At 65.9% G+C, this 56,565-nt stretch carries 49 protein-coding genes and 9 pseudogenes (2 of these 58 running past the window's edge); 22 read left to right on the top strand and 36 right to left on the bottom strand.

The genetic code is table 11. The features are described 5' to 3' along the window. The 6 genes from ACNANG_RS15995 to ACNANG_RS16020 all read right to left on the bottom strand — a co-directional run. Window positions 1-1,376, bottom strand: the 5' portion of a protein-coding gene (locus ACNANG_RS15995) for a M61 family metallopeptidase (protein WP_420223816.1). The gene continues 409 nt to the left of window position 1, outside the view; 1,376 of the gene's 1,785 nt are visible here — the first part of the coding sequence; the start codon lies at window positions 1,374-1,376; its stop codon lies off the left edge, out of view. Window positions 1,377-1,482: 106 nt separating this feature from the next. Continuing rightward, on the bottom strand, window positions 1,483-1,908 hold the full coding sequence (locus ACNANG_RS16000) for a nucleotidyltransferase family protein (RefSeq protein ID WP_420223817.1): 426 nt from the start codon (window positions 1,906-1,908) through the stop codon (window positions 1,483-1,485). After that, window positions 1,869-2,141: a hypothetical protein gene (locus ACNANG_RS16005; protein ID WP_420223818.1), complete on the bottom strand. Its 273-nt coding sequence runs from the start codon at window positions 2,139-2,141 to the stop codon at window positions 1,869-1,871. The genes ACNANG_RS16000 and ACNANG_RS16005 overlap by 40 nt, the downstream gene beginning before the upstream one ends. Before the next feature lie 55 nt (window positions 2,142-2,196). Continuing rightward, window positions 2,197-3,621, bottom strand: coding sequence for an ATP-binding protein (locus tag ACNANG_RS16010; RefSeq protein WP_420223819.1), 1,425 nt, complete (start codon window positions 3,619-3,621; stop codon window positions 2,197-2,199). 51 nt (window positions 3,622-3,672) lie between these two features. Continuing rightward, window positions 3,673-4,344, bottom strand: a complete 672-nt coding sequence (locus tag ACNANG_RS16015) for a response regulator (RefSeq protein ID WP_420223820.1) — start codon at window positions 4,342-4,344, stop codon at window positions 3,673-3,675. Window positions 4,345-4,357: 13 nt separating this feature from the next. Continuing rightward, window positions 4,358-5,560 (bottom strand): MFS transporter, encoded by a 1,203-nt coding sequence (locus tag ACNANG_RS16020; protein ID WP_420223821.1) that lies wholly within the window; start codon window positions 5,558-5,560, stop codon window positions 4,358-4,360. 206 nt (window positions 5,561-5,766) lie between these two features. On the opposite strand from ACNANG_RS16020, the pseudogene rfaE2 reads away from it, so the two are divergent. Continuing rightward, window positions 5,767-6,251, top strand: a pseudogene (rfaE2, locus tag ACNANG_RS16025) (D-glycero-beta-D-manno-heptose 1-phosphate adenylyltransferase). Between the two features lie 29 nt (window positions 6,252-6,280). Here the strand turns inward: rfaE2 and ACNANG_RS16030 are convergent. The 4 genes from ACNANG_RS16030 to ACNANG_RS16045 are packed head-to-tail and all read right to left on the bottom strand — an operon-like array spanning window position 6,281 to window position 9,029. Then, window positions 6,281-7,093, bottom strand: a complete 813-nt coding sequence (locus tag ACNANG_RS16030; protein WP_420223822.1) for a hypothetical protein — start codon at window positions 7,091-7,093, stop codon at window positions 6,281-6,283. Between the two features lie 12 nt (window positions 7,094-7,105). Next, on the bottom strand, window positions 7,106-8,113 hold the full coding sequence (locus tag ACNANG_RS16035) for a type III pantothenate kinase (protein ID WP_420223823.1): 1,008 nt from the start codon (window positions 8,111-8,113) through the stop codon (window positions 7,106-7,108). A gap of 59 nt (window positions 8,114-8,172) precedes the next feature. After that, the gene (locus ACNANG_RS16040; protein ID WP_420223824.1) at window positions 8,173-8,727 is read right to left on the bottom strand and encodes a biotin--[acetyl-CoA-carboxylase] ligase; all 555 of its coding nucleotides are present in this window, start codon (window positions 8,725-8,727) and stop codon (window positions 8,173-8,175) included. After that, complete coding sequence (locus tag ACNANG_RS16045) at window positions 8,679-9,029, bottom strand: hypothetical protein (RefSeq protein ID WP_420223825.1); 351 nt, start codon at window positions 9,027-9,029, stop codon at window positions 8,679-8,681. The genes ACNANG_RS16040 and ACNANG_RS16045 overlap by 49 nt, the downstream gene beginning before the upstream one ends. 130 nt (window positions 9,030-9,159) lie before the next feature. Between ACNANG_RS16045 and ACNANG_RS16050 the strand changes: the two genes are divergently transcribed. The 12 genes and pseudogenes from ACNANG_RS16050 to ACNANG_RS16105 all read left to right on the top strand — a co-directional run bounded on the left by ACNANG_RS16050 (window position 9,160) and on the right by ACNANG_RS16105 (window position 22,164). Beyond that, window positions 9,160-10,290, top strand: a complete 1,131-nt coding sequence (locus ACNANG_RS16050) for a VanZ family protein (protein WP_420223826.1) — start codon at window positions 9,160-9,162, stop codon at window positions 10,288-10,290. A 13-nt stretch (window positions 10,291-10,303) separates the two neighbouring features. Further along, entirely contained in the window at window positions 10,304-10,621 is a 318-nt protein-coding gene (locus ACNANG_RS16055) for a (2Fe-2S) ferredoxin domain-containing protein (protein ID WP_420223827.1), read from the top strand. Window positions 10,622-10,651: 30 nt separating this feature from the next. Beyond that, a pseudogene (locus ACNANG_RS16060) lies at window positions 10,652-11,304 on the top strand (alpha/beta hydrolase). Between the two features lie 179 nt (window positions 11,305-11,483). Next, window positions 11,484-12,773, top strand: coding sequence for a D-alanyl-D-alanine carboxypeptidase family protein (locus tag ACNANG_RS16065; RefSeq protein WP_420223828.1), 1,290 nt, complete (start codon window positions 11,484-11,486; stop codon window positions 12,771-12,773). A 16-nt stretch (window positions 12,774-12,789) separates the two neighbouring features. After that, window positions 12,790-13,656: a D-amino acid aminotransferase gene (locus ACNANG_RS16070; protein WP_420223829.1), complete on the top strand. Its 867-nt coding sequence runs from the start codon at window positions 12,790-12,792 to the stop codon at window positions 13,654-13,656. Between the two features lie 2 nt (window positions 13,657-13,658). After that, window positions 13,659-13,943 (top strand): DUF493 family protein, encoded by a 285-nt coding sequence (locus tag ACNANG_RS16075; RefSeq protein WP_420223830.1) that lies wholly within the window; start codon window positions 13,659-13,661, stop codon window positions 13,941-13,943. A 139-nt stretch (window positions 13,944-14,082) separates the two neighbouring features. Next, complete coding sequence (gene lipB, locus ACNANG_RS16080; protein ID WP_420227559.1) at window positions 14,083-14,841, top strand: lipoyl(octanoyl) transferase LipB; 759 nt, start codon at window positions 14,083-14,085, stop codon at window positions 14,839-14,841. Between the two features lie 62 nt (window positions 14,842-14,903). Then, the gene (gene lipA / locus ACNANG_RS16085) at window positions 14,904-15,932 is read left to right on the top strand and encodes a lipoyl synthase (protein ID WP_420223831.1); all 1,029 of its coding nucleotides are present in this window, start codon (window positions 14,904-14,906) and stop codon (window positions 15,930-15,932) included. Between the two features lie 232 nt (window positions 15,933-16,164). Then, entirely contained in the window at window positions 16,165-16,641 is a 477-nt protein-coding gene (locus tag ACNANG_RS16090) for an RNA polymerase sigma factor (RefSeq protein ID WP_420223832.1), read from the top strand. 58 nt (window positions 16,642-16,699) lie between these two features. Then, a complete protein-coding gene (locus ACNANG_RS16095; protein WP_420223833.1) occupies window positions 16,700-17,716 on the top strand; it encodes a FecR family protein in 1,017 nt (338 codons plus the stop codon). 60 nt (window positions 17,717-17,776) lie between these two features. Then, window positions 17,777-20,263 carry a TonB-dependent siderophore receptor gene (locus tag ACNANG_RS16100; protein ID WP_420223834.1) on the top strand — a complete coding sequence of 829 codons (2,487 nt, stop codon included), beginning with the start codon at window positions 17,777-17,779 and terminating at the stop codon, window positions 20,261-20,263. Between the two features lie 423 nt (window positions 20,264-20,686). After that, window positions 20,687-22,164 (top strand): annotated as a pseudogene (locus tag ACNANG_RS16105) (PepSY-associated TM helix domain-containing protein). A gap of 69 nt (window positions 22,165-22,233) precedes the next feature. Here the strand turns inward: ACNANG_RS16105 and ACNANG_RS16110 are convergent. The 3 genes from ACNANG_RS16110 to ACNANG_RS16120 are packed head-to-tail and all read right to left on the bottom strand — an operon-like array spanning window position 22,234 to window position 24,673. After that, the gene (locus ACNANG_RS16110; RefSeq protein WP_420227560.1) at window positions 22,234-23,214 is read right to left on the bottom strand and encodes a tripartite tricarboxylate transporter substrate binding protein; all 981 of its coding nucleotides are present in this window, start codon (window positions 23,212-23,214) and stop codon (window positions 22,234-22,236) included. A gap of 41 nt (window positions 23,215-23,255) precedes the next feature. After that, the gene (gene catC, locus ACNANG_RS16115; protein ID WP_420223835.1) at window positions 23,256-23,534 is read right to left on the bottom strand and encodes a muconolactone Delta-isomerase; all 279 of its coding nucleotides are present in this window, start codon (window positions 23,532-23,534) and stop codon (window positions 23,256-23,258) included. An 11-nt stretch (window positions 23,535-23,545) separates the two neighbouring features. After that, window positions 23,546-24,673: a muconate/chloromuconate family cycloisomerase gene (locus ACNANG_RS16120; RefSeq protein WP_420223836.1), complete on the bottom strand. Its 1,128-nt coding sequence runs from the start codon at window positions 24,671-24,673 to the stop codon at window positions 23,546-23,548. 99 nt (window positions 24,674-24,772) lie between these two features. Here ACNANG_RS16120 and ACNANG_RS16125 point away from each other — a divergent pair, with 99 nt between their 5' ends. Continuing rightward, window positions 24,773-25,684 (top strand): LysR family transcriptional regulator, encoded by a 912-nt coding sequence (locus ACNANG_RS16125; RefSeq protein WP_420223837.1) that lies wholly within the window; start codon window positions 24,773-24,775, stop codon window positions 25,682-25,684. A 187-nt stretch (window positions 25,685-25,871) separates the two neighbouring features. Here the strand turns inward: ACNANG_RS16125 and ACNANG_RS16130 are convergent. The 4 genes and pseudogenes from ACNANG_RS16130 to ACNANG_RS16145 form a co-directional block, all read right to left on the bottom strand. Continuing rightward, a pseudogene (locus ACNANG_RS16130) lies at window positions 25,872-26,635 on the bottom strand (phytanoyl-CoA dioxygenase family protein). A 252-nt stretch (window positions 26,636-26,887) separates the two neighbouring features. After that, entirely contained in the window at window positions 26,888-27,859 is a 972-nt protein-coding gene (locus ACNANG_RS16135; RefSeq protein ID WP_420223838.1) for a Bug family tripartite tricarboxylate transporter substrate binding protein, read from the bottom strand. Window positions 27,860-28,021: 162 nt separating this feature from the next. Then, a complete protein-coding gene (locus tag ACNANG_RS16140) occupies window positions 28,022-28,912 on the bottom strand; it encodes a Kdo hydroxylase family protein (RefSeq protein ID WP_420227561.1) in 891 nt (296 codons plus the stop codon). An 86-nt stretch (window positions 28,913-28,998) separates the two neighbouring features. Then, the gene (locus ACNANG_RS16145) at window positions 28,999-29,547 is read right to left on the bottom strand and encodes a TlpA disulfide reductase family protein (protein ID WP_420223839.1); all 549 of its coding nucleotides are present in this window, start codon (window positions 29,545-29,547) and stop codon (window positions 28,999-29,001) included. Between the two features lie 8 nt (window positions 29,548-29,555). Between ACNANG_RS16145 and ACNANG_RS16150 the strand changes: the two genes are divergently transcribed. Further along, window positions 29,556-30,311: a DUF4197 domain-containing protein gene (locus ACNANG_RS16150; RefSeq protein WP_420223840.1), complete on the top strand. Its 756-nt coding sequence runs from the start codon at window positions 29,556-29,558 to the stop codon at window positions 30,309-30,311. Window positions 30,312-30,347: 36 nt separating this feature from the next. Here ACNANG_RS16150 and ACNANG_RS16155 read toward each other — a convergent pair whose 3' ends face one another. From ACNANG_RS16155 to ACNANG_RS16180, 6 genes are all read right to left on the bottom strand, one after another. Further along, a complete protein-coding gene (locus tag ACNANG_RS16155) occupies window positions 30,348-32,042 on the bottom strand; it encodes a PepSY domain-containing protein (protein ID WP_420223841.1) in 1,695 nt (564 codons plus the stop codon). A gap of 11 nt (window positions 32,043-32,053) precedes the next feature. Then, the gene (locus ACNANG_RS16160; RefSeq protein WP_420223842.1) at window positions 32,054-34,411 is read right to left on the bottom strand and encodes a TonB-dependent receptor; all 2,358 of its coding nucleotides are present in this window, start codon (window positions 34,409-34,411) and stop codon (window positions 32,054-32,056) included. 125 nt (window positions 34,412-34,536) lie between these two features. Then, the gene (locus ACNANG_RS16165; RefSeq protein ID WP_420223843.1) at window positions 34,537-34,896 is read right to left on the bottom strand and encodes a DUF2946 family protein; all 360 of its coding nucleotides are present in this window, start codon (window positions 34,894-34,896) and stop codon (window positions 34,537-34,539) included. Window positions 34,897-35,110: 214 nt separating this feature from the next. Then, on the bottom strand, window positions 35,111-35,782 hold the full coding sequence (locus ACNANG_RS16170) for a BON domain-containing protein (RefSeq protein WP_420223844.1): 672 nt from the start codon (window positions 35,780-35,782) through the stop codon (window positions 35,111-35,113). Further along, window positions 35,782-36,372: a phosphoheptose isomerase gene (locus ACNANG_RS16175; RefSeq protein WP_179584471.1), complete on the bottom strand. Its 591-nt coding sequence runs from the start codon at window positions 36,370-36,372 to the stop codon at window positions 35,782-35,784. Before ACNANG_RS16175 ends, ACNANG_RS16170 begins: the two co-directional genes overlap by 1 nt. A 133-nt stretch (window positions 36,373-36,505) precedes the next feature. Further along, window positions 36,506-37,342, bottom strand: coding sequence for a YraN family protein (locus tag ACNANG_RS16180; RefSeq protein WP_420223845.1), 837 nt, complete (start codon window positions 37,340-37,342; stop codon window positions 36,506-36,508). Window positions 37,343-37,567: 225 nt separating this feature from the next. Here ACNANG_RS16180 and rsmI point away from each other — a divergent pair, with 225 nt between their 5' ends. Both rsmI and ACNANG_RS16190 read left to right on the top strand, forming a co-directional pair. After that, window positions 37,568-38,461 carry a 16S rRNA (cytidine(1402)-2'-O)-methyltransferase gene (gene rsmI / locus ACNANG_RS16185; protein WP_420227562.1) on the top strand — a complete coding sequence of 298 codons (894 nt, stop codon included), beginning with the start codon at window positions 37,568-37,570 and terminating at the stop codon, window positions 38,459-38,461. 649 nt (window positions 38,462-39,110) lie between these two features. Then, window positions 39,111-39,674 (top strand): methylated-DNA--[protein]-cysteine S-methyltransferase, encoded by a 564-nt coding sequence (locus tag ACNANG_RS16190; protein ID WP_420223846.1) that lies wholly within the window; start codon window positions 39,111-39,113, stop codon window positions 39,672-39,674. A gap of 54 nt (window positions 39,675-39,728) precedes the next feature. On the opposite strand, the gene ACNANG_RS16195 is transcribed toward ACNANG_RS16190, so the two are convergent. From ACNANG_RS16195 to ACNANG_RS16250, 12 genes and pseudogenes are all read right to left on the bottom strand, one after another. Further along, entirely contained in the window at window positions 39,729-40,295 is a 567-nt protein-coding gene (locus ACNANG_RS16195) for an SPOR domain-containing protein (protein ID WP_420227563.1), read from the bottom strand. Window positions 40,296-40,307: 12 nt separating this feature from the next. Next, a pseudogene (locus tag ACNANG_RS16200) lies at window positions 40,308-40,964 on the bottom strand (septal ring lytic transglycosylase RlpA family protein); the annotation flags it as partial. Between the two features lie 97 nt (window positions 40,965-41,061). Next, on the bottom strand, window positions 41,062-41,985 hold the full coding sequence (gene rapZ, locus ACNANG_RS16205; protein ID WP_420227564.1) for an RNase adapter RapZ: 924 nt from the start codon (window positions 41,983-41,985) through the stop codon (window positions 41,062-41,064). Between the two features lie 39 nt (window positions 41,986-42,024). After that, window positions 42,025-42,954 (bottom strand): HPr(Ser) kinase/phosphatase, encoded by a 930-nt coding sequence (gene hprK, locus ACNANG_RS16210; RefSeq protein WP_420223847.1) that lies wholly within the window; start codon window positions 42,952-42,954, stop codon window positions 42,025-42,027. 96 nt (window positions 42,955-43,050) lie between these two features. Beyond that, window positions 43,051-43,526 (bottom strand): annotated as a pseudogene (ptsN, locus tag ACNANG_RS16215) (PTS IIA-like nitrogen regulatory protein PtsN). Between the two features lie 306 nt (window positions 43,527-43,832). Then, window positions 43,833-44,168, bottom strand: coding sequence for a ribosome hibernation-promoting factor, HPF/YfiA family (gene hpf / locus ACNANG_RS16220; protein WP_420223848.1), 336 nt, complete (start codon window positions 44,166-44,168; stop codon window positions 43,833-43,835). 275 nt (window positions 44,169-44,443) lie between these two features. After that, a pseudogene (locus ACNANG_RS16225) lies at window positions 44,444-45,918 on the bottom strand (RNA polymerase factor sigma-54). An 8-nt stretch (window positions 45,919-45,926) separates the two neighbouring features. Continuing rightward, window positions 45,927-46,739: an LPS export ABC transporter ATP-binding protein gene (lptB, locus tag ACNANG_RS16230; protein ID WP_420223849.1), complete on the bottom strand. Its 813-nt coding sequence runs from the start codon at window positions 46,737-46,739 to the stop codon at window positions 45,927-45,929. Continuing rightward, window positions 46,736-47,299, bottom strand: coding sequence for a lipopolysaccharide transport periplasmic protein LptA (gene lptA, locus ACNANG_RS16235; protein ID WP_420223850.1), 564 nt, complete (start codon window positions 47,297-47,299; stop codon window positions 46,736-46,738). The genes lptB and lptA overlap by 4 nt, the downstream gene beginning before the upstream one ends. Beyond that, the gene (lptC, locus tag ACNANG_RS16240) at window positions 47,214-47,921 is read right to left on the bottom strand and encodes an LPS export ABC transporter periplasmic protein LptC (protein ID WP_420223851.1); all 708 of its coding nucleotides are present in this window, start codon (window positions 47,919-47,921) and stop codon (window positions 47,214-47,216) included. The genes lptA and lptC overlap by 86 nt, the downstream gene beginning before the upstream one ends. A gap of 64 nt (window positions 47,922-47,985) precedes the next feature. After that, window positions 47,986-48,594, bottom strand: a complete 609-nt coding sequence (locus ACNANG_RS16245) for a KdsC family phosphatase (RefSeq protein WP_420223852.1) — start codon at window positions 48,592-48,594, stop codon at window positions 47,986-47,988. Window positions 48,595-48,600: 6 nt separating this feature from the next. Next, a complete protein-coding gene (locus ACNANG_RS16250) occupies window positions 48,601-49,614 on the bottom strand; it encodes a KpsF/GutQ family sugar-phosphate isomerase (protein WP_420223853.1) in 1,014 nt (337 codons plus the stop codon). 199 nt (window positions 49,615-49,813) lie between these two features. Between ACNANG_RS16250 and ACNANG_RS16255 the strand changes: the two genes are divergently transcribed. Continuing rightward, window positions 49,814-50,353, top strand: a complete 540-nt coding sequence (locus ACNANG_RS16255; RefSeq protein ID WP_420223854.1) for an adenine phosphoribosyltransferase — start codon at window positions 49,814-49,816, stop codon at window positions 50,351-50,353. Between the two features lie 97 nt (window positions 50,354-50,450). On the opposite strand, the pseudogene uvrA reads toward ACNANG_RS16255, so the two are convergent. Continuing rightward, a pseudogene (gene uvrA / locus ACNANG_RS16260) lies at window positions 50,451-53,374 on the bottom strand (excinuclease ABC subunit UvrA). Between the two features lie 280 nt (window positions 53,375-53,654). On the opposite strand from uvrA, the pseudogene ACNANG_RS16265 reads away from it, so the two are divergent. The 4 genes and pseudogenes from ACNANG_RS16265 to ACNANG_RS16280 form a co-directional block, all read left to right on the top strand. Next, a pseudogene (locus ACNANG_RS16265) lies at window positions 53,655-53,969 on the top strand (MFS transporter); the annotation flags it as partial. 353 nt (window positions 53,970-54,322) lie between these two features. After that, window positions 54,323-54,787, top strand: coding sequence for an MFS transporter (locus ACNANG_RS16270; RefSeq protein ID WP_420227565.1), 465 nt, complete (start codon window positions 54,323-54,325; stop codon window positions 54,785-54,787). A 210-nt stretch (window positions 54,788-54,997) separates the two neighbouring features. Then, a complete protein-coding gene (ssb, locus tag ACNANG_RS16275; protein ID WP_420223855.1) occupies window positions 54,998-55,504 on the top strand; it encodes a single-stranded DNA-binding protein in 507 nt (168 codons plus the stop codon). A gap of 392 nt (window positions 55,505-55,896) precedes the next feature. Further along, window positions 55,897-56,565 carry the 5' portion of a hypothetical protein gene (locus ACNANG_RS16280; RefSeq protein WP_420223856.1) on the top strand. 57 nt of this gene lie beyond the right edge of the window, so only the first 669 of its 726 coding nucleotides appear in the window; the start codon lies at window positions 55,897-55,899; its stop codon lies beyond the right edge, outside the window.

Consider the following 56,565-nt stretch of genomic DNA (forward strand, 5'->3'; position numbering starts at 1 on the left):
TTGGCCAATTCGGCGATGGCATCTTCGGGTACGCCCAGGCCCGCGCCCTGGTAGAAGTCCCGGCCATACCGATCCCACAACAGGCGCATCAGGTCATCCAGGCTGCGGCGATTGCCCGTTTCGATGCGGATCGTCAGGTCCATCGCCAGCGCCACCAAGGACCCTTTGGTGTAGTAGCTGACGATGGCATTGACCGAGTTCTCGTCCTGCCGGTAGTACTTGGTCCAGGCATCGAAGGAACTGTCGGCCACCGACTGCTTGAGCCGGCCGGGCGATCCCAGCACCGAGGTGATGGTTTTGCCCAGGGTGCGCAGGTAGTCGCTCATCCCGATCACTTGCGTGCGCACCAGGAACAGGTCGTCGTAGTACGACGTGAAACCTTCGAACAGCCACAGCAGGCGCGTCGGATTTTCCTTGTCGAGGTCGTACGGCGCGAACACCGCCGGCTTGATGCGCTTGACGTTCCAGGTGTGGAAATATTCGTGGCTGACCAGCCCCAGGAAGTTGCGGTAGCCGTCGGTCTGGCCCGGCACGCCGCGTACGGGCAGGTCGCCGCGCGCCGTCATCAGCGCGGTCGATGCACGGTGTTCGAGACCGCCATAACCATCGCCCGTGACCATGGTCATGAACACATAGCGGTTCGAGCTGTCCAGAAAGGGCGCCTGGCGCGTGCGGGGTTCAAAGAAGGCAATCTGCGCGTCGCAGATGCGTTGCACGTCGTCCGACAGGCGTTCAAGATCCAGGTTGGGCATTGCGCCCGTGAACACCAGTTCGTGCGTGGCGCCATGCGCGGTGAACGTGGCGACCTGGGGCGTGCCCATTTCGATCGGATGGTCCAGCAGCGCGTCGTAGTCTGGTGCGCGGTACATGCCGAAGCCATGCCGCGGCGCGGCCTGCGCGTGGCCTTTGGCCTCGGGCAGGCTGGTGTAGACGCGCCAGGGCAGTTGCAAGGCGTCGCGAGGCGCTTGCAGATCGAGCAGGCAGGGCTGGCGTTCCTGGCCGTGCACACGCAAGAACACACTCGTGCCGTTGAAAAAGCCGTGCGTGTCGTCCAGATGCGCGGCGCGCACCGACAGGTCCCACGCGTAGATGACGCAGGTGATGACCAGCGGACCCCGGCAGGGCGCGGCTTTCCATGTGTGCTTGTCCAGCTTGTCCAGCGGCACGCGCCGGCCGCCCGCGCGGGCGTCGATGGTCTCGATGTTGCGCGCGAAGTCCCGGATCATGTAGCTGCCCGGGATCCAGGCGGGCAGGCTCAGCGTCTGGCCCGCGGGATCCGGATGCGGCACCGTCAGCACGACGGTGCAACGGTGGCCGGCGGGGTCGGACGGGGAAAGCTGATAGGTGATCGCGTCGTGCATCGAGGAATCGGTCATCGAGGTCGGGTTCCGTGAAGATGGCGATATGTTAGGGCAAGCGGCCGGCGGGATCGAATGGCGGCATGGATCCGCGGCGTCGGTTTACTCAGGCCGAGTTGCGTCGTCAGCCCATTGCGGTACGCCCGACGCGCGGCGTCGTCAGTGCCTCGGGCGTATCCACGTCGAACAGACAGCCGGGGTCGTCCACTTCGATCAGGGTCAACCGGCCGCGGATCAGGGACCGCGCGCCTTCATCTCCCTCCAGCGTGGCCAGCGATGCGCTCCAGTCCGACCCGAACAGCACCGGGTGCCCGCGCACGCCGCGGTAGGCCGGCGCCAGCACGCATTTGCGGCGGGTGGCGGCGGGCAGCTTGCGCCACACGTCCAGCAACCGCACGATGGTGGCGGTCGAAATGCGCGGCATGTCGGCGGGCATCACGCACCAGCAGGGCGGCTCGTTGCCGGCGGCGGCTTCGCGCGCGGTGGCCTGCATCACGGCTTGCGCGAGCGTCATGCCCATGCCTTCGGACGCGCGATCGCAGACCAGCACTTCGCATCCGGCCGCGGCCAATGCCTTGCCGACATCGGGCGAATGGGGGAGGTGGCCGCAAGGACGCGCAGTTGCGCGTTCTTCAGGGATAGTGCCGCGCCGACACAGACGGCATGGCCGTCGATGCGCGCGAGCAACTTGTTGCGGCTGGCGTCCGGCGAAAAGCGGGTGCCGCGTCCGCCGGCGAGCAAGAGGCCCAATACCGTACGGCCGCTGCTTGCTGAAAGGGTCATGCCAAAGTCTCCAGGGGTGGGGCGCCGCGGATGTCGCGCGTCCCGGGTCGTGCTGTTATCGGGGTCGGGAAGCGACGTCAGGAAGCGGGAAGCTCACCTGCACGCGCAACCCGCCAAGGGTGGGCGATCGATCGAGGACGATCGTCGCGCCATGTCTGTCGGCAATCGCCTTGACGATCGCCAGGCCCAGTCCGCTGCCGACACCGGTCGCGTCTGACGCGCGATAGAAGCGGTCGAAGACGCGTTCGCGGTCGGCTGCCGGAATGCCCGGGCCGCTGTCATCGACGGTCAGGATCGCGCCGGATGCCGGGGCCGCCGCAAGCGATGAAGGCGCGGGCGCGGTCGGACCATCGCCGGAGGGCAGGGCGGTTGCGTGACGGCGGATCGCCACGTCCACCCGGCCCGGCCCCGGCGTGTACTTCACTGCGTTGTCGATCAGGTTGCGCGCCAGCACGACCAATTCGTCATGGGGAAGGTAAATGCCGACGTCGTCGTCTTGCACCATCCCGACATTAATGTTGCGCGCCTGCGCCAGCGGCAGCACATCGGCAATGGCCACCCGCACCGCATCGCGTAGCGATGTGGCCGACGCGGGCAGGGATGTCGCGGGTGTCGCACCACCTTCCTGCCGCGCCAGCAACAGCAGTTGTTCGACCATATGCGTCGCCCGGTCGATGCCGGCGGCCAGCCGGCGCGTGGCCGTCTCGCGCGCCGGGTCGTCGGCCGCGCGCTGCAAGGACTGGATCTGCAGCTTGAGCGCGGCCAGCGGCGATCTCAGTTCGTGGGCGGCGTCGCCCACGAACCGCTTCTGCGTTGCAAACGCGTCCTGCACGCGCGACAGCAGCAGGTTCAGTTCATGGACCAGTGGCCGCACTTCGTCGGGCAGGCCCTGGTCACCGATGGGCGACAGGTCGTTGGCCTGACGGCTCGCCACCTGCCTGCGCGCGCGATCCACCGGCCGCAATGACACGCTGATGACCCACCACACCACCAGCATCAACAAGGGCGCCAGCGCGGCGATCGGCCACACGGCGCGCAAGGCCAGCGTACTTGCCATGCCCGTGCGCACGGCCATGTCCTGCGCGACCTGGATCACTTGCGATCGCGTCTGCAGCGAGAACACGCGATAGGTGGCCCCATGCCATTCCATGTCCGAAAAGCCGAGCACCGTCCGATCGGGCAAGGGCAGGCGCGGCGCGGACCGGAACACGCGAACGCCGTCGGGCGTCCAGACCTGGATCACCAGATCGCGGTCTTCGGGGATCTCACCGCCCTCGCCATTGCCAGGCAGGTTGGCGATGGGGTTGCCGGCGCTCAAGGAAAATGCCGTGCGCTGCAGGTGGTAGTCGAAGATCTCGTCCGCCTGCGCCAATGCGCCACGATAGGCGACGCCGCCTTGCACGATGGCGGTCAGAAGGATCGCGGCGAACAGGAAGAACAGCAGCCGCGCGCGCAGGGAATGGAGGATGGAGAACGTCATGCCGCGATCATCATGTTGGCGTAGTGATGCAGAAGCGTTGTGCTGGATTCGTCATGCCGCAGGGCCCGTCTTCGGCACCAGATACCCGACCCCGCGCACGTTCTGGATCAGGTCGTTGCCCAGTTTCTTGCGCAGACCATGCACATACACTTCGACCGCATTGCTGCTGATGTCGTCCTTCCAGCTGTACAGTTTTTCTTCCAGCTGTGCGCGGGACAGAATCATTCCCGGGCGCGCAAGCAGCGGCTCGAGCACCGCCCACTCGCGCGCCGTCAGGGTCACGGGCTGCCCGGCCACCAGCACCTCGCGTGTAGCCGGATGGATGCTGACCTCGCCATGCACATAGACCGGTTCGGCGCGGCCCGCGCTGCGCCGGATCAGTGCGCGGATGCGGGCCAGCAGTTCATCGACGTCATACGGCTTGACGACGTAATCGTCGGCGCCGGCATCCAGTCCGGCAATGCGCTGGTCGACGGCGTCGCGCGCGGTGGCGATCAACACGGGCAGGCGTTCCTGCCGGGCGCGCAGGTCACGCAGCACGCTCAGGCCATCCCTATCAGGGAGGCCCAGGTCCAGCAACACTAGGTCATAGTGCTCGGTGCGCAGCGCCGTATCGGCCTGGCCCGCGCGCTTGACCCAGTCCACCGCATAGTGTTCCGCGCGCAGCACATCCAGCACGGTCTCGCCGATCATGATGTCGTCTTCAACCAGCAGAATGCGCATGGGCAGGGAAGTCCTATCGTTTGTCCGTGAAAGCGTACAGCAGGGCCAGCACCGGCAAGGCCAATGCCACCCATAAGGTTGTCATCCATCCGCCATGGGCATAGGTCCAGACGCCCAGGGTCGAACCGGCTGCGCCGCCCGCGAAGAACAACGCCATGAAGACGCCGTTCACCCGGCTGCGCACGTCGGCGCCAATGGAGAATATGACCCGCTGACTCAGGATCAAGTTCGCGGACACGCCCATATCGATGACGATGGCGGTGACGACCAGGGCGGCCAGCGCGCCCGGCATGGATGGAGGCACAAGAATCGCCAGCAGCAGCGCGGCAGCCACCAGGCCCAATGCCAGGAAGGTGCCCGAGCGGACCAAGCCGCGATCCGCCAGGCGTCCTGCGACGGGCGCCGCCACGGCGCCGGCCACGCCGGCCAGCGCGAACAATGCGATCTGCGACTGCGACATGCCGAAGGCCGGACTGGCCAGCAGCAGTGGCACGGTGGTCCAGAACAGGCTGAAGGTGCCGAACGCGAACACGTGATAGACCGCGCGGCGGCGCAGCAGTGCCGACGTGCGAAGCAGGTTCCACATCGACCGCAGCAGGGCCGGATAGGCCATGCTGGATTGGGGCTGTCGGCGGGGCAGGGTGCGCAGCAGGAAGCCCGCCAGCAACAGATTGGCCACGGCCGATCCGGCAAACACGGCATGCCAGCCGAACACGTCGGCCACCAGGCTGGCGATGGGGCGGGCCAGCATGATGCCGGCAAACAGCCCGCTCATGACGTTGCCCACCACGCGCCCGCGCGTGGCCTCGGGCGCGAGGTTCGCGGCAAACGGCACCAGGATCTGCGCCACGACCGAGCCCAGTCCCACGCATACCGACGCGGCCAGGAACACGGGCGTGGAACGCGCGAAGGCAGTCACGGCCAGTGCGCCCGCCGTCAGCATCAATACCCCCACCACCAGCTTGCGATTTTCCAGCCGGTCTCCCAGGGGCACCAGGAACAGCAGGCCCAGCACATAGCCGATCTGCGTCAACGTGACGATGACCCCGGCGACTTCTGGCGGGAGCTTCAAGTCGCCGCTGATGGGACCGATCAGCGGCTGCGCGTAATACAGATTGGCGACGATGATGCCGCAGGCAACGGCCAGCAATAGCGTGGTCCAGCCCGACATGGGACGAGCGGCGGGCGCGGCGGAAGAAGCGAGGGGAGCGGACATGGACGTTGACGGCGTGAAGACGCGAGGGATGGGTACAGGGGGCGGAGCGGTCGGGTGCGCGCGGGTCGGCACGCATGGATCCGCATGCGGACGTCAGTGCCTGGCGTGGCGTGCAGGATGGGCGCAGCGCCATAGTACCCGCCGGGGCGGCACTACAATGGCCGCTTCCTTTCGCCATGTACGCTTTTGTTTCAGGGACTTTGCCCGTGCCGGCCCGTTACGAATCCAAGATCCTGACCCCCCAGGCCTGCGCCGAGGCTATCGCGCACCAGCGCTGGCCGCGCCCGCTGGTGTTCACCAACGGCGTGTTCGACATCCTGCATCGCGGTCATGTGACCTATCTGGATGCCGCCGCGCAATTGGGCAGTGCACTGATTGTTGCGATCAACACCGATGCGTCGGCGCGCCGGCTGGGCAAGGGACCTGACCGCCCGCTGAATACCGAAGCCGATCGCGCCGCCTTGCTGGCCGCGCTGGCCTGTGTCGATGCCGTGACCTGGTTCGATGAAGACACGCCCGAAGCGCTGATTGCGCTGCTGCGGCCGGACTTGATCGTGAAGGGGGCGACTACGATATGGAGACGCTGCCCGAGACGCATCTGGTGCGCAGCTGGGGAGGCGATGCCGTCGCGATCGACTTCGAACATGACCGGTCGACGACGCGGCTGGTGAAGAAGATCCGGGGCGAGTAACGCCAGGCGCGGACGGCGGGGGCTTGCTGTCAGCAGCTGCCGACGGTCTGCCGTGTGAACGTTGCGCGCGCGGCCTGCAGCGCCTGCTGCTGAGCGGCCGTCGCGTTGCGCACCACCAGCCATGAACGGATGGTGCCGCCGGGCCGGGTCACCACCTTGGCATTGCGCACGCCTTGGCCTTGCAGCATGTCGACCTGGCGGTGCGCGCTGTCTTCGTTGCGGAAGACGCCCAGCGAAATCGCATTCTGGTAAGGACCGGCTTCCTGGATCACGAACAGGTCCTTCACGCCACGGCGGTTGAGCTGGATCGCGGCAGCCTGCGCGGCGTCCGCATCGGCAAATGCCGGCACGATCACCATCCAGTTCGGCCGGTCGCCGATGCGGCGGATGTCGGCGCGGGCGCCGGTCAGGCGTTCTTCGGCCCAGCGCTGCGCGGCGGGCAGTTCAGCGTCGCTGAAGCTGCCCCATTCCAGGCAGGCAAGGGTCGCCGTGGATGCCGCGCTGGCGGCGGTGGACGCATCGGGCGCGGGGGTGGCCGACGTGCCTGCCGCCTGCGGTGCGGTGGCGGGCACCAGCACGGCGGCGGCGCCGGAACCGGCCGTAGCGGCGGGTCCCCCGGCGGGTGCGGCGGTTGCCGCGCTTCCCGATTCCGGTCCGGATGACCGCGGCCCTGTTTCATTCACGCCCGGCATCCGGGGCACTTCGATCGCTTCTTCGCGGATCTGCTGGTTCAGCCGCGCCGGCTCGCGCCCGCGTTGCGACTTGGCCTGGCCGAACCAGCCGTGGCCGATACCGAACAGGGCCAGGTTGGCGAGGAGCAACACGACGAACACACTACGCATGGCGGGCAGATTTCACGAACGGTGGGAAGACGGGGAATGCGCGTCGGCCTCGGCCACACACGCCAGGCCGTCCAACACCGGATTATCGACCACACGGATGATCTGCGTCGATCCAATGGCGCCCAGCAAGTGTTGTACTTCCGTCGCAATGGACAGCCAGGCCCCGCCGCTGACGTGCAGCAGCGGCGGCCGGCCGTACCGGTCGCGCACGGCCAGCCACTGCCGCGCCACCGCGCCCGCCTGGGCCGCTGCCACGCCAGAGGCAATGGCATCGTGCGTGTCGCCGGGAAAAGGCTGGATGTGGCCTTCCGCCGCGGGCAGGTTGGCGGTGCCGGTAGCCAGCGACCGCCGCATCATGTCGCGGCCCGGCAGGATCATGCCGCCCACGAAATGGCCGGTGGCGTCGATGGTGTCGAGCGTGGTGGCCGTGCCGAAGTGGGCAAGGAGATGCTCGGTGGGTAGGGGCGCCGTGGTCAGGAAAGCCGCCCGCTGTGCGCAGGCCCAGATGCCCACCATGCCCAGCCACCGGTCCGGTCCCAGGCGGGTCGGTTCGCGATAGCCATTGACCAGGCCCAGCCGGGATGCCGTGGCGGCCTGCCACTGGATGACCGCCCCACGGGCGGCCAGCAGGTCGTCCAGCATGCGCTGCACGGCCGGGCCAGCGACATTGCTGCCGAGTACGGCGGAGAAAGCGGGAGCTGCGCCACCCGGCGCAGCGGTGACGCCACTCGGCGCAGCGGTAACACCACTCGGCGCAGCGGTAACACCACCCGGCGTAGCGGTAACGCCACTCGGCGCGACAACATGCCCATCCAAGGCACGCGTACTGCCTTGCGTAACGCCTTCCTCGCCCAGCACCCTATCCAGCCAGGCCGCGATCGCCTCGGCCTCGTCGTACGAAAACGCCGTCTGCATCGTTTCACGCGGCGCGGGCGACGCCGAATAATCGCGCTCGCGCCGCAGCCCGAACTTGACCCGGGTATTGCCCGCGTCGATCAGCAAAGCGGTCAATGCAGGCACAGGCGGGTCCCGGCGACTTGCCCCGCTACCCGCCCCCGCCGACGGCAGCCCTTGCGCCGTCATGCGCTGCGCACCGACACGTCGCCCACCGTCACGGCGCGCAGCCCTTCCGTGGTCGACACCTGCAGCCGGCCGGTCGCGTCGATCCCGCTGGCCATGCCCTCGAACAAAACGTTGCCGCCATCCAGCACCCGCACCGTGTGCCCGGCCAGCGCGTCCTGCCGCGCAAATCGGGTCACGAACGGGGCGAAACCTTCCGCCGCGTACGTATCGATCGCGCCGCGCCAGGCCTGGGCGATCGCCGCCACCAGATCGGCGGGATCGGCCTGCCCACCGGTCATCGACCAATCGGCAACCGCCCGGCCCAGATGGGTGGACAGCGCCGCGCCGCCGCGCAGGTTCAGGCCGATACCCAGCACCAGCCCGATCTGGTGCGGCGCGGCGCGCCGCCCCGCCGGCAGGCTGACGGTTTCGGGCAGGATGCCGGCCAGCTTGGCGCTGCCCCACTGCAGGTCATTGGGCCATTTGACCGTAACGGGCTGGGCGGCGGCCGGCAGGAAGCGGTTCAGGGCTTCGCACGCCGCCACGCCCGCCACCACCGACAGCGGTGGCAACTGCGCGGGGGCAGCCGGGTATTCAGGGCGCACGAAAAGAGGAGGGCGTCCCCCGCCTGGGTGCGCCACGGGCGGCCGGCACGTCCACGGCCGGCGGTCTGCAGGTCGGCGCCACGCAGCAACGGGCCGCGCCAGTCGGCCAGCGCCGCGCGCGTGGCGCGCTGCAGATCGGCGTTGGTCGAGGCGGTTTCGGTCACCCAGCTGACATCGTGCCAGTCTGGCAACCGCCGCGCGACGCGGTCGGCAAAGAGGTTCGGGGTGGGGGACGCAGGGTCCCCGGCAGAGGCGGAAGACGCGAACATGGGCGGGATTGTAGGCCGCAACGCCGGGCCGTACCCGGTTTTTCCCGAGGCGGCTACGGTTGGGCAAGAACGACACGCCGACTCCACGTAAACTTAGGGGCATGTCGCAAATGCATGTCATTCATCTTTCATGAACATCGTTGGCCCTGCGGCCGAGCCGGCGCCTCCGGCACTCGGCCACGCCGCGCCGCTGGCCCGGCTGGCGCTGTTGATCGTGCTGCTGCTGGTCGCCTACGCCAGCCTGTATCCCTTTACCGACTGGATGGACGTCGGGGTGCCTGCATTCGCCTATCTGAAGGCGCCGTGGCCCCGCTATTGGGTCGGTTCGGAAATCGCCGCCAACGTCGCCGCCTACTTCCCGGCGGGGGCCCTGTTCGTCTGGGCCGTCTACCCGCATTGCCGGGGCGCGCTGGCCGTGCTGCTGGCCGTGCTGGTGTGCGGCGGTGTTTCCGGCGGCCTGGAAGCGCTGCAGACCTTCCTGCCCGACCGCATCTCGTCCAATGTGGACCTGGCCGCCAACGCGGCAGGGGCGTTGCTGGGCGCGCTGGTGGGCGTCGCCACGGCCCGCCGGCTGATCGGCCACAGCGCACTGCTCAAGTGGCGCCTGCGCTGGTTCCTGCCCGACGCGGGCCCGGCGCTGATCCTGGCCGCGCTGTGGGTGATCGTGCAGGTGCCGCGTCAACCCATGTTGTTCGGCACCGGTGAATTCTGGCTGCTGCTTGGCGACTGGGCCGCCTTCCCGGCCGAACTGGTGGCCGAGTTCTGGGCCCCCGCCCCCATGCAGCGGATCTGGGCCGAGCAGATCTGCACGGCCGTCGCCACGGTGGGCGCTTCCATGCTGCTGCTTCACAGCGCCAAACCGGTGACTGCGCGCGGCGTGCTGCCCGTCGCCCTGGTGGTGCTGGCGCTGACCATCAAGGTGCTGTTGCAGCCGCTGGCCATTCCGGGACTCGATCCGGCCATCTGGCTGACCGAAGGCGCGGTGGTGGGCGGCTGCGTTGGCGTGGCTTTCGCGGTACTGTTGTCGTATGTGCCGAACGGTGTCCAGCGTGGCCTGGGCATCGCCGCGCTGGTCGCGCAACTTGCGATCGTCAACCTGTTTCCGGCCGATCAGTACTTCGGCATGTCGACCGTGTTCCGCGCCGGATGGCTGCATCTGGAATCGCTCACGCTTGGCCTGTCGGTGATCTGGCCCGTCGCGGCGCTGGTCTGGCTGACGCGTCCGCATCGGACCCCCGTCATTGCCGCTCCCCCTCTTTGAAGGACGCCTGTCCATGAGTTCCTACTACAAACATCATGTGTTTTTCTGTCTGAACGAGCGCGAGGAAAAAGCCTCGCGCCCAAGTTGTGCCCGCCGCGACGCGCAGGCCATGCAGGAATACGCCAAGAAGCGCATCAAGTCCCTGGGCCTCTCGGGCAAGGGTGAAGTCCGCATCAACAAGGCGGGCTGTCTGGACCGCTGCGAAGAGGCGCCCGTGCTGGTCGTCTACCCCGAGGGCGTCTGGTATACGTACGTCGACAAAAGCGATATCGACGAGATCATCGATTCGCACTTCGTCAAAGGTCAGCCGGTCGAACGGCTGATGATCTGAAACCGCTTCCACCCTGTTTTCCGGACACGCATGCCAGCTTCTTCCGAGACCATTACCTTCACCGGCCAGGCCGGCGTCATTGACTGCGCGCTGGATATCCCCGACGGCGGGATGGCCGGCGCCATCGGCTGGGCGCTGGTGCTGCATCCCCATCCGCTGTTTGGCGGCACGCGCGACAACAAGGTGGTGACGACCCTGTCGCGCGCCTGCGTGCAGGAAGGCTACGTAACGGTGCGGCCGAATTTCCGCGGCATCGGCAAGTCCGAAGGCGTGTTCGACAACGGCCTTGGCGAAGCGCTGGACATGGCGGATCTGGTGGACCAGTTCCGCGAACGCCATCCGGCCCTGGCCGGGGGCGTTTTGCGCTGGCGGGCTTCTCGTTCGGCAGCGCCGTGGCAAGCCAGGTGTTTGCGGCCTGCGGTCCCGACAGCCCGCGTGGCCTGCCGGTGTCGGCGCTGATGCTGCTTGGCACTGCGGCCAGCCGCTTCCAGGTCGCCACCGTGCCCGAAGACACGCTGGTGATCCATGGCGAGCAGGACGACACGGTGCCGCTGTCATCCGTCATGGACTGGGCGCGGCCGCAATCGCTGCCCGTCACCGTCATCCCCGGTGCGGGCCATTTTTTCCACGGCAATCTGACCATCGTCAAACGCCTGGTACTGGCGCACCTGACACGCCCCTGATTTGGCAACAGTAGCAATCCGTTGCATTCCCCGGCCGGATCCGCGCCGGACCCCGGCTGGCCGGGGTGCCTATAATCGGTCTTTTCCATCTCGCATGCCGGGTCAAGCGATCCCGTCGTCCCTGGCTTCGTACCGCCGGCCGGCGCCCAGTCCCGCATGCACGACTCGAATTCTCCCCCATGAATCTGCGTTCCACTCTGGGTGCCACAGGTCGTCGATACGCCCTGACCGCCCTGGCTTCGGCCATGCTCGTCACGTCCACCGCACTGCCTGCCGCCTTTGCCGCAGCGCCGACTCCGACCGCACCCGCCACCGCCGCCGGCCCCGCCGCGGCGCCGGCCGCCACCACGTCAACGGCGCAGCCCAGCGCGCCGTCGATGTCATCGGTGGGCCTGCTGTCGGCCATCCCGGCGCCGGCCATCGCGGCCCGGTCGTGGGTGACGATCGACGTGACCAGCGACCAGGTGCTGGCCGAGGACCGTGCCGACGAACGGGTGGAACCTGCGTCGCTGACCAAGGTGATGTCGGCCTATCTGGTCTTCAACGCGCTGAAGGAAAAACGCCTGACGCTGGACCAGACCATCAACGTGTCGCAAAAGGCCTGGCGCACGGGCGGCTCGCGCATGTTCATCGAGCCGCGCAAGCCGGTCACGGTCGACGAACTGATCCGCGGCATGATCATCCAGTCAGGCAACGATGCCACGGTGGCCCTGGCCGAAGCCGTGTCGGGAACCGAAGAAGCCTTCGCCACGCTGATGAACCAGGAGGCCCTGCGCCTGGGTCTGAACAACACGCACTTCGTGAATTCGACCGGCCTGCCCGATCCGACGCACGTGACCACCGCGCGCGACCTGGCGCTGCTGGCCAAGCGCCTGATCCAGGACCACCCGGCGTACTACTCGACGTACTACAAGGAACGTCAGTTCACGTACAACAAGATTTCGCAGCCGAACCGCAACCGCCTGCTGTTCCTGGATCCGTCGGTCGATGGCATGAAGACGGGTCATACCGATGCGGCCGGCTACTGCCTGATCGCATCGGCCATGCGCGGCGATCGCCGTATCCTGACCGTGATGGTCGGCGCCGCAAGTGAGCACTCGCGCTCGCAGGAAAGCCTGAAGCTGATGAACTGGAGCTTCCAGAACTTCGACACCGTGCGGGTGTACGCGGCCAACCAGGCCGTGGCCGAACCGCCCGTGTGGAAGGGCAGCGCCAAGACCGCCAAGCTGGGCTCGCCGCAGCCGATCTGGGTGACGGTGCCGCGCGGCCAGGCCGGCAACATCAAATCGGGAATCGAACGCACCGATCCGCTGGTGGCCCCGTTGCTCCCGGGCCAGCAAGTGGGTACGCTCAAGCTCACGCTGAACGACAAGCCGGTGCGCGAAGTGCCGCTGGTCGTGCTGGAGCCTGTCGAGCTGGCCGGCATCTTTGGCCGCGCCTTCGACGCCATGCGTCTCTGGTTCAAATAATCTTCAAGGAAACGGGATGATCGACGGGATCACGGGCGACCCACTGGTCTATCTGAACGGCGCGTGGTCGCCACTGTCGGAAGCAAAGATCTCGGTGCTCGACCGGGGCTTCATTTTCGGCGACGGCATCTACGAAGTCGTGCCGGTCTACCACCGCAAGCCGTTCCGCATGAGCCATCACCTGGCTCGCCTGGAACGCAGCCTGGGCGCGCTGCGCATCCGCAACCCGCACACCCTGGTGGAGTGGGAAGACCTGGTCAGCCAGCTGATTGCCAGTTCGCCCGCCGACGACCAGTTCGTCTACCTGCAGGTCACCCGCGGCGTGGCCAAGCGCGATCACGCCTTCCCGACCCACGACGTGACGCCTACCGTGTTCGGCATGACGTCGCCGTTCACGCGGCCCGATGCGCGTCAACGCGAGCACGGCGTCAGCGTCGTCAGCATGCCCGACGAACGCTGGCTGCATTGCGAGATCAAGTCCACGTCGCTGCTGGGCAACGTGCTGGCCAAGCAGTACGCTGTGGATCATCAGGCTCAGGAAGTCGTGATGTTCCGCGACGGCTTCCTGTCGGAAGGGTCGTCAAGCAACATCTGGGTGGTGAAAGACGGGGCGATCATCGCGCCGCTCAAGAACCACCTGATCCTCGAAGGCATCCGCTACGGGTTCATCGAAGGCCTTGCCGCCGCGCGCGGCCTGCCGATCGACATTCGTCCCGTTTCCGAAGCCGAAGTGCAAGCGGCCGACGAATTGATGTTGTCGTCGGCCACCAAAGAAATCCTGCCCATCGTGTCCTACAACGGCCAGCCGGTCGGCACCGGAAAACCCGGACCGGTCTATGCGCGGCTGCGCAAGGAATACGACGAGGCCATTGCGGCGTTGTGATCATGGACAAAATCGAATCCCCTGACGACCGGACCTCGTTGATCGAGTATCCGTCGGACTTTCCCATCAAGGTGATGGGTCAGCACCACCCCGAATTCGCGGCCACGCTGACCGAAGTCGTGCTGCGTCACGACCCGGTCTTCGACCCCGCCACGGTGGAAATGCGGCCGAGCAAGGGTGGCAATTACCTGGGCCTCACCTTCACCGTGCGCGCCACGTCGCGTGAACAGCTCGATGCGCTCTATCAGGAATTGAGCGGCCACCCGATGGTCAAGATCGTCCTGTGATGATTGGCGTCGGATGCAGGCCAGGGCGGCGGGCGGGGGCACGGCCTGCTGTGGTGGCGTCTGTCTGGATGGCGACGGCTTCACTGGCGAATGTTCCTGTGCTGCCTGCCTCCGTGGTGCCTGCTTCGGTTGCGGCATGCTGATCCGCTGGCTGCCCCGTCCCTCCGATTACCAGACCACCTGGGAAGCGATGCGCGCCTTCACGGCGGCACGCACGCCCGACACGCCCGATGAACTGTGGCTGGTGGAACATTCCCCCGTCTATACGCAGGGCTTGGCTGGCAAACCCGAGCATCTGCTGGCGCCCAGTCACATTCCGGTCGTGCAAAGCGACCGGGGCGGCCAGGTGACCTATCACGGGCCCGGTCAGGTGGTGGCCTACGTGCTGCTGGACCTGCGGCGCACGGGTTATTTCGTGAAGGAATACGTGTCGCGCGTGGAACAGGCGCTGATCGATACCCTGGCGGAATTCGGCGTCCACGACGCGCAGCGCAAGGCCGGCGCGCCGGGGGTCTACGTGCCGTGGCCGCGGCCGTCGGCGGGACTGCCGCGGACCCCTGGCGAGCTTCCCGGCGCTACCGCCGATGCCGGCCCGGCCGCTGCCGCCCACCCGCTCGAACTGGCCAAAATCGCGGCCCTCGGCATCAAGGTACACAAGCACTGCACCTATCACGGGCTGGCGCTGAATGTGGCGATGGACCTGTCGCCCTTCGACGGCATCAACCCGTGCGGCTACGCCGGCCTGCGCACAGTGGACCTTGCCGCCTGCGGAGTTCAGATGGACCTGGTCACGGCAGGCGACCGGCTGGCCGCCCATCTGGCCACCCAGCTGCTGGCGCCCACTGGCGAGGCGTCCCGCAGTGCAACAACGCGGGACCCCTTGGCGGCGGTAGAATAAGGGGTTATCACCAATCACAGCCCCCGGTTCTACCCCGGCCCCGCTGTTCAGGAACACCAGCCATGAGCTCTGTAGTCGATACGTCCGTTGATGCGGCCAGCGCGGCCACCCCCGCCGAACCCGTCATCATCAACAAGTCCTACGACCCGCTTAAGAAGCAGAAGTCGGAGGCCAAGATCTCCCGCATTCCCGTCAAGGTGGTCGCGGCCGAAAAGCTGAAAAAGCCCGATTGGATCCGCGTGCGCGCTGCTTCGCCGGGTTCGCGTTTCTACGAGATCAAACAGATCCTGCGCGAACACAAGCTGCACACCGTGTGCGAAGAAGCGTCATGTCCAAACATCGGCGAATGCTTCGGCAAGGGTACCGCCACGTTCATGATCATGGGCGACAAGTGCACCCGCCGCTGCCCCTTCTGTGACGTCGGCCACGGCCGCCCCGACCCGCTCGACACCGACGAGCCGCTCAATCTCGCCCGCACCATCGGCGCCATGAAGTTGAACTACGTCGTGATCACGTCGGTCGATCGCGACGACCTGCGCGACGGCGGTGCCGCCCACTTTGTCGAGTGCATCCAGAAGACGCGCGAACTGTCGCCCACCACCCGCATCGAAGTGCTGGTGCCCGACTTCCGCGGCCGCCTGGACCGCGCCCTGGCCATCCTGAACGCCGGTCCGCCCGACGTCATGAACCACAATCTGGAAACCGTGCCGCGCCTGTACAAGCAGGCGCGCCCGGGGTCGGACTACAAGCATTCGCTCAAGCTGCTGGCCGACTTCAAGGCGCTGCACCCGAATGTCCCGACCAAGTCCGGCCTGATGCTGGGCCTGGGCGAGACCGACGAGGAAATCCTGGAAGTCATGCGCGACATGCGCGCGCACAACGTCGACATGCTGACCATCGGCCAGTATCTGCAGCCGTCGGAACATCACCTGCCGGTGTTGCGGTATGTTCACCCAGACACGTTCAAGATGTTCGAACGTGAAGCCTATGCGATGGGGTTCACCCATGCGGCGGTGGGCGCCATGGTGCGCTCGTCGTACCACGCCGACGAACAGGCCCATGCGGCGGGTGTGGCGGATTCCTTGAACTGACCTGCCTAGGGCATTGCCCCTGTGCACGAGCGCAGGGCGTGCGCGAAACAAGCGGCCTTCGGGCCGCTTTTTTGTTGCCGGGTTGTCGGCGCGCCCGCCACAGGGTGGGATGAAGAATGAGAATCATTGCTATACACTTGCGGTGCCCAAGCAATCAGCGTGATTGCACTGCCGTTCCGTCCTGCCTTCCGGACGCGGCGCAGCTCCCACCTCCAACCGACCAGCTCATTCCGTGCCCGAGCGTTACTACAAAGAACTGCTACGGTATTTCACGCGCAAGTCAGGCGACGGCCATACCGCCGCGGACGTGGTGCAGGAAGCCTATGCGCGCATCTATGCGTTGCAGCACTCGGGCGGCGCTGTCCTGGAACCGCGCGCATTGCTCTATCACGCCGGGCGCAATATTGCGGCCACGGCTGCGGCGCGGCGGGCGGCGGAACAGCGGGTGCTGGACACCTTGGGCCTGGTGTCCGCCGACAGCCTGCCGTCGGTCGAGGGGCAGGTCATGGCCCGCCAGCAGCTCGATCGCCTGATGCAGCGCCTTGCCGTCATGCCTCCCAAGCGCCGCGCCGTGTTCATTCTGGTCAGGGTGCACGGGTATAGCTACGCAGAAGCTGGCGAACGGATGGGATTGAATGTCGGCGCGATCGAGCGGCATGTCATGCGCGGCATCCTGGACTGCTCGGGCGTGTCGGCGGCGCGCGGATGACGCGGGCGGCATGGCGCCCCCGCGTTCTGATGGCCCCACTTTTTTCGATGACCTGTCCATGACGTCCACGCTGCCTTCCCGTGCCATGATCGAAAGGGCGCTGCTGCTGGTCGGCCGCACGCACAAGGCCAGTCCCGACGTGGCGCAGGCCGCGCGCGAGGAACTTGCCAGATGGCGCGCCGGCAGCCCCGCGCACGCCCAGGCCGTGGCGGCGGCGGAACGCCTGTGGGCCGGCTCGGACGCCAGCGCGCTTCAGGGGACGTTACCGCTTCCGCACCGCCAGTCCCCCTCCCAGGCCGCGCGCCGCCGGACCTTGGGCATGCTGGGCGCGGGCGGCGTGGTGGCTGCCCTTGCCGGGGGCGGGCGATGGTACTGGCAACAGCCGCTGGAGCAGCTGGCCCTGTCGACCGGCAAGGCGCAGCAGCTGGATCGCACGCTGTCGGACCGGTCGGAGCTCAGCCTGGCCGCGCGCACGGCGTGCCAGGTTGCGGTTTACCGCAACCGCCGCGAAGTGCGCCTGGCGGCCGGCGAAGTCCGCTTCCGCGTCACCCATGATCCGGATCGCCCTTTCCTGGTCATGACCGACTGGGGACGGGTGCGTGTGCTTGGAACGATATTCACGGTCAGCGCCCGCGAAGGGCATATGCGCGTTGCCGTGGCGGACGGACGCGTTGGCGTGTGGCCCTACGGCGATGCAGGCGGATCGGCGGACACGCCAGGCGTACTGACGGACGATCCCCCGGTCGTGCTGCAAGCGGGTCAGGCCATCGACGTGGACAGGCACGGTCTGGGCGCGCGCCGCACGTTGCCGCCCGACGATGTGGGCGCGTGGCGTCAAGGCTGGCTGGTCTTCGACAACACGCCATTGCCGGAAGCCGTGGCCCGCTGGAACGATTACGTGCCGCAACCCTTTCTCTTGCGCGACCTGCCCCGGCTGCGCGAACTGCGGGTCAGTGGCAGCTTTCCGCTGCGCGATCCCCAAGCCTTTCTGCAGGGCCTGCCCGACATGTTGCCGGTCCGCGTGACGCGGGCCGCGGGCGAACCCGCCACCATCGAATTGCGCTCGCAAAAATAGTTGTCAGGGTTTGGGCGACTTCTTGGTCTTCTGCCTGAAACCCACCCAAGGACAAGGTCCATGATGCGACAACACTCCCTTGCAGCGCTGCCCGGCGCAGGCCCTGTGGCGCGTGCCAACCCGCGTGTCACCCCGCGTGCCGACACCGCCGCCACGCAGACGCTCTGCGCCATCGCCCTGGCATGCAGCGCCGCATTCGGCCTGGCGCTTGCGCCCAGCCCCGCAGCCGCGCAGAACGCCCCGTTGCCCACTACCCCGCTGTCGGTCGCCTTGCCGGCACAGCCGCTTGCGCAGACGCTGAACGCTTTGTCGCGGCAGTCGGGCGTGGCGATCGGGGCCGACGGCGCCTTGCTGGCAGGCAGGGCAGCGCCCGCACTGCAAGGCACCCTGACGCTGCAGCAGGCCCTCGACACGGCATTGCGCGGCAGCGGTCTGGTGCCGGTGCGCAGCGGGCCAGGCACGATCACGATCCAGCGCCAGGCGGCCGGCCCGGCAGGCGTTTCGACCCTGCCTGCCGTCAGCGTGACCGCCGACGCCATTGCGTCCGGCCTGCCGGCGCCGTATGCCGGCGGCCAGGTATCGCGGGGTTCACGCCTGGGTATCCTGGGCAACAAGGACATGCTCGACACCCCCTTCAGCGCCACGCAATACACGTCGCAACTGATCGAGGATCAGCAGGCGCAGAACCTGGGCGATGTCCTGGTCAATGATCCCGCCATTCGCAACACGTATTCGCGCGATGCGGGCCGAGACGAATTCAACATTCGCGGCTTCACGCTGTTCAACTACGACATCTCGTTCAACGGGCTGTATGGCATGTCGCCACGCGATTCCAGTTCGCTGATTGGCGTGGAGCGGGTCGATGTCCTGCGCGGTCCCAATGCCCTGCTGAACGGCATGGCGCCCGCCGGTTCGGTGGGCGGCGCCATCAACCTGGTGCCCAAGCGCGCCGGCCCGGATCCGCTCAATCGCGTGACCTTGTCCTACATGGAAGGCGGCCAGTTCGGCAGCCATGTCGACCTGGCCCGCCGCTTTGGCGAGAACAAGGAATGGGGCGTGCGGCTCAATGCCATCCGGCGGTCGGGAGATACGCCCGTGGACCACTCCAGTTCGGCGCTCAGCGCGGCTGCCCTTGGGGTCGACTACCAAGGCGACAAGGTGCGCCTTGAAGCCGACGTGAATTACCAGAAGCGCCGCACCGGCGCGCGCAGCGGGCTGTTGCTGCCGGATACCGGCGTGCCGATCGGCCGCGCGCCCGACAACAAAACGAACTTTCTGCCAGACTGGACATACTGGGACGTAAAAGAAGTGGCTGCCACGGTGCGCGGCGAAGTCGACATTTCGCCCGACGTGACAGCCTACGGCGCGGCAGGCGCCATGAACTATGACTTCACCAGCCTGCAGACCTCGTTCCTGCTGCAAAATCCCAATGGCAGCCTGGTCGGACGCCCCGTTCGCCTGAACCAGTATGTCGACACCCGCACCGCCGAAGGCGGCGTGCAGGGCAGATTCGCCACGGGCGGCCTGCAGCACGTCGCGGTCGCCAGTGTCAGCACGCTGACGCAGAACAGCGGCACGCGCCGTCAGAACGGGTCGGTGATTTCATCCAACCTGTATTCGCCGGTGTTCAACCCTCGGCCCGAGATCGCCATTGCCGACGGCGTTCCAAAAACGGGGCAGACACGACTGAACAGCATTGCCCTGGCGGACACGATATCGACGGCCGACCAGCGCATCCAGCTGACGTTGGGCGCCCGGCGTCAGCAAGTCGAATCCTCGAACTTCGATGCCGTGACGGGCAACCGCGTGGACCCGGGTTACAAGAAAAGCGCCGTGACGCCTGTCGCGGCGTTGGTGTTCAAGGTCACGCCGGTTCTGTCCGTGTATGGCAACTACATCGAAGGCCTGACCCAAGGGCCCACGGCGCCCGCCGATGCCGTCAACGCCAATCAGATGTTCCCGCCTTCCAAGGCCAGGCAGGTGGAGATCGGCACCAAATATGACTTTGGCCGGTTCGCCGCCACCTTCAGCGCGTTCCAGATAGAACGGGCCAACGGCTACCGCAACCCCGTCACCAACATTTTTGGCGTGGATGGTCAGCAGCGCAATCAGGGCCTGGAACTGGTGACGCAGGGCGAAGTCGCAACCGGCGTTCGCCTGCTGGCGGGCGCCGCCTTTACCGACGGCAAGCTGACGCGAACCGAAGGCGGGTTGAACGACGGCCGCAATGCGCCTGCCGTGCCCCGTCTGCAGTTCAATGCCGCTGCCGAATGGGATACGCCCTTTCTGGTGGGCCTGACACTGACCACGCGCGCCGTGCGGACCAGCTCGCAATTCGTCGATACCGCGAACGTCCAGCGGATTCCCGGCTGGACGCGTTTTGACGTCGGCGCCCGCTATCGCTTCGTGGCGGGCAAGACGCCCATCACGATTCGCGCCGCCATCGAAAACGTGACCGACAGGAACTACTGGCAGTCGGCGGCGCGCCAGGGGTTGACGATCGGCGCCCCGCGCACGCTGCTGCTGTCGCTGTCCGCGGATATCTAAGCGCAGCATGAATGCGGGCGGGAAATCCGCGGGTTGCACGGGCCCGCGCGCGTGCGCGGCGCGATGCGCCGTCGTGCTGTCATGCGCCTTTGCGCCGGCATGCGCCTTTGCGCCGCCGCGGCAGGGCGCATCGGGCGGGTCATTCACTTGATGACGCTCGCCCGTCGGAGCGTGCTCTGGCGCGCCCTTGTCGCGGTGGCGGGTGGCTACGCGGTGGCCAATGGGTTGCCGGTGCTGCTGGTGGCCGGGTGGGGCCTGGACCGTGTGGATGCGGTCCTGGTTGCGATGCAACTGAGCTTCCTGGTGTACGCCGGGGCGGTCATGTGGGTATTTGCTGCAGGCCGCGAACCCCCCGGGTTCCGTCAGTCGATGGCGGGGCTGCACACCTGGCTGGGGGTGCTGATGGGCTGGCTGCTGTACTTCATGTTCATCACCGGAACGATCGGGTATGTGGACACCGAAATCGACCGGTGGATGCGGCCGGAATTGCCGATGGCGGCCGTGTCGCAAACGCCGCAGGCGACGGATGCGTCGATTCGCCTGGCCACGGCCTACCTGGCCGAGCATGCGCACGGCGCGCGGCGTTGGAGCATCACCCTGCCGATCGACCGGAATACCCCGTATCTGGAAGTGGCGTGGCAGGCGGCGCGCGCCCCCGCGCCACCGTCCAGACCTCAGGCTCGGCCTACCTCGACCCGGCCACCGGCACCGAGCTACCCGTCCGCAGCACCGGCGGCGGGCAGGCGCTGTATCAGATGCACTGGAAGCTGCACTACCTTCCGCAGATGGCCAGCGAATGGATCGTCGGTATCGCAACCGTCGTCATGTTGATCGGCTTGCTCACCGGCATCGTCGTGCACAAAAAAATCTTCGCGGACTTCTTTACCTTCCGTTGGGGTAAGGGCCAGCGATCCTGGCTCGATGCGCACAATGCCGTCAGCGTCCTCACGCTGCCCTTCCAGGTGATGATCACGTATTCCGGCCTGGTCTTCGTCATGTTCACGCTCATGCCGCTGATCGTCGTCCCCTGGTACGGGCCGGGTGACACTGGTCGCGCCGCGTTCCTGAACGACGTCTTCGTGCCGCTGGCGCCGGCGGAAGCGTCCGGCCGCGCGGCAACACCGCTGCCATTGGACCGCATTGCCATGGACGCACACCAGCGCTGGGGCGCTGCGCCGATCGCCGCGCTGGACATCCGGAACCCCTACGATGCGAATGCAAGGGTCACCGTTGTCGGCGACTTTTCGGCCGGGCCGATGCGGGCGACCGACATCCTGGCCTATGACGGCATCACGGGGCAGCTCATGGCGGAACGCCCCGCCTGGCAGTCCGGCCCCAAGGCCTTTCGTGACCTGATGCTGGGGCTGCATGAAGGCCAGTTCGCGCCACCGCTCCTGCGCGTGCTGTATGTGCTGTCGGGCCTGCTGGGCGCCGCCATGATCGCCACCGGCATGGTGCTATGGACCGTCAAGCGGCGGCAACGTGCCGAGCGCGGCCGCCCGGTGCACCACGCAGGCCTGAGGCTGGTGGAACGGCTCAATGTGGCCGCCATCGTCGGGCTGCCCATCGCGATCGCCGCCTACTTCTGGGCCAACCGCCTTGTGCCGGCAGACCTTGCGGGCCGGGCGGCGGTGGAGGTGAATGTGCTGTTCGTGACCTGGCTGGTCCTGGCCATTCACGCGTCGCTGCGGCCGCTCCACCGCATCTGGACGGAACAGCTGGCGATCGCCGCCGCGGCGTACGGATTGCTGCCAGTGGTGAACGCGCTCACGACGGATCGCCATTTGGTACGGAGCTTCATTGACGGGGACGGGGTGCTGGCCGGGTTTGACCTGGCCTTGCTGGCGCTTTCGGCCACGTGGGCGGCGGCTGCGGTGCGCGTCAAGCACAAACGCGCATAAAAAACGCACCGTTGTCCGGTGCGCTGTTTGCGGGTCGACGCCACCTGGAATTGGTGGCGTTCATCATTCTTAATCCACCTTGATGTTCCGCTCGGTGATCAGCGCCTTGCCCTTCTTGGTTTCTTCCGCCAGATAGGTCTTCAGTTCCGCGGGCGATCCGCCGATGGGTTCCGCGCCGATGGATGCCAAGGTCGCCTGGACCTTCGGGCTCTTCAACGCTTCGCGCATCGACGCGTTCAGCTTGTCGATGATCGGCTGCGGCGTGCCGGCCGGGGCGAAGGCGGCGAACCACGGCGTCAGCTCGTAATTCTTCACGCCTGCTTCGGCAATGGTCGGCACGTTCGGCAGGGCGGCGGACCGCTTGCTGGTGGTGACGGCGATGGCGGTCAGCTTGCCGGCGTCGATGTGCGGCTTGGCCGAGGTGACGCTGTCGAACATGTAGTCGACCTGGCCACCCAGCATATCGGCAATGGCCGGGCCACTGCCCTTGTACGGGATATGCAGCAGGTTGGTGCCGGTCATGGACGCGAACAGCTCGCCCGCCAGATGGATGGACGTGCCGACGCCGGCCGACGCATAGGTGTATTTGCCGGGCGCGGCCTTGGCCTTGCTGATGACTTCCGCCACCGTCTTGACGTCATTGCGCTTGGGGTTGGTGACCAGCACGTTGGGCACGACGGCCAGCAGCGAGATCGGCGCGAAGTCGGCGATCGGGTCGTAGTTCATGCTGCGGTACAGGAAGGGATTCACCGCCATGCCGTTGGCCACGATCATGATGGTGTAGCCATCGGGCGCCGAACGCGCCACGCTGCTTGCGCCAATGTTCCCGCCCGCGCCAGGGCGGTTTTCGATCACGAAGGATTGGCCAAGCGATGCGCCCATGGTTTCACCCAGGGTGCGCGCGATGTTGTCCATGGCGCCGCCGGGCGGGAAGGGCACGACCCAGCGCACGGGGCGGTCGGGGTAGGTCTGCGCAAAGGCCGTGGGGGCCAGGGCGGAAGCAAGCGCAGTCAGCGCCAGCGCGCCGAGGATTCGGCGCGACGGGTTCAAAAGGGTCAAAACAGTCTCCGTTATAGGTAAAAGCTTGCGGTTCAGCGAATGGAAGAAGGATGTTGCGCCAGGGGCGTCACGTGGATTTCCATGTACGGGAACAGCGGCAAGCCGGACAGCAGGGTGTGCAGTTCATCGTTCGACTCGACATCGAACAGGCTGTAGTTGGCGTATTCGCCGACCACGCGATAGATCGCCTGCCACTTGCCCGAGCGCTGCAAGTCTTGCGAGTAGTTCTTTTCGCGCAGCTTGATGGCGTCGACATCGGCGGCGGGCAGACCGTGCGGAATCCGCACGTCCATACGGACCAGGAACATCATGGTGGGTCTCCTCAGGTGCCTTGCCGGCGGTAGTGCTTGAGCTTGTCGTCATCCAGCTCGAGCCCCAGGCCGGGGGTGGTGGGCACGGTCAATGCAAAATCGCGGAATTCGGGGCGGTTGACGACAATGTCGTCGGTCAGCAGCAGCGGGCCGAACAGTTCGGTGCCCCACGCCAAACGGGGCAGGGTGGCGAACACGTGCGCCGATGCAATCGACCCCACGCTGCCTTCGAGCATGGTGCCGCCGTACAGGGCCATGCCGGCGGCGTCGCCGACCGCGGCGGTGCGCACCAGGCCATGCAGACCGCCGGACTTGGCGATCTTGAGCGCCAGCACGTCGGCCGCGCCAAGGCGGGCGATGTCCAGCGCGTCTTCCGGGCTGTGCACGGCTTCGTCCGCCATGATCGGCACGACGAAACGCGCGGCCAGCCGGGCCATGCCGGCAAGATGGGCACGCGGCAAGGGCTGCTCGATCAGGTCGACACCATTGGCTTCCAGCTGGGCAATCGCGCCCGCCGCTTCGGCTTCATTCCAGGCCTGGTTCACGTCCACCGTCACGCGGGCGCGGTCACCCAGGGCGCGCTTGATGGCGCATACGTGGGCCACATCGTCGACCACGGCGCGGCGGCCGATCTTGAGCTTGAATGTGTTGTGCCGGCGTGATTCCAACAGGGACTCGGCTTCCGCAATGTCGCGCTGCGTGTCGCCGCTTGCCAGGGTCCAGAGCACGGGCAGGCGCTCGCGCACGGCGCCGCCCAGCAGGGTGGACACCGGCACGCCCAGGCGCTTGCCCTGCGCGTCGAGCAGCGCGGTCTCCAGCGCGGATTTGGCAAAGGTATTGCCCCGCGCGGTATGGGCCAGCCTGGCCATCGCGGCATGGATATTGGTGGCGTCGCGGCCGACCAGCGCTGGCGCCAGGTAGGTGTCGATGTTGAGCTTGATGCTTTCCGGACTTTCCTCGCCATAGCTCAGCCCGCCGATGGTGGTGGCTTCGCCAATGCCTTCGATACCGTCCGAGCAGCGCAGACGCATGATCACCATCGACTGCGTGTTCATGACGGTCATCGCCAGCTGGTGGGCGCGAATCGTCGGCAGGTCGACAATCAAGGTTTCTACTGCGACAACGTTAGGGTGATCCATACTTTTTTGATCGGAAGGGTCGATCTGGCCAAGTATGCGTAGTGACGCTGCGGTCGTCCAAGACTATATTTGTCGTTTGCCATACTCTGAAGGTATCGAATGGACCTCCGGCAATTGCGATATTTCCAGATGGTGGCGCAGGAACTCAACGTCACCCGCGCCGCCGCGCGCCTGCACATGGCGCAGCCGCCGCTCAGCCGGCAGATCAAGAGTCTGGAAGAGGATCTGGGCGTGGCCTTGTTCGACCGGTCCGAACGGGCGCTCAAGCTGACCGAGGCGGGCCGCTTCCTGCTGGAACAATCGCTGCAGCTGACACTGCGCTTCCAGGAGATGGTGGAGGGCACGCAGCGCATCGGACAGCAGGGGCGGCGCTGGTTCGGCATCGGCTTCGTGCCGTCGACGCTGTACGGCTTTGTGCCGGAACTGATCCGCCGCGTGCGCAGCGCCGATCCGCAGGTCGAAGTCGGCCTGTCGGAAATGACGACGCTGCAGCAGATGGACGCCCTGAAGGCCGGCCGGATTGATGTCGGCTTTGGCCGCATCCTGTTCGATGACCCGGCCATTGAACGCACGGTATTGATGGCCGAACCGCTGGTGGCCGTGTTCCCGCACGCCCACCCGCTGTTGCTGCGCAAGGGCGACGCGGGGGTGACGGCGGCCGACCTTGCGCCTTTGCCCTTCGTGCTGTATCCGGCGCGGCCCCGTCCCAGTTATGCCGACCACGTGCTGGCGCTGTTCCGCGCGGCCGGTCATACCTTGAACATCGTGCAGGAAGCCAACGAACTGCAGACCGCAATCGGCCTGGTGGCGGCGGGCTTGGGGGTTACGGCGGTGCCGGCGTCGGTGCGGCGGCTGCATCGGGACGACATTGGCTACGCACCGCTGATCACCCCGGGATTTTCATCACCCGTGATCGTCAGTTATCGGCGTGATGACCGGTCCGCTTTTTTGAAGCAGGCCGTGGCGCTGGCCGGGACGTTGGCCGCGGCACAGGCCGGGGAAAGCACGTAGCCGGCTGCACACTGTGCCGGCATTACCTTTGCGCCGACCGGCGGGCGGCATCCGCGGGCATTGTCCCAGTGGCATTGTCCCAGCGGCATCACCCCAGCGGCACTGTCCCAGCGGCATTGTCCCAGCGGCATCACCCTGGCGGCATCACCCCAGTGGCATCACCCCCGCCAGCATCACCCCAGCAGCGTCACCCCAGCCGCACGCTGCCCTTGGCGGCCGACCGCGTGCCCGGCACCGGGTGGTTGCTGGCCGCGTGGTAGGTGAACACGGCCGAGAATTTCACCTGATCGCTCAGGTTCCGTCCGGCCGCGTGCAACGTATTGCTGTGGAAGAACATGATGTCCCCCGCATTCAATTCGGGCACGACGGCACGGGCGATCAGCGCCTGGTTGTCGGGCAGGTCATCCCGCAAAAAGATCTTTTCGTCGAAGCGCGTTGCGGCGATCGCTTCGGTATGTGAGCGCGGCACCAGATGCAGCCCGCCGTTGTGATCATTTTCCGGACCCAGCGCCACCCATACCGACACCATGTCGGGCCGGTCAAACGCCCAATACCGGAAGTCACGATGCCATCCGGTCAGGCTGCCGTAGCGGGGATGCTTGGTCATCACACAGTTGTGATGCGCCAGGGACAAGCAGGCAGGCTCGTTGAAGTACGCCTGCATCCATTCGCGGATCGGGGCACTGGTCGCCCAGGTCCGGTAGGCCTCGTTGCGCGACCAGGCGTCGAGCAGACGGCGCACGGTGCCGCCCCCTCGTCCGCGTGCGAAGCGGGTGCGCCCGGGTAGCCCAGGTCGGCTTCCAGTTCCAGCGGTTCGACGCGCGCGTCCAGATCCGCCTGAGCCAGGCGCCGCAGCTTGGCCACCTGGCCGGCATCAAGCATGTTCCGCACCACCACCAACCCTTCCTGGCGGAGGGTGGCGACCTGATCTTCGAGAGACTCGGAATGCATGGTCTGTACTTCGGTATTCGAGGGGATAACCGACTAGGATACGCTCATCGCGACGAGTCGTCAGAGCATGGCAAGGCGCGACGCACGGCAGCGCGCACGGCGTGTATCGGCGGCCAGGCAGCAGACGCGAAAACGGCCCGACAAGGCGGGCCGCAAGGTGTAGTCCGGGACCGCGGCGCGGGCATGCCCGCCGCAGTCAGCGCGGCAATGCGGTAGCTGCAATCACCGCATTGCCGCAGTCACACGTTCCGCCTATTCCACTGTGATGTTGTTGCTCTTGACCAGCGCGCCCCAACGCGTCGTTTCCTTCTGGATGAAGCTGGCAAATTCCGCGGGCGTGCTGCCCACCGGGTCCAGGCCCAGCTTTTCCAGTTTGCCGCGCGTTTCGGCATCGTTCACGGCAACCTTCACTTCCTTGGCCAGACGGTCCACCACGGCGGCCGGCGTGCCCTTCGGAACGAAGAAGCCGTTCCACTCCAGCACGTCAAAGTCCTTGAAGCCGTTTTCCTGGATCGTCGTGACCTCGGGCAGCGCTGCCATCCGCTTGGCGGACGTGACGGCGATTGCCTTGAGACGGTTGGACTGGACATAACTCAGGCCCGATGCGGCATTGGCAAAGTAGGCATCCACCTGCCCGCCCATCACGTCTGCCAGCGCCGGTGCGCCGCCCTTGTACGGAACGTGCAGCATGTCCAGCTTGGCCTGGTTCTTGAGCAGTTCGCCCACCAGATGGGCCGGACTGCCCGCGCCGTACGACGCGTAGGTCACCTTGCCAGGATTCTTCTGGGCGTAGGCCAGGAATTCCTTGAAGTTGTTGTAAGGGGCCTTGGGCGGCACGACCAGGATATTGGGCACGCTTACGGCAAGCGACACCGGGATCAGATCCTTGGCGGCGTCGAAGGGCATCTTGCGCAGGACGGGGTTCACCGCATAGGTCGATGCGTCATACAGCACGGTATAGCCGTCGGGGTCGGCCTGGGCGACGGCCTGGCCGCCGATCATGCCGCTTGCGCCCGGGCGATTGTCGATCACTACCGTCTGGCCCAGCGACTTGCCCATGGTCTGCGCCAGGATGCGCGCCGCGTTATCGGCGCCGCCGCCGGCCGAATACGGCACGATCAGCCGGATGGGTTTGGTGGGCCACGCTTGCGCGAAAGCAGGGGCGGTAGCGCCCAGGGCGGCCACGGTCAGGCCGACAGTGGCCAGGGTCTTGATGAAAGTCATCGTGTCTCCGATGGTGTTGAAAATTCTTGGGGGTGGGGCAAACGCAAGCCCGAACATGCCAGACAGCCTGTGCGATGCGCCAATGGGGCGGGGGCCGGTGCTGATGTGAAGCCAGCGGGTTTCGCGGCCGGCATCCCTCCGCGCTGGGGTTCCGTTCCGGGCCTACGCTCGCGACGCGATCCCGGCCTGCCGCGCCAGCACGTGCTGCGGCGACAGTTCCGGATGGGCCATGGCGGTCAGCGGCATCATGTAGGTCTGTTCCAGCATGAACTGACCCGTCATGGCGGCGTGCGGCGTCTGGTCCGAAAAACAGATCCAGGTGCTGCCCGGCGGAAAGTCGAACGCTTCCTGTTCGCCATGGGCCTGGTAGTCGGCGTCTGCCTTCATGCGGTCATGCATCTGCAGCATCAGGTGATCGTAGGCGCTGCGGCGCGTTTTGGTGATGTGCAGGTGGTGCATCAGCCAGGCCAGGCTGGGGCGGAACGGCGTCGCGCCCGGCACGAAACGCGCTGCCAGCGATTCGAAATCCTGCCCCACGCGCCACTGGCGCGATTGCCCGTGCGGGTTGATGTTGTTGAAGACCCGCAGAATGCGTTGCTCACCCGTTGGCCGCGACGGAAACGCATCGACGTGCAGCCGCGTGTCGTCCTTGCGCCACGACGGCTTCCACGTGCCGATGCGATGCAGGCGCAGGCTGGTCGTCGGCTTGTGCAGGCTGTCCAGATAGCCCGGCACGAGGTGGGACAGCAACGCGCGCGTGGACGTGTAGTAGCGCTTGACCAGCGCGGCAATTGCGTCCTTGCGCGCACCATCCACCACCACGCCGGTCAGCACGCCTGTGGTGGCGTTCAGGCTGATGTTCTTGCGTTTGGGGTCGACCAGGGCGGGGTCGAGCAGAGCCAGTTCGGCCGGACTGAGCGTGAACGCCAGTCTGGGAAAATAGAGCACCTTGCCACGTTCCAGTTCGTCGATCGGGGACGCGCCCGGATGGCTGGCCGGGGCGGCATCCCAGTCCTGAAGGTCGAAGGGAACGATGCGGCTGGAACGGGTCATGGGCGTGGGCGGCGGGGCAAGGGCGGGCGACGGGCCAACAGCCGGGTCATGTTGCCCGGTCATGGCCTGTGTATCGAGGCGACCCGTCAACCTGCCAGCGCCTTTTCTATCGTTGCGTGGAATTCGGCTTCGTCGGGCTCGCCAAGGTAACGTTTGATGATGTTGCCCTGCTTGTCGATCAGGAAGGACGTGGGCGTCAGCTTGACGTCCTGGAAGGCTTTGGCAATGTCGCCGACCGGATCGAGCGCCACCTTGAAAGGCAACTGCCGCGTCTCGGCAAAATTGAGCACGTAGTTGGCGGGGTCGTAGCTCATGGCGACCGCCACCATGTCGTAGCCTTTGGGCGCATACTTCTTGTAGGTCTCGACCATCATCGGCATTTCTTTCACGCACGTGACGCAGCTGGTGGCCCAGAAATTGACCAGCACCACCTTGCCGCGCAGGCTTTCGGTCGTGAACTTTTCGCCCTGGATGGACGTGAATGTCGTTTCAGGCGCCTTGCTCGACGGCGCCAGAGCGAACCAGGCGCCCGCGGCCGCAATTGCGGCCACGGCGGCGACCGCGATAAGCTTGGCCGCCCCGCGCTGCGCGCGGCTCGTTACCGGATAGCCCCGAGAGGCAGACAATGAAGACATATCGGTCCATGCACCTAAGTGAGTCTGGCCAGGCCCGGCAGTTGGCGGAGGCGGGAAATGCCATCGACACGCGCCGCCGGGATATCCTTGGCATTATAGGCCTCGTCGCCCTGGGCGGCGCCTTGCTGTCGCCGCGCCGTGTCCTGGCGGCCAGCCTGTCCAGCACCGAAGCGTCGGCCGGCCTGAAAGAAGCCCTGCTCAAAGGGTCGGACACCGCGGTCAGGCTGCTGGGTCAGCCAGGCGGTTTCCTGGACAACGCCAAGGTGCGCATCCCCTTGCCCGAAGGCCTGAAAAAGGCGCAGGCCGTGCTGCGGATGATAGGGCGCGGCCAGCAGGCCGAAGAACTCGAAGTCGCCATGAACCGCGCGGCCGAATCGGCGGTGCAGGAAGCCAGGCCACTGCTGGTCAACGCCGTGCAGACCATGACGGTGCAGGACGCCAAGGGCATCCTGACGGGCGGCGACGATTCGGTCACGGCCTATTTCAAGGACAAGACCCAGGCGCCGCTGGCGCAAAGGTTTCTGCCTATCGTGTCCAAAGAGATCGACAAGCTGGGCCTGGCGCAGATGTACAACCAGTACGCCGGCCAGGCCGCGCAGTTCGGCGTGGTGCGCAAAGAAGACGCCAACGTGCAGCAGTACGTCACGCGCAAGGCATTGGATGGCTTGTACCTGATGATCGGCGAGCAGGAACGTAGCATCCGCGCCGACCCGATCGGCACCGGCAGTGCGATCCTGAAGAAGGTGTTCGGGGCGGTCAAGTAGGCGGGGGCGCAGGCACGCCCCCGTGCCTTGCGCCGGTCAAGCCGGCGACGTCTTCAACTTGCGGCCCAGCCGCCGCCAGCCGATCACCACCCCCGTCACGCTCAGCGCCGCGCCGCCCAGGCTCAACAGGATCAGCAGCGTGTCCCACAGCGGACGCCGATCCAGCAGCGGCAACCAGTCCCAGCTATGCAACATGGCGAACAGCCAGCGGCTGAGCCGCCGGGCATCATCGGTCTGGCCGATGACCGAGGCCGTGCGCGGGTCGATGTGCACCCAGGTGTGGGACGGATCGTCAAAGCGCACCCGCAAAATCGGCAAGGGCTTGTCGGTGCCGCCCGTCATGGTGTGGTCGTCGCGAGCGTAGTAATAGGTGTCGTAAGCGACCAGGCGGTCAATGCCCGCGACCGGCGCGGTCATCAGCCTCGCCGCCGCGGTGGTAATGGCGCCTTCGTCAAAGTGGATGGCGCTGGCCGTCCGGGCGTCGAGCACCTGCGGCACGCCTAAAGCCGCGCTCGCCAACACAATGGGTCGACCCATGGCATACGTCCAGCGCAGTTCGCGAACGGCGCCATCGCCACTTGCCATCAACAGGTTGCGGATCGACGCGTGGGAGCTTCCTGGACCGTAGAACGCATGGGCCGGACCCTGTTGGGCGCCGGCACCGCTGGCGCCTGGGCCGCCCGCAGCATCTGCCTGCAGGCGCCCGCCGTGCATGGCCTCGACCTGCAACGCCGGCCCGCTTGCGCTGAACATCTTCCACGGGTTCATGGACATCCATCCGCTGAAGATCCAGGTGATCGTGATGGCTGCGAACAGCAGGCCGCTGATGTGATGCCAGCGCATCATCGGACCGGTATAGGGCGACCGCGATCCGGTGCGATAGACCCGGCCAAAGCGCCACCGCAGGATGCCGACGACCGTGCCCGTGAGCGCCACTGCCAGACCCAGCACCGACAGTGTATTGACGATCCCGGACCAATACGGATCGAAGACGTTGCCACGGAACGGGTAGAGCCAGTGGATCCAGGCGCCTGCGTAATTCCAGAACCGCTCGGTGCGCGGCGCATCGCGGACCACCTCGCCCGTGCGCCCGGAAATGTAGAGGCGGGTGCGGTTCGTGTCCGCGACGTCCACCACATGCAAGGGGCGATGTGCGTCCAGGCCCCGGGAGTGCGAGAAGGCGTCTTCATTGATCTCGCCCAGGTAGGTCATGGATGGATGAACGGGACTGGGGTTCGCATTCGCATTGGCATCACTACCCACACCACCAGCACCTGCCTTCATGCGTACCGGACCCAACGCGTCGGCGCCTGCCCACGCGGCCGCGCTGGCAAGCGCCACCTCGCGCGTCGTGGCGGGCAGGCGCTTGCCAGTCACCGCATCGACCACGATCGCGCCCCGCCCGGGCGATGCGTCATGTCCGCCACGCGCGCCACCGGGTGTGGCCTGCGGCTCCACCAGATACACCGGCAGCCTGGCCCGCGCGCGTGCCAAGCGCAAGTCGCGCAGCGGGCCCTGTATCCCCGCCGCAACCAGTGCGTCGTCGGGGCCCAGCAGCGGCACCTGCGCATCCAGCACCGGCAAGTGCGCCAGCCGTTCCGCCGTCGTCAGCTTGGGATAGCCGACGTACATCATGACGACGCCCGACACGAACCACATGGCAAAGAACAGGCACGCCGTGATGCCCATCCAGCGGTGAATCAGGAACAGCCAGCGTTTGGCGCGGTGCATGGCGGCGATCCTCAGAACGACGCGCGCAGCGTCAGGTCTGCGGTGCGTGGCGCGCCCAAGTAGACCTGGCCCGTGCCCGCGTTGGCGGCATACACCCGGTCCGTCAGGTTGCGAATGCGTCCGGTCAGCGACATGGCCTTGCTGAATTGCCAGCTTACGCCCACATCAACCAGTGTGTAGGCAGACCACGTCGCTGTGTTGGCGGCGTCGGCATACACCCGTCCAACGTGCCGCACGCCCACGATTCCCGTCCACGCCGGCGCGAACGCGTACGACGTCCACACATTGGCCACGAACGACGGCGTGTTGTTGGGCGTCTTGCCCGCCAGGGACACGCCGCCCTGCGTGAAGGTGTCATAAGTCGCATTGACCAGGGTCACGTTGCCTTGCACTGCCCAACGGGACGTCGGCCGCAAGGCCAACGCCGCCTCGATCCCCTTTGAACTCTGTTCGCCCACGGGCAATGTCAATGCGCTGTTGTTCGGATCTTGCGTGGCAATGTTCTTGCGAGTGATGTGATACGCGGCCAGGGTAGCAGTCGCCTTGCGGTCCCAGAAATCGACCTTGCTGCCGACTTCGACCTGCTTGCCGGTGGTGAGCTTGCTGTTGTTGATAACGTCGGCAAATGACGCCGTCGACAGCACCCCCGAAGGAGGATCCGCCGCCGTTGCATACTGCACATACAGATTCGCGTCTTGCGTGACGTCCCACACCAGGCCAATCCGCCCGGTAGTGGGTGAGTAGGACCTTTCATAACTGGCCGGTGCGGCCGCCGTGACCGCGCGCCGGTTGGTCAGATCCAGGTCGATGCGTTCATGCCGCAACGCTGTCACAAGGTTCAGGGTGGGGAGCAGGGCGGTGCGGTTTTCCAGATACACCGCCAGCGTCTCGATCCTGACGTCGCGATCCGGATTGAAGCCCGGTGACGTCCCCGGGATCTGATAGAAATCACCCGGCGTGAACTGGTAGGGGTCCACGGTGTTGATGGTGCCGGCCAGGCTGTTCGGGAAGCGCGTCTGACGGTTCGTGCTGACATCGGCGCCAACCGCCCAATCGCTTTTGCGTCCAAACAGCGTGCCTTGATACAGCGCATCGACACGGTCACCGATCAGTTGCTGGTCGTGCCGTTGAAGCAGTGCGCCGGAACGTTGGATCGACCGGTTATCGGGCGTATAGCGATAGGTCTCGACATTCCGGTAATCGCGCAATGCGTCATACACATAGAAGGTGTTGGTCAGCTTGAGTGTGTCGGTCGCCTTCCATTCCGTGATCGACCGCAGCCATTGGACCCGCTGCTGATACAGCCCGTCGGCCACGTTGTAGTTCTTGGAGCGCGTGCCCTTGTCGATGGTCAATTCCCCCGAGGCCGGATTCAGCACCGGGGTTCCCCAGTAAGGGCGATCCACATGTTCCGCCTGGTACTCATAGGCCAGCGTGTGGGTCAGGCCTTGACCCAGGTCCGACAGCAACGATGCCGCAACCTGTGTGGATCGCGTGCCCGTGCCGGCCGTCCAGCTGTTCGCATCACGGTGGTTCACATCGATGCGCGCGTAATGGTTGACGGCGCCTTCGCCATCGCCCGCAATCCGGCGGTTCAGGCCGAACGACACTTCCTTCAGGCCGTAGCTGCCGAAACGTACCTGCGCATCGCCAAGGTCCTCGCGCTGCGCAAGCCGGGTGATGTAGTTGATCGATCCGCCCACGGCGCCCGAGCCATACAGGAAGCTGGATGGCCCGCCGATCACTTCGACCCGGTCATAGATCCAGCTGTCCACCGGTCTGGCTGCAATGCCGTAGTGCACGTTGATGCCATTGAACAACTGGCTGAGCGAACTGCTGTTGAAGCCTCGATAGCTGACGCCGATACTGCCTGGCGCGCTGTGCGCGGTAATGCCTGGCACGGCGCGAAGGATTTCCTGCGTGTCCAGCGCGCCGCGCAAGTCAATCGCCCCCCGATCGACCACGGTGACGGACGCTGGCGTTTCGCGCGGTGTCAGGCCCAGGCGGCTGGCGGTGTCGGACGGCGTGTCCAGATTCAGGTTGCCCAATCCCGCCGCTGGAGGCGCGTCGGCTTCCACGGTGATGGTGGAGAGCGTGGCGGGTGAGCTGGAAGCGGGCGCGGCCTGAGCGGCCTGGACGGGAGTCGCAGGCGCGGCTGAAGACGATGTCCGTGGCGTTGCCTGTGATGCATCAGGCAACTCGGCAGACTGTGCCTGCGCCAGGCCGGGCGCACCGGTGCCCGCAAGCAGGGTGATCGCAAAGGCAAGGGCGGTCGGCCGAAAGGCGGCAGGTCGATGGGTGAGAGCGGACGGGCTGGACGGGTGGAGCGGGCGCGCGGACGCGGCACAAGGCAGACGCAAACGGGACATGGCAAACCTGATCGGGACGTATCATCGCCCGCGCGGCGGGGCCGGCGGTGCGAAACACGAGGCAAGAAAGACGCAGTCGGAAACCGGACCCGCAGGAATCCGTCACGACCGCACGAGCGTCGAGGTCAGGTGAGCGAGGGAGGTCCTCGCGCCGGAAGCGGCGCGAGGGTCGCGGCCGCAAGGCGGGCCGCTGGAATGGACTTGAGGACGTAGGCGAGCGGGTCGGACGTCCGCGTTACCATCGTAGGCGTGGGCATCAGGCCGACCGGTGCGAAGCACAGCGGGCAATCCATGACCATACGATCCGTGTCGCCCGCCGACGAATCCTGGTCATGCACGACGATCTTGACCGCGCCCGCACCCGAGCAGATCACATCGAACAGCGCGGGCTTGATGATCGGCGTCGCAATCGCTGCCCCCAGCGTCATGGCGAACCAAAGCAGCACGGAAAGGTGCAGAAAGCGAAAGGTCCGGAGGGCTTGCATGGGGCGGATCATCCCCCGGGGAAGTACGTAGCGTCAAGCGACGACCACTCGACAGTGAAGCGACAGTCGTTAGCAGGCGTGACTTGCGGCGGCGTGCGGGATAGCCTGGGCCCGACCGCGCGCGGGCGCATTACCGTCAAGGCTGCTGGCTATCGGACAGCACCACCTGCCGCAATACTGCAGCTGGCAGTGCTGCGAGGCCAGGCCAGGCTCCTTACTTCGCGCCGGGTGCGTTCTTGGCGGCTTCGTCCTGCTCGGCCTTGACCTTGGACAGATCGGCCAGCTCGGCTTCGGTGATGTAGTCGAACACCTTCACGACCTTGGTCACCCCGCTGACACCGGCCGCAATCGACGCCGCGCGCTTGCCTTCACGTTCGGTGACCCGGCCCATCAGGTACACGGTGCCGCGCTGCGTGTTGATCAGGAAGGCGTTGGCGAACAGGTCCTTGGCGTCGATCAGCGATGCCTTGACCTTGCCGGTAATGAGGGTGTCGTTGGAACGGGTGGTAAGCGAGCTGGGCGGGCCCACCTGCAGTTCATTGACCACCGACCGCACGTTTTCGATCGTGGACGCCTGCAGTTCGGCATCGGCCTTGGCGGCGTCATTGGGCACTTCACCGGTCAGCAGGACCTTGCGGTTGTACGCGTTGATGACGACGTGGCCCTTGTCGCCATAGCGGCCCGAAATGCGGTTGCTGGACTTGAGTTCGATGCTCTGGTCTTCGACCTGATTGCCCATGGTGCGGCGGTCGGTTGCTGCAAACGTGCCCATGACCGCGCCGCCCATGATGATGGGAATGCAGCCGCCCACGGCCAGTGCGCCAGTGGCGATGGCAAGGGCGACCGCGATCGGGCGGGCGAGCGTCAGCAGAGGGGAGTGCGGCATTACATGTCTCCGAGCAATTGGGCATCGATACCGTCGCATATGGCATGCAACAGCAGGATGTGGACTTCCTGGATCCGCAAAGTGCGGTCGTGAGGGACGCACAGGTGAACGTCGGTCTCGGCCAGCATCGCGCCGATCTGCCCGCCACCCTTGCCGGTCAAGGCGATCACGTGCATCTCACGTGATTGCGCAGCTTCGATCGCCTGGATGACGTTGGTTGAATTGCCGCTGGTCGAAATCGCCAGCAGCACGTCGCCGGGCTGTCCCAGTGCGTTCACCTGCTGAGAGAAGACCCGGTCATAGCCAAAGTCGTTCCCCACCGCAGTCAGGATGGAGGTGTCGGTATTCAGCGCGATGGCCGCCAGCGGAAGGCGTTCGCGCTCGAAGCGGCCGACCAGCTCGGCCACGAAGTGCTGGGCGTCGGCGGCCGAGCCGCCGTTGCCGCACGCCAGAATCTTGCCGTTGTTGGTCAGCGTGTGGAAACACGCGTCCACGGCGGCAGCCGTTGGCGCGGGCAGCACGTCTTGCGACTGCTCGAAAAGCGCGATGGCGTCACGAAAATGAGCGGAAATGCGGGCAGAAAGGTCCATGCGCGGATTATCTCATGTGGCCGGATGGCGGAAACGGGCGTCATTCGCCCAAAGTGTGTCCACTGTAACCGGCCTCGGGCCGCGCTGTCCCTTTCGGGGCGAGCTGCTCTTACCGCTGTCCTTACCGCTGTCGTTATTCAACCGCCCCGAACGCGCCCCGGAACCAGTGCAGCCCCTGCGCGTCCTGGGTTACCACGTCGAACCGGCAGGGCGGCAGCGGACCTTTCCAGCGATACATCAGGTAGAACTGCGCGGCACGCTGCACCCGGCGCTGTTTGGCCCTGCCCACGCTGGCTGCGGCTCCGCCAAAGCGGGATGCCGCCCGATGGCGGACTTCCACAAACACCAGGATGTCGCGGTCCATCATGATCAGATCGATTTCGCCTTGCCGGCACGCCAGGTTGCGGGCGATCAGCACCAGGCCGCTTTGCTCCAGCAGGCCAAGGGCTGCGTTTTCGGCGGCGTCCCCCACGCGCTGCGTGGGCGATCGCCTGGATTCGGACGGCGTTTCGGCACTGCCGGGCCGCTTGCCGGATGCCTTGCGCTGCCGCCGGCGCCGCGCCCGGCGCTGCGCAACGCGGGCGGCGTCGAAGTCGCCGTGGTGGATGAGGGGGACCGAGGCGATGCAGGACGGGGCGTCGGGTGGAGGTGCATCGGCTGCGGGCGCATCGGCTGCGGGCGCATCGGCTGCAAGGGCAGCTGATGTATCGCCAGCGAGTATAAGCATGTCGCCTGCAGGGGCATCGGGTGCGGAGGCAGCCCTTGTGGGGGCATCCGGTGCAGATGAAGCCGATGCTGGCGCATTGGGTGCGGGCGCATCGGGTGCGGGCGCATTGGGTACTGGCGCATCGTGTGCGGGCGCATCGTGTGCGGGCGCATCGGGTGCGGGCGCATTGAGTGCGGGCGCATACGGGTCCAATTCAGCGACGTTGTAGCTGGCCCCATGCGGCTCGAGCCGAACGACGGTCATGTCGGCAACCCCGGGCCTGGAAGCCAAGGGGCCGGATGCTCGGGTATCCTCGCAAGATGCAAAATGAATCCAGCACTACCCCCTGACGCGGGGCCGTCCCAAGAGCACGAGGCCGGCCGCCTTCCGTCCGCCACTCAGGCGCGGGCGGATGATGCGTCCGGCAGCGACAGCACCGGCGCCGACGCGGTCGCGGCGCCCACATCGCCTTCCAGCGCCTGGGTGCGCATGGCCGATCGGGTCGCGACGCAGTTCTGGCCCAAGCCGGCCTTGTACGTCGTGGCCACGCCCATCGGCAACCTGGGGGACTTGAGCCTGCGCGCGCAGATCAGCTTGCAGCAGGCGGACGTGATCGCGGCCGAGGACACCCGGCTGACGCGTCCGTTGCTCGACGCGTGGGGCATCCGCACACCGTTGATCGCGGCGCACCGTCATAACGAAGCACAGGCTGCCGACGCCATCGTGAGCCGGCTGGCCGCGGGCGACCGGGTGGCGTTGGTATCGGACGCCGGCGCCCCAGGGGTGAGCGATCCGGGCGCGCGCGTAGTCCGGGTGGTGCGCGAGGCGGGATATCCGGTCGTGCCAGTGCCCGGGCCGAGCGCGGTGATCGCGGCGCTGATGGCCAGCGGAGTGACCACCGACGAAAATCCCGCATTTGCCTTCGCGGGCTTTCCCCCGCCGAAAACGGTGGCCCGCCGCCGGTGGCTGGAAACGTGGTGCCGTCTGCAGGCGCCCGTGGCGATGTACGAATCGCCGCACCGCCTGTCGGCCACGCTGGCAGACCTGCTGGCGGTCTGCGGCCCCGAGCGGCCCCTGACCATCGCGCGGGAACTGACCAAACGGTTCGAAGAGATCGTGACGCTGCCGCTGGCGGACGCGCAGGACTGGCTGGTGGCGCATCCCCAGCGCGCGCAGGGCGAGTTCGTTCTGATCGTGGGCGCGGCGGCCGCACCGGAAAGCGACATGCTCGATGCCCGGACGGAAGACGTCGTTCAGGCCCTGCTGGAAGTCATGAGCGTGCGGGATTGCGCAAAGGTGGCTGCCCGGATCACGGGCCTGCCCCGCGACGCCTTGTACGCGCGCGCCCTGGCGATCAAGAACGGGAAGAGCGCCGACGAATAGGCGGAGTCTGCCGTGCCTTGGACCGGCTAACGTAAAGCCCCCACCATCGTGACATGAGCCGCGACTGCCGCATCGCGCACGACCTAACGGCAGCCATAGACTTGCGTCCAGGGCAGCACAAAGTTCCAGACTCGATAACGCTGAGGAATACATGGGGTAAGTCTCCGGCAACGCTGCCAGGCAGCGAAAAAGCCAGTCCAATGCATGCTTGGTGAACGCGCCGTGGCAACGCAACTGGCATGCTCGATCGCGCCCGCAACGCCGTGATCTGCCTGGACCTGGACGGGTATTGCCAGCATGCGCGTCACGCGCGGGATGCGCGATTGGATCGGCGTGTGCTTGTCACGTCAGGCTTGCGCCGACGCGGCTGTGGAGCTTCCACCATGACAACGCGCTGCGCATCCGCAATACTCACAGCATCGGCTTTCCCTGATGGACGACATGGAACATCCCCCTTATGCAACTCCTTTCCCCAGATATCCGGATGGCGCCGTCCTCACGCCCTTCTGATGCCCGCACCGGTCCCGAGCTAATGTCACAGCAGGGATTCCCAGGAGGGCCAGGGTCGTCCCGCGATGCGTCCCCCCAGTCGTCAGCCCAGGCAGCACCGACCGTCAACGTCTCGCGCCCCGCATGGCACTACCTGGACATGCCGACGCCGCTCGGCGCCCTGCGCATTGCCGTGCGCGCCCCCGCGGCGGACAGCGCGAGCCCACCCGCGAAAGGACAGCCCAAAGTGGGTACCTGCTCGGCCACAGGCCTTGCAGGCGCCTGGTTCGTCGACGATCAGAAGTACCTGCCGCAACTCACCACGGCGTGGAAGGCAGCCCCAGACCATCCGTTCCTGCGAGACGCACAGGAAGACATCCAGGCATGGTTCAAGGGGGAGCGGGAAGTGTTCAGGACGGCGTTGTCACCCAGCGGGACGCCGTTCCAGGAAGTCGTATGGCAAGGGCTGTTGGGTATCCCCTACGACGAAACGGAGAGCTACGCCGCATTGGCGCATCGGATCGGCTGCCCGCCGACAGCCGTGCGCGCCGTGGCCGGCGCAGTGGGCCGCAATCCCATTTCGGTGTTGATACCCTGCCATCGCGTGATTGGAAGCGATGGCGCGTTGACGGGCTACGCAGGCGGGCTGCCGCGCAAGCAATTCTTGCTGCGGCTGGAGCAATCCGGCCGCCAGACGGCCATGCCGTTCAGCCTGCAGCCATAAGGCAGTTGACCATGCATTCGCCCCGCGTCCCAAGGCGCAACCGCAGCAGTCGACCTATCGGGTAACGATCACCGGCGTCACATCCACACGCGTCTGCATGCGCTGCGCGGCGGCCATGGCGGCTTCACGGTCGGGGTAGGGCCCGACCTGGACCCGATGCAGGCTGCCGCCGCTGATGACGCGCAGTGACTCGACATCAGGCACGCGAGTGCGAATGCGGTTCACCAGGTCTTCTGCGTTCCGTTCACCATTGAAGGCGCCCACTTGCAGATAGATGCCTGAACTTAAAGGCGCCGACACAGGCGTTGGCCGATAGGTGGACGGTACGGTGACGGGCGCCGAGGCCTGGTACGACGGCCCGGCGCTTCCAGAACCGCCGCCCGAGCCAAAGCCAGCGCTTGACCCACCGCCAGGCCCGGCGCCATAGCCAGACCCGGTACCCGCAGCAGCCGCTGCGTCCGCACCCGGCGCCCCGTTGACCGAACCCGCACCCGCGCCGGTCCACGTACCGTCCGCCCCCGCCACACTTGCGCTGGGCCGTGGCGCCGGCCGCAATGCCGGCGTGGGCGCCAGGAACTGCACCGGCACGGCACCGGCCGTGGGCTCGACCGGCATCGTCATGGCGATGGCATCGATCTCCGGACCCGTTCCGCTCGTGGTCGCCACGCCGGTGTAATTCGACGCCACGGGCAACGCCGACGTGGCCGACCCCGCAGTAGCAGCCGCCGTCCCGGCAGCGACCCCAGCCGACGACGCCGGCGCCATCGCCAACACCGGCTCGCCGTTACGTTCCGCGCGGATCCGCGCAATCTCCGCCGGCATCAGCAGTTCCACCACCACTTCCGAGCTGCCCTTGCCCAGAATGCCCAGCTTGTGCGCCGCCGTGTAGGACAGGTCGATCAGGCGATCGCTGTGGAACGGTCCACGATCATTGATGCGTACGATCACCGTCTTGTTGTTCGCGATTCGGGTGACCCGTGCGTAGCTGGGAATCGGCATCGTCGGGTGGGCGGCGGTCATCGCGTACATGTCGTAGATCTCGCCGTTCGATGTCCGCGCACCATGGAATTTCTTTCCATACCAGGAGGCCACGCCGCGCGCCGTGTAGGCCTGCTGGGTGGTATCGGGCACATAACGCTTGCCGAAGATCACATACGGCTTGTTCGGACCACTGGCCAGCGGTTCGAGCTGCGGCATCGCATCCGGCACCAGATCCAGGTTGGCGGGCGGATTGTCTTCCGGGCCGTCGTCCTTGTAGTAACCACCCCCTTGCCCCCCGACGACGCCACACTGCCGCCACTCTTAGTCGGCGTACTGCCGCAGCCCGCCAGCGCAAACGCGGCAAGGGTCGCGGCCATTACGGTGGTGCGGCTGGGTGTCAGGGTCATCACGAGGCACTCCGGGCAGGGGCGTGGGGGACCAGATCGTGGGCAACCTGGTCATGCAGGTCGAATTGCTTTTGCGCGCGGTGGCGCACCAGTACCTGGCCCTGGTCGGCGAACAGGGCGGCCAGTTGCTCCACCACGTATACCGAACGGTGCTTGCCCCCGGTGCAGCCGATCGCCACCGTCAGGTAGCTGCGGGTGTCCTGCACATACTGGGGAAGCCAGGTGCGGATAAATCCGGCAATGTCGTCGATCATGCGCTGAACGACCGGAATTCCGGCCAGATAGGCCGCCACCGGCGCATCCCGGCCGGTCAGGGGCCGCAGCAAGGGATCGTAATGCGGGTTCGGCAGGCACCGCATGTCGAACATCAGGTCGGCATCCAGGGGCACGCCTTCCTTGAAGGCAAAGGATTCGAAGGTCAGCACCAGCGGGTGGCTGTCGGCGTGGACCACATTGCGCACCCAGGCGCGCAGTTGTCCCGGCGTCAGTCCGGTAGTGTCGATCACGTTACCCAGTTCGCGCAGCGGCCCAAGCAACTCCCGTTCACTGAAAATGCAGGCCTCGACCGACGGCGCCACGCCCTGGTGATACAGCTTCTGGGTCAGGGGATGCCGGCGGCGCGATTCGGAATAGCGGGTCACCAGGGTATTGGTATCCGCGTCCAGGAAGACCACGCGGATCTCGGTGCCCATCTGGCGCAGCGCCACGATGATGCGCGGCAGGCTGGCGATGTCGCCGCTGGACCGGGCATCGATCGATACCGCCACGCGCTGCTGGTCTTCGTCGCGGGCCGCCGCCACGAATTCCTGCAGGAAGCGCACAGGCAGGTTATCGACACAGTTGTAGCCGGCGTCTTCCAGGGTCCGCAGTGCAACCGATTTGCCGGATCCGGAAATGCCGGTAATGAATACGACGCGAAGCACTGCCTGGTTTTGCATGAGTGAACTGTCGGGGTGGGAAAATCAACTGCCGTTCTGGATGGCTTGCGCCTGGCGTTCCATGAAGTCCTGCATCGTATCGATGCCACGCAACTGCAAAATGACATTTCGCACGGCGGCCTCGACCAGCACGGCCAGGTTGCGGCCGGCGGCAACGGGCAGCACGACCTTGCGGATAGGCAGCGCAAGGACTTCCTGTGTCTGCGCCTGCAAAGGCAGGCGCTCGAAATTGGCTTCGGGCGACGTGGTGCGCACCAGGTGCACGATCAGCTTGAGCTTCATCTTGCGCCGCACCGACGTTTCGCCAAAGATCGCCCGGATGTCCAGCAGGCCCAGGCCGCGCACTTCCAGCAGGTTCTGCAGCAGCGGCGGGCAGCGGCCCTCGATCATGTTCGGCGCGATCCGCGAAAATTCCACGGCGTCATCGGCCACCAGGCCATGGCCGCGAGAAATCAATTCCAGCGCCAGTTCGCTCTTGCCCAGGCCGGACTCGCCCGAAATCAGCACGCCCATGCCCAGCACGTCCATGAACACCCCGTGCACGGTGGTCATGGGTGCCAGCTTCTTGGCGAGATAGATCCGCAGCAGGTCGATCACCTGGGCCGCCGACTTGGGCGACGCCAGCACCGCCACGTTCTGCTGTTCGCAATGGGCAATGATGTCTTCCGGCGCATCCAGGCCGTCCGCCATGATGATGGCGGGCACGCCCCCGGCGATCAGTTCGTCCAGGTGATGCGCACGTTTGCGCAGTTCGAACCGCGTGTAGTACGACAGTTCTTCATGTCCGAACACCTGGATCCGAGACGGGTGGATCAGGTTCAGATGGCCAACGAGATCGGAAGCGGCCAGACAGGTCGCCGGCAGCGGCGAGCGCCCGGCGCTGCCGCGGCCCGCCAGCCAGGTCAGGCTGATCTTGTCCGCGTTGTCGTCGACCAGCTTTTCAATTGTCAGCATCACGTATCAGTGCACCGGAAACGGGTCCGGAAGAGGGAACGGCAGGAAGGCAGGACCGGTTACCCCGCAGGGCGCACCCCGGCGCGGGCCGCGTCGTCAGGCCGTTGCGTCGGACGGTGCCGGCTCCCAGTGCGTCAGCAGGGAGTGCACGGCGCTGGCCGATGGTTCCGCCAGCAGGGCATCGCGCAGCGCGCGGTTGGACAGCATCTGCGCCAGTTCGGACAGGATCTCGAGGTGCATTTGCGTGGCCTGTTCGGGCACCAGCAGGAACACCAGCAACTGCACGGGCTTGCCGTCGGGCGCTTCGAATCCGATCGGCGCAGCCAGGCGCACGAACGCGGCGACCGCTTCGGTCAGACCCTTGATGCGCCCATGCGGCACGGCGACACCTTGACCGAGTCCGGTGGACCCGAGGCGTTCGCGCGAGAACAGGCTGTCGAACACGACCGATCGGGCGATACCGTGATTGTTTTCAAACAGTAGCCCGATCTGCTCGAAGACCCGCTTCTTGCTGGTGACTTCCAGCTCGAGCAGGACGTTGGAGGGGGCAATATCCGAGAAATCAGATTCATAGTGTGGGCGACCAGCCCGTGCACGACGTGCGTTGCACAGGAAAGGAACCAGAGGTGACAGCGCTTGGCCTTGGACGTCGATTATAGCCAGCATGTCCGATCTGTCACTCAATCGCGATAGTTATGCATATTTTGTGCTGGAATTTCATCCGTTTGGATGCTATGGCGCGGTAAGAGTTCCGCGCCGGCCCGGGAGGGGTTGACCACGCCGTGGTGGTCGTCCGGGCCGGTGTCGTCGCCAACTGCTCGATCAGAGCGCGGCGGTCATATCCGTGCCATCAACCATCGGCAGGATGCTGCCCTGGATCAGAGATCGGCAGGGATCTGCCTTTTGGGCGCTTCGTCGATCGTGACGCGAGTGGTCTGGATCTTGTCCTTGTACTTGATGACCTGGCGGTCCACCTTGTCGACCAGCGTGTCGATCGCGGCGTACAGATTGTCTTCCTGCGCCTCGCAATGAATGTCTTTGCCCTTGAGGTGCACCGTAATTTCGGCCAGATGCTTCAGCTTTTCTACCGAAAGGATCACTTGGATGTCGATGACATGATCGAAATGACGCAAAACCCGTTCGATCTTGTTCATGACGTACTCCCGGATGGCGGGAGTGACCACGAGGTGATGACCGCTGATGCTCAGATTCATGTAAAGCCCTCCTTGAAGCTGTTTCTGGAAAGGGATCTTCCCAAAACCTGCCGGCCCCGCGCGAGCGGGAACCGGCGTCGTGGCACTCGCATGCCACTTTGGTTGCGTCGCGGATAGGAGGGTCTCCGGACTAAGCCACGCAACAAAAGTAGCGAGCCAATGCATCAACCGATGACGTTCAGATGGGCTCGTATCCGACGGCTTCAATAGCTGGAGTTGCAAGCACCGATGTCGGGATGTTTCGTGGACATCGCTGCCTGCGGCGTGCGGCCAGGCTAGATTGCCTTGCGCAGGGAGACGGGGGAATCTTCAGGGCTTCGCGGTATTTGGCGACAGTGCGCCGGGCCACCACGATGCCTTGCTCTCCAAGCATCTGCGCAAGCTGGCTGTCGGATAGCGGCTGAGTGGGTTCCTCCGCGCAAACAAGCTGTTTGATCAAGGCCCGGATCGCCGTGGAGGACGCTGCCCCGCCGGTTTCCGTTGCCACATGGCTGCCGAAGAAGTACTTGAGTTCGAACGTGCCCAGCGGGGTGAGCATGTATTTCTGGGTGGTGACCCGCGAGATCGTCGACTCGTGCAGCCCTAGTGTATCTGCTATTTCACGTAACACAAGGGGGCGCATCGCCACTTCGCCGTGGTTCAGAAAGCCGTGCTGGCGCTCGACAATGGCCTGCGCCACGCGCTGTATCGTGTCGAAGCGCTGCTGCACGTTGCGGATCAGCCAGCGGGCTTCCTGCAGCTGTGAGGACAAGCCCGGATGGGCCGATGCGCGCTCGGATTTCAGGATCTGGGCATACATCTGGTTGACGCGCAGGCGGGGCACCGCGTCGGAGTTCAACATGGCGCGCCACTGGTTGCCGACCTTGCGCACCACCACGTCGGGCACCACGAAGTCGGCAGCCGGCGACGAATACTTCGAGCCTGGCCGGGGATCGAGCTTGCGGATCAGGGTCTGGGCGGACCGCAGCAGGTCGTCGTCGCAGCCCAGCGCCTTGCGCAGCTTGGCGTAGTCGCGCGCCCCCAGCAGGGCCAGGTGGTCCACCACGATGGCGCGCGCGCACTGGAGCACGGCGGAGTCGCGCGCTTCGGGCAGGCAGTCCAGGTCGGGGTCGCGCAGTTGCAGGCGCAGGCATTCCGCCATGTTCCGTGCCCCCACGCCGGTGGGGTCGAACGATTGCAGCAGGCCCAGGGCCGACCGCAGTTCGTCTTCGTCGATCTCCAGTTCGGGCGGGAACAGGCCGGCGATCTCGTCCAGCGGTGTCGTCAGGTAGCCGTTGTCGTCGAGTTCATCGATCAGCGCGCCTACCAGGGCGCCGTCACGATGCGTGACCTGCGTCAACGATAGCTGTTCGTGCAGGTGCTCGCGCAACGACGTCGAGCGCGCCGCCAGTTGCGGCGCCGTGTCGTCGTCGTGTTCGGACCCCGGGCGATGCAGCTCGGGCATTTCGTGCGAGGAATCCTGCGCCTCGCGCCCGTCGTCCACCGCCGTCGAGGGCTCGCTCGAATCGGCCGGCGTCTCGGCCGGGGTCTCGGTGCGCTGGGTTTCGTGCATGCTGCCATCGGCGTCGACGCGAAGGTTCCCGATCGCCGCGTCTTCATCGCGTTCGAGCAACGGGTTTTCCTGCAGGATCTGCTCGATCTCGTGTTCGAGTTCGAGCGTCGACAGTTGCAGCAGCTTGATGGACTGCTGCAATGCCGGCGTCAGCGCCAGATGCTGGGACGTGCGAAGTTGAAGGCCTGGTTTAAGCATGGTCACCGCTACATGCGGAAGTGTTCCCCCAAATACACGCGCCGCACCGCGGAATCGCCCACGATTTCTTCCGGATGGCCATTGGCCAGCACGGTCCCTTCACTGATGATGTAGGCGCGGTCGCAGATACCAAGCGTTTCGCGAACGTTGTGGTCGGTGATCAGTACGCCGATCCCGCGTCCCTTGAGGAAACGCACGATGCGCTGGATCTCGATCACCGCGATCGGATCGACGCCCGCAAAGGGTTCGTCGAGCAGGATGAAGCGGGGATTGGTGGCCAGCGCGCGCGCGATCTCGACGCGGCGGCGTTCGCCCCCCGACAACGAAATCGCGGCATTGCTCCGGATATGGCCGATCTGCAATTCTTCAAGCAGTGCTTCGAGGTGTTCGGCGACCCGTGCCGACTTGAGCGTGGCGCCATGTTCGTCGCGCTGCAGTTCCAGCACGGCACGGATGTTCTGTTCCACCGTCAGGCGGCGGAATACCGAGGCGTCCTGGGGCAGATACGAGAGGCCACGCCGCGCGCGCTGGTGAATCGGCAGGGCCGTGATCGACTCGCCGTCGATATCGATGCTGCCCGCGTCCGCCGGCACCAGGCCGACGATCATATAGAAGCACGTGGTCTTGCCGGCGCCGTTCGGACCCAGCAGGCCCACCACTTCGCCGCCGTCGACTTCCAGCGAAACGTTCTGGACGACCGTGCGGCCCGAATAGGCCTTGCGCAGCCCCGTGGCGCGCAGTTTGCCCGATTGTTTCGTCTGGCCGCCCACGGCCGAGGCCGGCGCGTCCTCGACCACGGGAGGCGTGACGGGATGGTTCATCGGCCCCCCTTCTTGGCAGCGGCCGGGGCGCCGGGACGCGCGCAGCCGTTGTCGGGGGCGGCGGCACCGCTGTCGCGCGGCTGGATCACCGTGCGCACGCGCTGGTTGGGCGTGGCGGCGCGCGGACCGCCGTTGGCACTGTAGGTCTCGGCGCGCTGGTCGTACGTGATCTGCTGGCCGCGCACTTCGTCCACCACCTGTTCACACGCCAGGCGTTTCACGACCGCGCGCGAGATGAAGTGGATCTTGTCGTTCCGGCCGTCGAACTCGGCCCGCTCGGCTTCGCCTTCAATGTATTCGTCGGTGCCTTCGCGCCGCTGGCGAACGAACACCAGCTTGCTGCCGGTGGCGGTGGCGACGCCATGCTGGAATCCTTCGGGGTCCTCGCGCAGTTCAAGGCGATCGGCGCGCAGCGTCAACGACCCCTTGGTCAGCACGACGTTGCCCGTGAACACGCTGGTCTGCTTCAGGTCGTCATAACGCAGCGAATCGGCGTCGACCAGGGTCGGCTGCTGATTGTCGGTCTTGGCCGCCAGGGCGGCGCCAGCGGTCAAGGTCACGCTGGCGATCGCGATCAGCGCCTGCGCGGCGAAGCGGGTAAATGAAAGGTTCGGCACGATGATTTTCTTGTCCTTGTCTAGGGCTGCCGTGGTGCGGGGGTTTCCCCGGAATGATTTCTACCTGAGTACGCTGCGCGATCGACAACTCGCGCGTGACATTGTTGTAGCGCATGCCGCGGCCCTGGATGCGCGAGCGTCCGTTCAGGATCGTGGCGGGCTGATCGGTAAACGCAAGGTCTTCGTCCGGGCGCAGCGTCATCTGTTCGCTGCGGATCGTCAGCGCGTCCCGGCCCTGGCCCGCCATGCGCTGGAAGTCGACATTGCCGCGCATATCGATACGCGCGCCATCTTCGTCCATCCGCGCGAAATTCGACGAAACCACAGTGGTCGGCCTGTCGGCGCGCTGGTTGACCGCGCGCAGCTGGGTGACCTCGGAAGAGTCGTCATCCGGGTAATGCACCAGCCGCTTGCCTTCCATACGAGTGCTGGGCAGGCCTTCGGGATCGCTGCGCACCATGACGAAATCTTCGACATACGAATCGATTTCGTGGGTGAGCCGGCGCGGCGGGTCGGTGGTGACAGCCCGCTGCGCGTAGTCGGCCGCCCACCACGTGCCGGCCACGAGGGACACGAGCAGGATGATGGAAACGGCAGAGGCGAGGCGATCTCTCATGGCGGCCCGGGATTTATTGCGGTGAACCGACGGTCAACGGGGCGCGCGGGCGGCCAGCAATGAAGCCCCCGAGCCGGCCCTGCGCGGCCAGGATCAGATCGCAGCATTCGCGGGCGGCCCCGGTGCCAGCCGGGCGGCTGGAGATCCAGTGCGCGGCCTGCGCCACGTACGGCGGCGCTTCGGGCACGCTGGCGGCAAAACCGACGCGCTGCATGGCGTGCAGGTCGATCACGTCGTCGCCCATGAAGCCGACCTGCTCCATGTCCAGGCCGTGGCGCTGGGCCAGCGCCGTCAAGGCTTGCGACTTGTCACGCACGCCCTGCTGCACATCCGAGATGCCCAGGTCGGCAGCGCGGCGCGCCACGATGGGCGAGTCGCGGCCCGTAATGAAGGAGACCAGGATGCCGCTTTCCTGCAGCATGCGGATGCCGAAGCCATCCAGCGCATGGAAGGCCTTGATGGTTTCGCCGTGCTCCCCATACAGCAGGGATCCGTCGGTCAGCACGCCGTCCACGTCGAAGATCATGAGGCGCAGGCGCGTTGCGCGCTCGCAGACGGCCTGCGACGTGCGCGCCAGGATCAGCGCTTCGGCGGGATGGGAGGGAGTCAGTTTGATTGCCATCGGGGTTCAGAGCACCTTTGCTGCCATCAGGTCATGGGTATGCAGGGCGCCGACGAGGCGGCCCGTGTCATCCAGGACAAGAAGCTGGTTCTTGCGGTTTTCGTCCATTTGCGCAGCGGCCTCGACCGCCAGCGCGTCGGGGCCGACGTGGCGCGGCGACCGGGTCATCCCGCTGGCCACGGTCAGGCTGCGGATGTCGCCTTCGCGTTCGATCAGGCGGCGCAGGTCGCCGTCGGTAAAGATGCCGACCAGTTCGCTGCCGTCCAGAACCGCCGTCATGCCCATGCCCTTGCGGGTAATTTCGATCAGGGCTTCGGTAATGGACGCATCGACCGACACCACTGGAATCGCGTCGCCGGTGCGCATCACGTCGCGCACATGGGTCAGCAGCCGACGGCCGAGCGCGCCGCCCGGATGCGAGCGCGCGAAGTCTTCGGGGCCGAAGCCCCGCGCTTCCAGACAGGCTACGGCCAGCGCGTCACCCAGGCCAAGCGCTGCAGTGGTGCTGGCGGTCGGCGCCAGGTTCAGCGGGCAGGCTTCGATATCGACGCCGCCATTCAGGTGGACATCCGACAGCCTGGCAAGTTCGGAATGCGGGTTGCCGGTAATACTGATGAGCTTGGCGTCCATGCGTTTGACCGCGGGCACGATCGTCAGCAGTTCGGCCGTGGTACCCGAATACGAAATCGCCAGCATCACGTCGTCGGACGTGATCATGCCCAGGTCGCCGTGGACCGCTTCGGCGGCATGCACGAAGAACGCGGGCGTGCCGGTCGAGGCCAGCGTGGCGGCGATCTTGCGCGCGATATGGCCGGACTTGCCGATGCCGCTGACGACCACCCGGCCACGGCAGGCAAGCAGGATCCCGACCGCCGCTTCAAAGCTGGCGTCGAGCCGCTCGGCCAGGGTCACGAGAGCCTGTGCTTCGATCGTGAGCGTGCGGCGCGCGGACGGCAACGCGTCGGCGGCGTTCGGCACGGGAACGCGAGCAGGGCCTGTCGTGGGTAGCGAAGCTGTCATGGGCTGCGATGATGACCGGAGTGTGGCAGTGCGACGCGGGCAGCCGACACAAAGTGATGAAAAACACAGCGTGCCGACGCTGGCCGGGTTACTTTGGCCGTAGTTTAATTCAGCGGACCTGCCAGTATAGTAGCAAGGCACGGTCCTTGCTTGACCGCCTGCGCCGCGATTTTTAGTGCTTACTCTCCTTGGACTGCCGATGTTTCTGGACCCCGATTACATCCGCGACCGCATTCGCACGGTGCCCGACTGGCCGGAAGCGGGGGTGATGTTCCGCGACATCACACCGCTGCTGCAGGACGCCAGGACGTTCCGCGCGCTGATCGACATATTCGTCTATCGCTACATGGGGCAGCGGCTGGACCTGGTGGCGGGCATCGACGCCCGGGGCTTCATCCTGGCCAGCGTGGTGGCCTACGAACTGAACCTGGGCTTCGTGCCGGTGCGCAAGAAGGGCAAGCTGCCCTTTGCGTCGATTACCGAAGAGTACGCGCTGGAATATGGCAGCGCGGCGGTGCAGATGCATGCCGACGCGGTGCGCCCCGGGCAGCGGGTCTTGTTGATGGATGACCTGGTGGCCACGGGCGGCACGTTGCTGGCGGGCGCCAAGCTGCTGCAGCGCCTGGGGGCCAATGTGGTGGAAGCCGCGGCGATCGTGGACTTGCCGTCGCTGGGCGGCGGGGACCGGATCCGGGCATCGGGCCTGGACCTGTACGCGGTGTGCTCGTTCCCGGACTGAGACAGCGCCAGGGCAGCCTTTTTCCCGCGGATGGCGGGAGCGCCGGATGCCGATGCCTGATTGGCCAGCGGCGTTGGCGGCGTGCTCCCCGATCCCTTCAGGCCGCGTCGGGGTCCGCCACCTTCTTGCTGGCCCGGGCGGGCCTGGCGGCTTTCTTGTTGGCCGCCGCCGTCTCCAGCAATCGCGCCAGGTACTTGCCGGTATGGCTGGCCGGATTCCGCGCAATGTCCTCGGGCGGACCTTGGGCCACGATCTGCCCGCCGCCGTCACCGCCTTCCGGCCCCATGTCGATCACCCAGTCCGCCGTCTTGATCACGTCCAGGTTGTGCTCGATCACGACCACGGTATTGCCCGTGATGACCAGTTGACCTATCACTTCCAGCAGCAGCGCAATGTCATGGAAATGCAGACCCGTGGTCGGCTCGTCCAGGATATATAAGGTGCTGCCGGTCCCGCGCTTGGACAGTTCCTGGGACAGCTTGACGCGCTGCGCCTCGCCGCCCGACAGGGTTGTCGCGCTCTGCCCAAGGCGGATGTAGCCCAGGCCCACCTCGATCAAGGTCTGCAGCTTGCGCGCGATGGCGGGCACGGCTTCGAAATAGGTCAGCGCCTGCTCGACGGTCAGGTCCAGCACTTCGCTGATGTTGCGCCCACGATAGCGGATTTCCAGCGTCTCGCGGTTGTAGCGTTTGCCGTGGCAGACGTCGCAAGGCACGTAGATGTCCGGCAGAAAGTGCATTTCCACCTTGACCATGCCATCGCCCTGGCAGGCTTCGCAGCGGCCGCCCTTCACATTGAAGCTGAAGCGGCCCGGATCGTAACCCCGGGCGCGCGCTTCGGGCACCCCGGCAAACAGCTCGCGGATCGGGGTGAACAGACCGGTGTAAGTGGCCGGGTTGCTGCGCGGCGTCCGGCCGATCGGGCTCTGGTCGACACTGATGATCTTGTCGAAATGATCGAGCCCGTCGATCGACACGTACGGCGCCGGTTCGGTCTGGCTGTTGTACAGGTGCTGCGACACGGTAGGCACCAGGGTGTCGTTGATCAGCGTGGACTTGCCCGACCCGGACACGCCGGCAATGCACACCAGGCGGCCGATCGGGATATGCAGGTCGACCGACTTCAGATTGTTGCCCGATGCGCCCAGCAGATGCAGCCACTTCAGGTCGGGTGCGTCGTGCACGGGCCGGCGGGCAGGCACCGCGATGGTCAGCGCGCCGCTCATGTACTGGCCGGTCAACGACTTCGGGTCGTCCAGGACATGCGCTGGCGTGCCTTCGGACACGATCTGGCCCCCATGCTCGCCTGCGCCCGGGCCCATGTCCACGACCCAGTCGGCGGCGCGGATCATGTCTTCGTCATGCTCGACCACGATCACGCTATTGCCCAGGTTACGCAAGTGGCGCAGCGTGTCGATCAGGCGATCGTTGTCGCGCTGGTGCAGGCCGATCGACGGCTCATCCAGCACGTACATCACGCCGGTCAGACCCGATCCGATCTGGCTGGCAAGCCGGATCCGCTGCGCTTCTCCCCCGAAATGGTGTCGGCGCTGCGATCCAGCGACAGATAGTTCAGGCCGACGTTATTCAGGAACGACAGGCGGGACGCGATTTCCTTGACGATACGATCCGCAATGTCCCGTTTGGCGCCGGTCAGGGCCAGGTCTTCGAACCAGCGCAGGCATTCCGCCAGCGGCAAGGCTTCCAGTTCATAAATGGCCAGGCCCTGTTCGCCTTCGCCGACTTTCACGAACCGCGCTTCGCGGCGCAGGCGCGAGCCGCCACAGTCCGGACAGGTCTTGATGTTCCGGTACTTGCCCAGTTCTTCGCGTACCGTGGCCGATTCGGTTTCCTTCCAGCGCCGTTCCAGGTTCGGAATCACGCCTTCAAATGCATGGGTCTTGACCGACGTGCGGCCCTTCTCATTCACATAGGTGAAGGGAATTTCCTGCTCGCCCGACCCGAACAGCACCCGTTCCTGCACCTCGGGCAGCAGGTCTTCGAAGGGCGTATCCACTTCGAATTCGTAGAAGGCGGCCAGGTTGGTCAGCAACTGGTGATAGAACGGATTGCGGCGGTCCCACCCCTTGATCGCGCCACTGGCCAGGCTCAGTTCCGGAAAGGCCACGACGCGCTTGGGGTCGAAAAATCCGACATGCCCGATGCCGTCACAAGTCGGGCAGGCGCCGACCGGATTGTTGAAGCTGAACAGGCGCGGTTCCAGTTCCGGCAGGCTGTGGCTGCACACCGGGCAGGCATACCGGCTGGAAAACAGGTGTTCCTTGCCGTGGGTCTCGTCTTCGGCGGCGTCCAGTTCCAGCACGATGGCGCGGCCCTGGGCCAGCGTGATCGCCGTCTCGAAGCTTTCGGCCAGGCGCTGCTGCGCTTCCGGACGCACCCGCAGCCGGTCGATCACGATGTCGATATCGTGCTTGTCGTTCTTCTTCAGCGGCGGCACGCTGGCGATATCCATGACTTCGCCATCGACGCGCACCCGCACGAAGCCTTGCGCCTGCAGGCTGGCCAGGTCGTCTTCGAAACTGCCTTTGCGGTCGCGCACCAGCGGCGCCAGGATCGCCAGGCGCATTTCCGGCGACATGGCCAGCGTCGCATCGACCATCTGGCTCACGCTTTGGGCCTGCAGCGGCAGCAGGTGGTCGGGACAGTAGGGCGTGCCCACCCGCGCGAACAGCAGGCGCAGGTAATCGTGGATTTCGGTCACGGTGCCCACGGTGGACCGTGGATTGTGGCTGGCGGCCTTCTGTTCGATCGAGATCGCCGGCGACAGGCCTTCGATCAGATCGACTTCGGGCTTGTCCATGAGCTGCAGAAACTGCCGGGCGTAAGCGGACAGGCTTTCGACATAACGCCGTTGGCCTTCGGCGTACAGCGTATCGAACGCCAGCGACGACTTGCCCGAGCCCGACAAGCCGGTAATCACCACCAATTGGTGCCGCGGCAATTCCAGCGACACGTTCTTGAGGTTATGCGTGCGGGCGCCCCGGATCCGTATTACGTCCATGACCATGCGCCCATGAGCATTGCGTCAGCAATGCCGTTCATTACTCTGCAGCCCATCAGTTTTGCTTTATCCGTTTGCTGTTCCGGCATCGGCCGGCCGAACGCTTGCGTCCAACCCGGCGAAAAGCCAACTTGGTACTATAACGCGCTGCAAATTCGCGCGCCTATCCGATCCGCCCTCGCTGCATTCATGCGTCCTGATGACCGCTCCTGACTCCTTTCGCATGACCCCGTCCGAACGGCGCGCCAGTTTCTCGCTGGCTGGCCTGTTCATGTGCCGGATGCTCGGGCTGTTCCTGCTGTTGCCGGTATTTGCCGTCGCGGCCCAGGGCCTGCCCGGCGGGACGGACCCCGCGCGCGTCGGTCTGGCGCTCGGCATGTACGGTCTGACGCAGGCCTTCATGCAGATTCCGTTCGGCATCGCCTCCGACAGATGGGGCCGCCGGCCGGTGGTCGTCTTCGGGCTGATCCTGTTCGTGCTGGGCAGCATCGTCTGTGCGACGTCGAACGATCTGTTCTGGATCACCATCGGGCGGGCCATCCAGGGCTCCGGCGCCATTTCGGCCGCTGTCACCGCCTGGCTGGCCGACGCCACCCGCGACCACGTCCGCACCAAGGCCATGGCAATGATCGGTGTGTCCATCGGCATGACGTTTGCGTTGTCGCTGGTGCTGGCGCCGCTGCTGGTCGGCTGGGGCGGGCTGCCGGGACTGTTCTGGACCATTGCCGCGCTGGGTTTGGCGGCACTGGGCGTGGCGGCCTGGGTCGTGCCCGCCGCCCCGCCCACGCCGCCGTCCATCGGCAAGATTCCCTTCCGGACCGTGCTGATGCACCCCGACCTGCTGCGCCTGAATCTCGGCGTATTCACCTTGCACCTGATCCAGGTCGCGCTGTTCGTGGTGGTGCCGGCCACCCTGGTACGCATTGGCGGGCTCGACGCCAGCACCCTGTGGCGCGTCTACCTGCCCGTGATCGTCGTGTCCTTCTTGGTCATGGTGCCCATCATTGGCGTCACCGAACGGTTCTCGACCCATCGGCAGACCATGCGCGGCGCGGTCGGGGCGCTGCTGCTGGTCTGTATCGGCTTGATCTGGGCGCAGGCCCACTATGTGGCGCTGGTGGTCGCGCTGACCGCCTTCTTCTCGGTCTTCAACGTGCTGGAAGCCATGCAGCCGTCGCTGGTGTCGCGCGTCGCGCCCCCACGGTCAAAGGCCTGGCGCTGGGCTTCTATAACACCAGCCAGGCCGCCGGGCTGTTCGCCGGAGGCGCCCTGGGCGGCTATCTGTCGTCGCAGGTAAGTTCTTCGGCGGTGTACGTATTAGCCGCCGTGCTCGCGGTAATATGGCTGATCGCCACCTGGCGGCTGACGCCCCTGCCACCGCGCCGCACGGCCCGGCAGGCCGCGGCGTCCTGACGGGGGCCGCAGGGCCGTTCGCACGGGGGCTGCAAAGCCGTTCAGAACGCCCCTGCAAGCAGGACCGAAATATCCGGGCCATACGAGCCACCCCGCATGGTGGCCCGGGCCCATCGAACGAATCATGACGGGCTGCCACCGGCGGCGTTCTGTGCCCACCCGCCGACGCGCGCAGCCCGACATTGCAATGAATCATCTGGAGAAAGTGGAATGGCATCCGTCAACAAAGTAATTCTGGTCGGCAATCTGGGACGCGACCCCGAAGTCCGCTACAGCCCCGATGGCGCGGCAATCTGCAACGTCTCCATCGCCACCACGTCCACCTGGAAAGACAAGACGTCCGGCGAAAAGCGTGAAGAAACTGAATGGCACCGCGTGGTGTTCTACAACCGCCTGGCCGAAATCGCCGGCGAATACCTGAAGAAGGGCCGCCCGGTCTACGTCGAAGGCCGTCTGAAGACGCGCAAGTGGCAGGACAAGGACACCGGCGCCGACAAGTTCACGACCGAAATCGTGGCCGACCAGATGCAATTGCTGGGCGGCCGTGAAGGCGGCGGTGGCGGTGGTGGCAACGACGGCGGCGACCAAAGCTACAGCCCACCCGCGTCGCGCCCGGCCGCCCGCCCGGCCAGCAGCCAGCGCCCGGCCGCGTCGCAATCGTCGAACAACAACGCCGCGCCCAACTTTGCGGATATGGACGACGATATTCCGTTCTGATCGAGCAGGTCTGGCTGGTTACAGGAACCCCGCGGTAACGCGGGGTTTTTCTTTGGGCGAAGGGTTTGTAGGTGGTTGCCACGATGGCTGAGGAGAGCGGCGTGCGTGCCGCAGAAAGCACAACGCCGCCCAGTGGGCGGCGCAGGCTCTATTACGGCGGGGGCTTCACCAATTTCGGTTCAATAACCTAAGGGCACCCGGTCTTTTGACTGGGTTTGGGAGCGGCGGATCCCGCCGTGCATCGAAAAAGTATAGTTATCGAGGATGTTCACGTCAATGCCTTACCAAGCCTACCTGGACACCTTATCCAGACCGCGCGCGGGGTTTACCGACGCGTCTTTCGTACGCAGACCGATGCAGAAACGGCTGGCGCCATCCTTTGGAGCCAATCCATGGCGATGTCTTTGCAATCGCTTGTGCAGACGTTCGAGGTCACGCTCCGGAATCGTATTCATGTCAGCTTGTCCCGTCAGGCGAGTATGGCCATGGGTGAGCCGTCCTCATCTGTCGCCTGGTACGACCACAAGGCCGGATGGATGGTCCTTCATGGGGAAACGTTCGAGAAGGTTGAGAAGATACTTTGCGCGAATAGCGGCCTGCGCCTTGCTGTTCTCCCAACTCCCGACCGGGTTGTCGCATCGCTCTCGTTCGGCGTCTGGCCCAACATGCTCGATTCGCAGCTGCCGACGCCTGCGATCGAAGCGACGACTTTCGTTGACGTGTTTCCCGCGCACCCGAAAGTCAGGCAGCACTGGCGATTCCAGCCTAACCGGAAGGAGACGGTCGCCGTAGTCAAAGATGTGCAGAATTGGCGCAATCGGCTCTCACATTGCAAGCCGGTCTGGTCCGAAGGATGGTTCCGCAGTAGCCCTGCGCAGCATTGGACGGATATGCTGCAACGGCTGACGGCCAGGCGGCAGCGGATACTCCAAGTGATGGCGTGGATGTGCCCTCAAACCGCCCAAGTACACATACACGGATTTCAAGGCAGGCTGTTCGATCAGCTCGTTCAGGATGCGGCCGTGTTTGCGTACGTCAGCCAGCCTCTTGCTCCATGGTCA

Origin of the sequence: Pigmentiphaga litoralis (assembly GCF_048632615.1) — a bacterium.
In the GTDB taxonomy this organism is placed as follows: Bacteria; Pseudomonadota; Gammaproteobacteria; order Burkholderiales; family Burkholderiaceae_B; genus Pigmentiphaga; species Pigmentiphaga litoralis_B.

Excerpts from the sequence above, each read along its gene's own strand:
- ACNANG_RS16005 (WP_420223818.1), bottom strand. The coding sequence starts at position 2,141 with ATGACCCTTTCAGCAAGCAGCGGCCGTACGGTATTGGGCCTCTTGCTC.
- ACNANG_RS16010 (WP_420223819.1), bottom strand. The coding sequence starts at position 3,621 with ATGACGTTCTCCATCCTCCATTCCCTGCGCGCGCGGCTGCTGTTCTTC.
- ACNANG_RS16015 (WP_420223820.1), bottom strand. The coding sequence starts at position 4,344 with ATGCGCATTCTGCTGGTTGAAGACGACATCATGATCGGCGAGACCGTG.
- ACNANG_RS16020 (WP_420223821.1), bottom strand. The coding sequence starts at position 5,560 with ATGTCCGCTCCCCTCGCTTCTTCCGCCGCGCCCGCCGCTCGTCCCATG.
- ACNANG_RS16030 (WP_420223822.1), bottom strand. The coding sequence starts at position 7,093 with ATGCGTAGTGTGTTCGTCGTGTTGCTCCTCGCCAACCTGGCCCTGTTC.
- ACNANG_RS16045 (WP_420223825.1), bottom strand. The coding sequence starts at position 9,029 with ATGTTCGCGTCTTCCGCCTCTGCCGGGGACCCTGCGTCCCCCACCCCG.
- ACNANG_RS16050 (WP_420223826.1), top strand. The coding sequence starts at position 9,160 with ATGAACATCGTTGGCCCTGCGGCCGAGCCGGCGCCTCCGGCACTCGGC.
- ACNANG_RS16055 (WP_420223827.1), top strand. The coding sequence starts at position 10,304 with ATGAGTTCCTACTACAAACATCATGTGTTTTTCTGTCTGAACGAGCGC.
- ACNANG_RS16065 (WP_420223828.1), top strand. The coding sequence starts at position 11,484 with ATGAATCTGCGTTCCACTCTGGGTGCCACAGGTCGTCGATACGCCCTG.
- ACNANG_RS16070 (WP_420223829.1), top strand. The coding sequence starts at position 12,790 with ATGATCGACGGGATCACGGGCGACCCACTGGTCTATCTGAACGGCGCG.
- ACNANG_RS16075 (WP_420223830.1), top strand. The coding sequence starts at position 13,659 with ATGGACAAAATCGAATCCCCTGACGACCGGACCTCGTTGATCGAGTAT.
- lipA (WP_420223831.1), top strand. The coding sequence starts at position 14,904 with ATGAGCTCTGTAGTCGATACGTCCGTTGATGCGGCCAGCGCGGCCACC.
- ACNANG_RS16095 (WP_420223833.1), top strand. The coding sequence starts at position 16,700 with ATGACGTCCACGCTGCCTTCCCGTGCCATGATCGAAAGGGCGCTGCTG.
- ACNANG_RS16100 (WP_420223834.1), top strand. The coding sequence starts at position 17,777 with ATGATGCGACAACACTCCCTTGCAGCGCTGCCCGGCGCAGGCCCTGTG.
- catC (WP_420223835.1), bottom strand. The coding sequence starts at position 23,534 with ATGATGTTCCTGGTCCGTATGGACGTGCGGATTCCGCACGGTCTGCCC.
- ACNANG_RS16120 (WP_420223836.1), bottom strand. The coding sequence starts at position 24,673 with ATGGATCACCCTAACGTTGTCGCAGTAGAAACCTTGATTGTCGACCTG.
- ACNANG_RS16125 (WP_420223837.1), top strand. The coding sequence starts at position 24,773 with ATGGACCTCCGGCAATTGCGATATTTCCAGATGGTGGCGCAGGAACTC.
- ACNANG_RS16135 (WP_420223838.1), bottom strand. The coding sequence starts at position 27,859 with ATGACTTTCATCAAGACCCTGGCCACTGTCGGCCTGACCGTGGCCGCC.
- ACNANG_RS16140 (WP_420227561.1), bottom strand. The coding sequence starts at position 28,912 with ATGACCCGTTCCAGCCGCATCGTTCCCTTCGACCTTCAGGACTGGGAT.
- ACNANG_RS16145 (WP_420223839.1), bottom strand. The coding sequence starts at position 29,547 with ATGTCTTCATTGTCTGCCTCTCGGGGCTATCCGGTAACGAGCCGCGCG.
- ACNANG_RS16150 (WP_420223840.1), top strand. The coding sequence starts at position 29,556 with ATGCACCTAAGTGAGTCTGGCCAGGCCCGGCAGTTGGCGGAGGCGGGA.
- ACNANG_RS16155 (WP_420223841.1), bottom strand. The coding sequence starts at position 32,042 with ATGCACCGCGCCAAACGCTGGCTGTTCCTGATTCACCGCTGGATGGGC.
- ACNANG_RS16160 (WP_420223842.1), bottom strand. The coding sequence starts at position 34,411 with ATGTCCCGTTTGCGTCTGCCTTGTGCCGCGTCCGCGCGCCCGCTCCAC.
- ACNANG_RS16165 (WP_420223843.1), bottom strand. The coding sequence starts at position 34,896 with ATGCAAGCCCTCCGGACCTTTCGCTTTCTGCACCTTTCCGTGCTGCTT.
- ACNANG_RS16170 (WP_420223844.1), bottom strand. The coding sequence starts at position 35,782 with ATGCCGCACTCCCCTCTGCTGACGCTCGCCCGCCCGATCGCGGTCGCC.
- ACNANG_RS16175 (WP_179584471.1), bottom strand. The coding sequence starts at position 36,372 with ATGGACCTTTCTGCCCGCATTTCCGCTCATTTTCGTGACGCCATCGCG.
- ACNANG_RS16180 (WP_420223845.1), bottom strand. The coding sequence starts at position 37,342 with ATGACCGTCGTTCGGCTCGAGCCGCATGGGGCCAGCTACAACGTCGCT.
- rsmI (WP_420227562.1), top strand. The coding sequence starts at position 37,568 with ATGGCCGATCGGGTCGCGACGCAGTTCTGGCCCAAGCCGGCCTTGTAC.
- ACNANG_RS16190 (WP_420223846.1), top strand. The coding sequence starts at position 39,111 with ATGCCGACGCCGCTCGGCGCCCTGCGCATTGCCGTGCGCGCCCCCGCG.
- ACNANG_RS16195 (WP_420227563.1), bottom strand. The coding sequence starts at position 40,295 with ATGACGATGCCGGTCGAGCCCACGGCCGGTGCCGTGCCGGTGCAGTTC.
- hprK (WP_420223847.1), bottom strand. The coding sequence starts at position 42,954 with ATGCTGACAATTGAAAAGCTGGTCGACGACAACGCGGACAAGATCAGC.
- hpf (WP_420223848.1), bottom strand. The coding sequence starts at position 44,168 with ATGAATCTGAGCATCAGCGGTCATCACCTCGTGGTCACTCCCGCCATC.
- lptB (WP_420223849.1), bottom strand. The coding sequence starts at position 46,739 with ATGAACCATCCCGTCACGCCTCCCGTGGTCGAGGACGCGCCGGCCTCG.
- ACNANG_RS16245 (WP_420223852.1), bottom strand. The coding sequence starts at position 48,594 with ATGGCAATCAAACTGACTCCCTCCCATCCCGCCGAAGCGCTGATCCTG.
- ACNANG_RS16250 (WP_420223853.1), bottom strand. The coding sequence starts at position 49,614 with ATGACAGCTTCGCTACCCACGACAGGCCCTGCTCGCGTTCCCGTGCCG.
- ACNANG_RS16255 (WP_420223854.1), top strand. The coding sequence starts at position 49,814 with ATGTTTCTGGACCCCGATTACATCCGCGACCGCATTCGCACGGTGCCC.
- ssb (WP_420223855.1), top strand. The coding sequence starts at position 54,998 with ATGGCATCCGTCAACAAAGTAATTCTGGTCGGCAATCTGGGACGCGAC.